A 46,525-nucleotide genomic window follows, 5' to 3' on the forward strand; every position below is an offset into this window, starting at 1 on the left:
GTTGCGTAAAATGCGTCAGGGCCAGCGCTTCAGAGCGCGGCTCAACGAAAGGCCCAGCGGCCAAATCCATTGCAGCCGACTTTTGCAACAAAATCGGCCCTTCGCTACCGTTGAAGCGGCGCCGCTACATGTCGGTTCAGAGGGATAGATCGGACGTTCGCAGTAGAAGCTAGACAGACGCTTTGACTTAACACGGACCTTTGAACCGCAGGCAATCGCACTGCCGCGTAAAGTCTCTACAGCGACGTGAAAATATCTCCCGTCGAGTCAAAGCGATTAGCTGACGGACGGACCACAGCGCTGCGCAATTGGACAATAGCGAACGCACCGGAGGGAACATGGCATTCAGATCAGCGCCTTATATTCTTTGTGTGTTGCTTGCCATTCCGCACGCCTCCATTGCGGGAGAGACGCTCGATGCTGCCGCCATGGACGAGATGCACGAACACTTTTCAGAAGCGTACAGTCGCGGTGATTTGGACGCTATGGCCGCGACATTTGCAGAAGACGCTGTGCGGGTTACACCCAGCGGCATCTTTCAAGGGCGGGACGCCATCCGCCGAAGTTTCAGCGACGCCATCAAGCTCGGGCTGCATGACTATTCGGTTCAAAGAACCGTCTCGCGTCCCGAAGGCTCCTTTGTCTTCAATGCTGGAACATGGCAAGCCAAGGTAGGAGACCGGCCTTTTCGCGGCTATTACTCGTCGATACTGACTAGCGAAAGTGGGAAGCCGAAGATCATAGAAGAAACGGTTTCGGTTGCGGCTCCCTAAGCAGCAAAGGGTGGGATTTCCGCTTGTGGCCCGACTCGGACCACCTGCGATGTCCGCCTTCGGGCTGCTGCTGAGGGCAAAGCAGACATCACGTGAGACGATGTAGGTCAGGAGTGCACCCCTTAAGACAATATCGACTTCACAGAGGACGCTGAGAACTGCGCTCCGCGTTCGTTCACGTACCCGAGCCTGGCAAGCTCCTCAGAAACGGCGCGCAAGAAACGTTGGCCTCCCTTTGGTGATCGGCGTCTGAGCCGCCGCGCTTCCTTCACCAGTTGGGGATCAACCTCAGCCCAAGACTTGCGGCCCTCGACCTTGCCAACGAGCTCCCGTTTAGGCTGACGAGCTGCTTTCAATTTTGCGACCAGCCTAGCCTTCTCGTACTGGTGAAACGCGCCGGCGATCTGACGCATCATCACCCGGGATGGGTCAGTGCTGTCGGTCAAGTCGTCTCCGTTTGTGTTTCGGCATGGAATAAGGGCTCTGACTCACTTTTGATGCAGTTTGGGGGATGCGTGGCGCTTTGATTGGAGGAGAATCAACGCCATGCAGCAAGCACTCCGCCGCTCCAGTCTGGTGCCGCGTGGGTTCGTTGTAGGGAGTGCGTACTACGAAGGTGATAAGGCCGTTATTGAGATCCGGCCGTCCGGAAGCGTTGGTCTGTGTCCATTGTGCGGAACGGTTTCCCGGCGTGTCCATAGCCGGTATCGGCGACGCGTGACTGATCTTCCGCTTTCGGGGCGGATCGTACAGCTCCTGGTGATCGCCCGCCGCTTCCGCTGCGACGCCGTCCTGTGCGGGCGCCAAATATTTACTGAGCGCTTCGAAGGGGTGCTGGCTCCATCAGCGCGACGCACGGCGAGGCTGGACTCCATTGTCCATCACCTCGGTCTGGCGCTTGGCGGACGACCGGCGGCAGGCTTCGCGAAACGGCTGATGCTGCCGGTGAGCAAGGATACGCTCCTTCGCGTGGTTCGCCGCCGTAGCCGTCCGCCAGCTGACCCGCTCAGGGTTATCGGCATTGATGATTGGGCCTGGCGGCGCAATCACCGATACGCCAGCATCATCTGCAACCTGGAAAGGCGCCGGGTGGTGACCCTGCTGCCGGACCGTGAGCCGGCGACCGCCCAGGCCTGGCTCGCTGCTCATCCCACGATCGCGATCGTCGCCCGTGACCGCGGTGGAGGATATGGCGAAGCCGCAGCAAGGGCCCTGCCGCACGCGGTACAGGTCGCAGATCGTTGGCATCTGATGGAGAACGCCGGTCGGGCCTTCCTCGATGCCGTCCGAAAATCGATGCGCCAGATCCGCAGCGCAATCGGAGCGACGACGATCGATCCCAAGCTGCTAACAGCGGCGGAGCGTCTCCAATATGAGGCGCTATCTCCGCCGCGAGGAGGCTAACGCGACCATCTTGGGCCTGTCGAGACGCGGAACGCCGATCAAGCAGATCGTGCGCCAGACCGGTCACAGCAGGAAGCTGGTGCGACAGGTGATCCGTGGCGAACGCCATGATGTCTTCCGGACCCGGGAGAGCTCTCTCGATCAGCACCTGCCATGGCTCGACGACCAATGGGCAGCCGGTTGCCGAAACGGCGCTGAACTTTCGCGCCGCTTACGGGCGCGCGGCTTCCGAGGCTCCCTTCGTGTTGTCGGCGAATGGGCGACTCGTAGACGGCGGGCCGAAAAGACTGATGTCGAAACCCTTCATCGGATTCCATCGGCCAGAACGATCGCTCGTCTCATGACCGTCGGACGGGATACGCTCTCGAAGGCAGAGACGGTGACCGTCGCTGCGGTAGAAGCTGGCGCGCCACCCCTGGTCGAGGCACGCGAGATCATCGCCGAATTCCACCTGATGATCCGACGCAAGACCGAGGCGGGCCTCGTCCCATGGATCGAGCGCGCTCGCGCCAGTCTTGTTTCATCGTTCGCCCGCGGCGTAACGAACGATGAAGCGGCAGTTCGGGCGGCGATCACCTCGCCCTGGTCCAACGGACAGACTGAGGGGCAGATCACGCGCCTCAAGCTCGTCAGACGCCAAATGTACGGCCGTGGCAAAATCGATCTGCTTCAAGCCAGACTAATCGGCGCAGAATAAACCCAGTTGCACCAAAACTGCGTCAGAGCCCCAGTCGAACGCCGATTGACAATCGATTCCTAGTGGGTGCACGAACGCGCGAGCTACTGAGCGTCGTGGGTGTGGAAAAGCCGCCTGCCTCAGCGGCTGATGACGCTTCGCCGACGGCTGAGGGCGGTAACCAGGCGTCAATAGGTACCGCTGTACAATAGACCATCGCGGATTGGTGACGAGTACCGCGGTACGCATGGGCATAAAGAGAACCCGCTGGCGACCGGAGCCGGCGGGTTTTTGCTTCTTCAGCATCCGCTGAAAGCGGGCAGGGGTTGGCGGACTGAGAACGGGCGTTCCCGGCTTGTTGGATTGGCAAGCCTGTGCTAGCGCGCCAGGATGGACTGGATTGCAGCACTCTTGAGCGTTTTTGTCTTCGTCGGTGGACACAACCGGTCTCGCGTTCTGGATCATGCTGGGCGCGGTTGTAATCAGTCTCGGTACGATGGTTTGGCGGTTGCGCAGCGGGTACGAGCACGGACCCTGGCTTCAGCAGAAGATACTGATCTTCGTGGTTTTGTCCGCGGCGGCAGTATGGCTGGGATCGAGTGCGAGCGTGTTCTGAGAGAGCACCGCCAGCTAAATGTCCACGTTCGTTCTGGCCAGCAAATAGCCCAGCAGGACTTCAAGACCTAGCGGCTACGACTGAGATCACGCTCATGGTGCATTGTTGGTCGGGCGAGTGAATATTTGGTTCAGCAGCCCGGGCCACATTGCGGCACCGGTCGCAAGTTGGGCACTTGCCGCACTCCTTTCACAAAGCGGAGCCGCAAGCGCCCTAACTTCAAAAGCATAGCTCGATGCGTTGGTTTGGTGGAACTTTGCGCTCTCATCGTTGGCTTAGGGATCTATGTAGGGTATCCGCGGTTGCCTCTGTCGGAGGCTTGGTCGGGGCGGTCAGGACGGGTAACGGCGTCGATGTGCTTGCACGAACGGATACAGCCCGCGTGCGCAGATCGTTGGTCGATCAGATCGTTGGCGCTTACCTCAAGCAAATCGGTCGTGATCGGCCGGTAAAGCCACTAGAGCGTTTGGCGGCGAACACCTATGGAGCGTCGATCGCGGACGCCATGATCGGCCAAATGCTTACCCCCGAAAACCTCACAGCCGCGTTGGATAAAGGCGTTATCAGCGTCGGGGGAGCTGAGGTGGGCATGCAGCGCCTCACGGAGATCGACACATCCAAGGTCCTTGAAACTCTGAGGCGGATATCGCCGACCAAGCCGGTGGAATTTCTGATCCGCCTCGGCAAAATCGAGGACCGAGGGGGCGTGAGTCTTCACTTTGAAGGTAACGGTTGGAAGCTCTCCGGTATTCAGCTTCCGAAAGCAGCCGTTCAATTACTGGCCGAAAACCTGGTGAAGACCAAGGGTCGAAGTGGCTGACACGGCTGCTTCGAGCAGCCTCGCCCGTCCCCGTTTCTCCCGTCTCAGTTTACCAACGTGTACGCGCGCCTTCGTAAGCTCAAGTGCCTGCAATCAAGGAAAGCCTGTCACCGAAGTAGTCGGCGGAACGGTACCATTCCGTCGGCCGCGCGGCGCAGTCTCACGCCGTCTGATTGTTAAGAAAACGTATTTCCCGCCCCGTTTGTTAGACACGCTAGCTTAAGCGTGTCTTGAGATGGAGATGGTATTTCCGCAGGCCATGGAACGACGGATCCCAAAACGCCAGAGAGTGTTCAAGGCGGGCAGGCTGACATTGTCCGGCATCACTGTCGATTGCACCGTTCGCAACCTGTCCAGCGCAGGCGCTCTCATTGAACTGCCAGCGCCGGAAGGCGTGCCGCATGAATTGATGCTCAGTCTGCCAACTCACAGACTCAATTTCAATTGCTGCGTGGTCTGGCGCGACAACAAGCGTTTGGGCGTTGTATTCGGCCCCTCAGCTATCCAAGCCAGCACGTCAGCGCTACTTGATGAAAGATGATCAAACTGAGTTGATGAAAGCGTGCGCCCTTGCGCCACGCAACTGCATCTCACGCGAAAGCACTGAATACGTAGCTTGAAATTAGCAACCAAAGGATGGTCGACGTGACTTCCTTTCGGAAGTTCGCCGCGATCAGCATCATCCGTTGCATCGAACCTTTATTCAAAACATTTCGTCGTTCTTCAGCATCAAGAAACTCAACCAGCACGCCCTTTGCATCTTCTCCCAAGCCGCCTCTGTCGAGATACTCCTGGAAGATGCTTCGGATGTTTTCTTTGGAAAGGCTGGAACACTAGTACGCATACTTGAGTGCCTGCCACGGTCACGTCGCGCTTGGTGTCATCGAGCTTAGGGCTGGCGAGCATTCTGCCGAAGCACCTGAATGCAAGGATATAACGGCGCGGATCATCGAATGAACGAATACGCAATTCGATCGCTTCTCACCGTCAGGCGGGAGCGTCTTCTCAAGCGCCCGGACATGGTCCTGGTTGTAATCCCAAGTTTGTAACCTATGTCTCCTTGAACTGGGATGCGAGCCGCTTTCCGCCGAACGAATGGTTCGCACTCGTTGCGCAGGCAGGAAGCGCGGTCACAGGCGCCGACCCGAGGAAGTTGGAAATGGCGGCGCATCGATGCCATCGAGCCGCGTTCAAGGGAGCGGGCAAGCAGGCCAGCGCCCGTCTTTCTGACGCAACGGTCGGATGTCAGGCTTTCACCAGAGACGGCGGCGGCGTGGTCGTCGATGTTGCGATCCCGTTGCGAACAAAGTGAGGTGGTCGGGACGGCATTCTTAACTTCAGCGATGGCGAAACGTAGTCGCGCGGATGAATGCACAGATGAGCCTTCGCACTGCAACAAAGATAATCGTTGCCTGAAACCAGTCCTGCGATAACGTACTCGCATTAGCGGCCATTAATTTCAGCACCTTTTGGGGCATTGCCATGACTAACGATACAGCTGTGTACGAAGCCGTTCGCGTCGATCCGATCAACGGCGACAAGGAATGGTCCGGCCGCCTGGGCACGCCCAGCGCCATCGCGAGAGACGGTTTTACGATCGATCCTGCATCGCTTGCCTATTGCTGCCACGAATGGCTGAACGAAAACGGCTATGTTGACCTCGAACGGGTGCGGTTATCGCCCCGGCTGTTTGCGCTTTGATATCCGACCGAGATCAGACGCTCGCCAATGAAACGGCGATCGAGCGCCTGCTCGGCCGCTGGGTGAAACGACGGCGAACCGTTAAGGCCCCGTTCTCAACTCCCCACGCGACCGACACCAATCCAAACCGTGAATTTGCGCAGACCGAACCGGTTGCAGTGTGGTTCTTCGTCTTCTTGCCGATCTTTATGCTGCTCTACGCGATCGTCGAGAAGATGCATGTGAGATGACGGCAGCCCACAACCGGGGCGCGTCAACGTACGATTAATCATTGCCAATCGCCTACATGTCAGTCAGTGAATTCAACGCCGATGCGGCTGCCTGAACGGCCAAATTAGACGGCAGTTCCTGTCGACGCGATCCTTCGCAAGCATGAGCTTAAACTGGTCTCTCATACAATGACCAACAATGACCAGCAGCTCGATTGCTACTCCGGGGTCGGGGATGTCGACCACGCGGCAACACGTGCTCGTTCCATCGCCGAAGATGTGGGCGACCTCGTTCGTCTCGACGCGCTGTTGTCTGCGACGTTCCTTCACACTTGTTCGCGCCTCCGTCAGGCCGCGCGGCGACTCTTCTTGGATCCCGCTGCTTTCTTGACCTTCGACTTGGCGTCTGTGGATACGCGGGCCAAAGCGCCCAGCCGGGCAGCAACGACTTCCCTCTGCGCCGCAAGCCAGTGCGCGTCGGAGTTGCCGTCCACGCATCCACTTTCAAGCCATAGCTCATAGGCGCGCTCGCGGATGGATTGTTCCAAATCGGTCATCTCAGATGATCTCCTAACTGATGCGGGATCGTGATCAGGCCCGGTTAACAAGAGTTCAATTGCCGACCGTTCTCGGCGAAATTCTTGTGTGCAGATTTGAACGTAAGCTCAAGCTCCTATTTGGAGGGTGATAAGGCTTCGCCGCCCGCATGAAGAAGAAGGCGTGACCGTCGCGTCCGAAGGTCGCAAAATCGCAGAGCGACTGCTCACTTTTCACCAACCATCAACGTCGGTCCTTAGGCTCTGCGGCTGCTCGATGGCCATGGCCGAGCTGGTTGATGAGTGGGGGAGGAGATCAACGAAAGGATCATCGCGTCGCCTTCGAACGACCGTTCGATGCGCGCCTGATGGCGATCGACGGTACTTGGCAGCGCGCCCGCAAGATCTACGACATCTCTGAAATGGGTGCAAAGCTGGTGATCGACGGCGCTGTCAAAGATATCGGCGAAAACGAATTTTTCCTCGTCTTGTCGCCCAGCGGTCTGGCTTATCGACACTGCGAACTCGCCTGGGTCATTGGTGAGTTCGTCGGCGTCCATTTCATTAACCGCGGCCGCTCTCCGAAGAGAGCGGGACGTGGCAAAACGCTGGTCAAATGAACCTTCCTACAGCGGAAAGTGGAGCGGAAGATCGGTGCTAAGAGCGTAGCTGGTCGAACCTTTCCGTCCGCGCCTGACCGGCTTTTTGCGATGCCGGCCAGAACACGGCCATCGCCGGTTTACGAGACTTTAGAGCTGATGGGCGATCATGGGATCATTGCAATCGATAACTCGCTCCCACATGCCCGCCCCACCATCTCACATTCCCAGCTATCTTGAGCGAACTGCCATGATGCCCTCCGAGGCAATCCGAATTATTATGCCGGGCCGGCGACTATTCAGACGCTGTTGAGAAAAGGTTGGATCGAAAAGAAGGCCGACATGGGCTTACGAAAGTACGAGATCACGGCCGCGGGCGAAGAGGCGTTGAAAGCTAAGATGCGGACGTATTGACTGACCGGTCAGAGTGCCGCATAGGCGACGACCACTAGTCTGGGGTTTCCGATCAATTGAACAACAACCGCGACCCCGAATTCTGAGCCGCGGACCAGTTTGATAGGCCGGAATGGCAGCTGCTAAACCTCCTCGATAGACGGTTTGCTCAGCTGCCGGAGGTATCCTGCGCCCTCGAACAGCTTCGGCTAAAAACAGTGTTGCCCTGAGTAAAATTGAGAACTACGTCCTCTTGTTTCAAGAAAAAAATAGTGTGGAGGGCGTCTCGATGACAGGCTTTGAAGCAAAGCTTGAACGTTTCGAAAACCTCGCTGCTGAGTGCGAAATGATTGCCAATCGGGCGAATGACGGCGATCGACAGCTGTACCAACGTGCCGGCCAGCACTATCGGGAGTTGGCAAAGGACATGCGCGAGCTGATCGCGTCCTTCGACATTGCTGCCTAGTTCTCGGAAAACTGCTGTCAAGAGCCGCCGCCGCTGCTTCCCAAACGGCGGTCTGTTCCGGTCAGTGTAACGCCAGCGCTGCTGGACGACGCTTGAAGCCAGCAACGACGCTGACTGCAAATCGATTGCGCTCGTTTTCGGCCGACGATAGGAACGCGCGGGGAACACACGTTTGTACCCTCAACTGCTTTGATTGTACCCGCGCCTGTTCAATTTGAGGCGCAACGTCCGACAAAAGCCCACTGCCGCAATAAGTTAGGTGGTGAGCGCGCTGGGGCTCGAACCCAGGACCCCGTGATTAAAAGTCATGTGCTCAGGCCTTCCGTGCGCCCATGAGCTCGACTGGAAGGCTGCCCAATCAACTGCGAGAGCTACTACGGCTGAGATGGTGCTGAGCCGACCGATGCAAACACCGTAGCAATTAGTTCGAGGCGCAAGAAAAAGCGAGCTAGATCAACGAGGTTGACGAGACACCCCTTCCGCCATTGTTCGCCACTGTTCGTGGTCGTTAGAATTCCATAGCAAATTCAATAACTTAGGCACCGCCGGGGCAGTGGCTGCTCGACCGCTGATTGAACTACGCCAACTCTGTTGCTCCCTTAACAGATGCGTGCTTCATAAGCCCGCTGTCGGCGGCGCCGACGCGCTCGGCTCCCGTGCTTTGGATCGAAGGTGCGGACCTCCAGGTACGGGGGCCGGATTAGCGCTGACTGCTCCATCCTCGACACAGAAACGAGCTCCGACCTCCGCGCGATCAATCCACCAATCCACGTTATTGCCTCTCGCGATGCGGGAGGCTTCGCCGCGTAAAAGGTCCAGTTGTCTTCCGGCAGCACGAACGATCAGGCAATTTGCTTTGGGCACAATCCGTTCTCCAAGGGCAATCAGCACTGGTATGAAATGGCGCCAGCCGGGTTGATCCTAGAGCTAAGCACCGTAAACGAAGGCCGCAGCAGGGGGCCCGCTGCGGCCTCATTGTCAAAAAAAACCGGGTGAAAAAGATCTAAGTGAAATATGGAGCCAGCCCCGGCGGAGCCATCATACCGGGCCATTGGGCAAGGGAATATGATCTAAATCACAATTCAAATTTGTAATGAATCCGAACCATCTATGCTGAGGGAGAGCGCCGCCGGGGCTGGCTAGCTGGCGGGCTCTCACCCCGAGCACAAGGCCGCGTATGTCCCCCACGGCCCCGTCCCAAGTAACACGCTACGCAGCCGCCGCTAACAAAGTGTAAACCTTGTTCCGTTCATATTCGTCGGTCGCAATGGTGAACTCGCTGCGACTTCCGGCTGGAAGCCCGCTAGCTAACGCACCTGGCGGGCTTTCTTCCTTTTCGACCAGTCTGACTAATTCATCAAAGCATTGCGCGCATGAAGAGAAACGACAAACCCAAAGAATGGACCGATGCAGAGGTGCAACTTCTGCTCGCGCTGTCGCGCGAAGGCGCCGGCGCGGTCCAGATCGCAAGTGCGTTGGAAAGATACGTTGCATCAGTGAAGCGTGTGGCGGGAAGCTTTGGCCTCCAACTGCGGGGTTGAGGGCTGCCGGTCACGCTGGCGGCCCTAGCACTCCCGGCGCTTTAATCCGCAATTGGATCGGCTGCCGGGAGCATTGGGGGCTGGAAACCAAGCGATGCCACGTTCGCCCTATATCGACAATGCGTACAAAACCGGAATCCGGTAGTTGTCCGGAGTCCATTTTCGGAACGGGGTGTTCTACTGTGAGAACACCGGCGCGATTTAAATACCAACCAATTTCAAGTTTCCCGGGAATGCCGCAGTGGGGCTGGAACCACGCTGCGGCTTTTCCGTGAGAAATCAACTTCCGCGCACAGCGACGTTTTCGTCAGACTACATTTTGGCGCAGCAAGTTGGTCTGGAAGTTCATTTTGGAGCGCGGGCGAGCGCAGTTTGATATGGGCAAGGTTGGATTTGCAATCATCTTTGCTGCCATTGCGGCATATGCAGCGGATCATCGCTGGAACGATGGCCGCTATTCACGAAGCACCGGAGCTGTGCTTCGTGATGTGCAGCATGCCATACGTTGGTGACGCCCCGCCTCAGAGGGGGCCTTGATCATTGGTCCTCTTCAGACCAGACATTTGGGAGTTTCCACATCTTCGGCATCGACGTTCAGCTTCGGCCTCTGCCAGGCCGCCATCCTTGATGATCGTGAGCTTACACTTCAACTGGGTGATCTCGTCAGCCGATGAGCTTGCCGCAATGTTTTCCGTAATCCGAGCAAGCTTAAATTTTTTGACCACTAGAAACCCCGCCAGCACAGTGGGGGATACCGATCAGGGCGGCTCAGAATCCTGCGCCTTACTGCGCGCATCAAGGTGGCTCGACTGCTCTTCTGGTCGGCGTTTGGTTGGGCTTTGCTGGCTCTAGGTTGGTGGTGGGCATAGGGAGGGTCTCCGATGCGGGACTTCCCGGCCAGTTCACACTGATCCGGCCCGCTTGTTACAAGCTGATCGCGGTCGGAAGCTCCGATCGCAATCACTAGTTCAACTCCCGCTGACCGAAGGGTTGGCGGGTTTTTCTTGCTCTCCGTTGGGTGCTCGATCTAGGCTGGTGTTATTGCTCAACATAGGAGACGAACGTGGCGACAGGCACCGTGAAGTGGTTTAACTCGACCAAAGGCTTTGGGTTTATTCAGCCAGACAACGGCGGGAAGGACGTCTTCGTGCATATTTCCGCCGTCGAAAAAGCCGGCCTGAGCACTCTCAACGAGGGTGCGAAAGTGAGCTACGAAGAAATGAGCAACCGTGGAAAGACGTCGGCCGAAAACTTGAGGGTTGGGTAGCAATCATATGCCCCGCCGGTTCACGCTGGCGGCCCTTTTGGTTTTGAGCCTAGTCCGCCCCGAGCCAGGCCCTTGAGCGCGGAATCGATGGTCTCAAATCTTAAGCCGCGAAAAGGTCTTCCCCTCTGACGCTTGGGCGCCGAGGATTTGGTCACGCTGGTAACAAGCCAAAGGCTGCTGTTGCAATCGGCGCATTCATAAAATTTCAGCTCGTAGCCCCTCGCCACCGGGAAAATGGCCTTGAGCACTCGGGCTTGACTACAAACCAGGCATCCGGCTTCGCCGTTCACGATGGATCTCCAGAAGAGCAGTCTGGTCGCATCTCCGCAATGAAAACGTGAGTCGGGATGGGGAGGCAATAGATCGCGGTTGTTTATGCGCGCGATTCACGGCGTGAAGGCGCCGGTTCTTACTTGACTAACACGGCTGCGGTCGATCAGCGGCAGGCCCGATCTTCTTACTTCGATCCGGCAGGCAGCCCCGAAGAGGTCCTCGGTCCAATGGCGCCGGCCTCGAACGGAGCGATGAACATGCCATCCGGCCTCGCAACAAGCAGCGCCAGGTTGGTTCTGCGCGAAGTGAAAGCTGATCGACGGCAAGGGCGAGTGAACACGCCGGACTCAAGAGCCCGCTACCCGCGTCTCCTCCATCGCCTTGCGCACGTCGTGAACCCATTGCGGCCGTGTAGAACATCGCGGTGGTCTTATGTCGGTATGGCCGAGCAGCTCCTGCACCACGGGGCAGATTTGTCTTGCGCAGCGTGCGCATGCCGGTGGTGAGGCGAAGGCGCGCGCGTTGAAAGCAGCCTTGGTCCAGGTGGGCTCCTTGTACGAGCGGAGGCCGCCACAGGTATTTGGATGCCGCTTCGCCTTTCATGCACCGCTCGTCCCGCTTGCGGCCGCTGCGCGAGTTGCGCTTGGCCTGCTTGGTGCAAACCGCCGCCGGGTGATGGCCCGCCGGCGCCGGAGGATGGGAGAGGGCTCTTTCGTCAGCAGGAGCACGCGCCAGGCGTCTCTCAGGACGTGCTCAACGAGCTAGCCCTGGAAGCTGGCTGACCAAGAGGGCACCCGCGGTGGCGTTCATCCTCACCGCGCAGAAGAGGAAATACGATCCTCCTAATTCAATGGCAAGACAATGGATCGAAAGCAACTTTCGCTATCAGGCGTGCGACCCGCCTGGGAAGCCACGGTACAAGACTACGGCTGCATGGTTCGATGTGGTGGAAATTCTGATCTCTCGCTCTAACGCCCCATCGCTACGGAAATGGCGCCTCTATGTAGAGCATCAGCGCTATGCCGAAAATCCCAGCTCGACAACTCCTAGTCTGTTCGGCCGGCGTCACCACGATCGGGCTGCGACAGTAAAGCCATCCAAGAAAGATAGGAGGAGGGCCTGATCCTTTGTGTTCTCGAGCCCTTCACAAGATAGGGGCGGCAGTTCTTGGATGATCTAACTTCATCGCAAGACGAACCTGCCCGACAAGGCGGATAACTCGCTTTGCCGCGACACGTCCAGCTTCTCAAACACGCGCTTTAGCACATTTCGGCAGTGTCCTCGGCAATACCCAGACGCTCCGCAGCGACCCGCGGCGGAATACCCGAGCCGACCAGGGAAGCAACTCTAGCCTCGACAAGCGTCAATCCATAGATGTCGCGAACGACTGCTGGATCCGGCGGATGGGCGGATTTTTGCTCGCTAACGTAGGCCGCACTGTAGTCTTGGCGCGCCGCTCTGCTTCTTCGATTTGAGATCGAAGGGTTTCGAGCTCTGCGAGCTGAGAGAGAGAGTTCGTTTAAGCTTTGAGCGAAATGGATCGTACGAAATTCCTGCATTATCGGCTCCAGGCGCGGAGTGCTCAATGTACTCCGCTGGTCGTACCTTTCGATATCGCGCGCGTCAAAGCCTCGAGACGGGCTGCGATTCCGCTCATCCGGCGCGCCGCGTGTTGAAGCGCTACTATGTCGGTCGGCCCGGAGCCAGTCGCGAGATTGACTTCGTTCTGCAGGTGCTGAAATTCCGCCTTGCACCGGTCCAGCTCGGTGAGAAGCATCGCGAATTCGTCCATAGGCGAACGGCCCCTTCAGTCGCACGAGCTTTAGGATGAAGCCCGCCATCCCTCGGGGAATGGCTCAAGCAAACTCGACTCGACTTGGTTGTCGTTGTCAGGCGTACAGATAGCGCCTGCATTCCTGCTTGGGGGCGCGAGGCGACGTAAGCGGACAGACAAGGCGCGCGGTTCGCGACTACGAAGGTGGCGCGAACCAGCACGTGTCAAGCGCAACGGGGGCGCACCACGGGCGCGGCGCTCTGCTTCTTCGACTAAACCTCGAAGATTTTCCAATTCTGAGAGCTGAGAACTGATATCGTTAAGTAGTTGGGCATAAAGCATTGCGCGAGAGTCTCGCATAAAATGTCCTCCCCAGTACAAAAAGCACTATCAGGACGGCTTCAGAGCAAACAGCGCCAGCGTAAAAATTTAGAATACCACAGGTGAATCGGATTTCAATCACCTCAGGCTTACTGCCCCGGGACCTGTGCAATTGGAACCTCTTCAGATTCCGGGTGTTTATCGGCAATCAATCCGCAGAATTCGAGGAGTCGCCGATGAACAGAATGCTTTTGTCGCTCGGGACAGCAACCTTGATGGCGATCTCAGTTGCCAACGCGACTGCGAAGGATAAGCAAAGCGAAACGTTCCTTAAGAAGGCAATTGAGGGCAATTTCGCTGAAGTGAGCATGGGAGAGCTGGCGCAGCAGAACGGCCAAAGCGATGCCGTCAAGTCGTTCGGCAGAATGCTCTCCACAGACCACGCGGCCGCCAATCAGAAGGCTTTAAATGCTGCCCAAGGATTGGGGATGAGCCCACCGAGCGGGCCGAATGCGAAGCAAAAAGCCGACCATGACAAGATGTCAAAAATGTCCGGCGGAGGCTTCGATAAGATATTCGCAACTCACATGGTCGCAGACCATCAAAAGGATATCGCCGAGTACAAGAAGGCTTCAAAAAGTAAAGATGCTGCTGGAGAATATGCTTCCGGCCAGATAGATACGTTGCAAAAGCATCTGGACGCCGCAAAATCGTTGAAGGCGGGTAGTTAATCCGACGGCTCCATGGAGACGCGCGAAGACTACCTGCTCCGGCTGGCGAGCGTATTAGAGGATGTCGGGGCGGACCAGCAGGTGATCATTCGCGAGCGGTAGATCGAGTACGCTTTCGGTGGGAATGACGCGCTCGCGCTTGCAGAGGCCGAAGTCTTCGACCCGCGCTCATGGCTACACGTTCCGTTACAACCGCATTGAGCAACAAGGCGTGTTCACCAGGTCGTATCCCGGTGGAGGCAGAGCGTAAGGTTTAGGAACGACCACTCTGCTTCTTTAGTTTGGAGTAGCGAGCTTCGAGGACTGCGGCCGAGGTATGCTGCAATGTCTCTGAATGACGCTCCGCTCGCACGCATCTGAAAAGCCATCTCTCGTCGTCCTCTGCGGACCAAATCGCCGAACTTTTAGGAGTCTCGGATCGGACCATCACCCTGCTGCCGATTTTTGCGATCCTGCAAAAAGACGCCGCTTCAGGCAAATTATGGCAGTCGACATCTCGCCAAACCACCGCTTACAGCTTGGGCAGTCGTACAGGCGCACGCCGGATGGCAGTGTTAGCACCTGTGTCCAGCAGAAGGGCCTCACCTCGCGTTGCGGCTGCAGTCGAGGACGCGAAGATAGGGGGCGGGGAGGACTCTCGGCTAACCGATCCATTGCGCAAAGGCGCGTCCGTTGGTGCGGCTTACTCGGCCCCGCTGCTTGCGGAAGCGTTGTAACCGACCGTAGACGGCCTGGCGACTGCGACCCAACCGCTTGCCCAGCTCGGTTGCAGTCATGCCCTCATCGTGTAGCGCAAGCAGTCGCGCTTCTTCTTCGGGCGACCACGGGCGGATCTCTTGTCGATTGTTGGACATCGATTTCATGCCAGCAGTAGCGCTGCGGACCATCGTAGAGCAAGGAGGTAAATGATCAGTTCCAGGTTTGGAGCGTGAACGTCGCGAGGTTGCGCTTGCACCCAGTTTGCTCGGCCAGGGCCGAACTGGCCACGCGGCTATAGGGCGTCCAGGATGGCCGCGTAACGATCTGTAAGTATTGGGCATGCATCATAGCGCCTTTCTGCGCGTGATCAGTCCGACCAAGGAGATCGCCGTGACATCAGATAATGATGACGAACTGGCTGTTTTGACGCGAGAGATCGCTGACAAGGTGACCTATGTTCAGAGCCAAACAATCCTGATCGAGGTCGTTGAGCGAGACGGACACGACGTATCCGACTATGAGAGAGAGTTAGCCAAAGAGCGGTCGGGCTTGGCAACACGGATCGCGAGGCAGTTTAGACTGCTGGAAATAGCTTCGGCCATTCAACGACCCGAGACAGCCGCGTCAACTCAAGGATAATCATGTCGGATCGCCGGAAGATCGATCGTTCGGAGGTCGACTTAGCCGCCTACATTTTTGGAGATGGCGGCAGCCGACGTTGCCGCGTGTTCAATATCTCGGAGGACGGTGCTGGGATCGAGTTATCGACGAAGCTGCACATGCCTGCCACATTCAAGATGATGTTGGAAAGAGACCGTATCATCAGAGATTGTCGTCTCGTTTGGTCCAGTGATACTCGCAGCGGCGTCGTGTTCAAAGCCGTTTGAGTCGGCTCCGGTAGGTTGTGGGTGCCAGCCAAGTGCCCCAGGGGACAAGGTCGGGTAGTGTTACCACGCTGTCTACCGGCAGGCATCGAGCGTTGCTGCTGCGGCTCAACGACGACACACGTTGCGGGGGCTGTGAGAAGGGCGCCCGGTGATCTGTTTCGCAAGACCCTGTCGTTTTTGACAGGTGCGGGCCGTCCCGACATGTGGGCATGGTCGCAACTAAAGGACGAGAGCCGCGGCTATGCGTTACTACCTTCCCGATTCTCCACAACGGCGAGACACACGCGGACGACGTGGGGAGCTGCTTCGCTCTGCTGAGATAGCTAACCGCCAGACCGTCGGGGGTGGTGCTGCACGTGGCAGAGTAACCCTGGTTTCCGCGTTTGGCCCGGGCCGAAAAGCCGGGGCGGGCCTTTCGCACGGGCCCCTAACAAGAAGATCTCAAGTGCACGGACTGCTAGAATCTGACGTGGGACGACTAGGCCGCGTATGGACCATGTCAGCCAGGCAAGGCGTCTTCATGATAGCGCGCCCCGGGACCTAACAGGAGATGACCTCGGCTTGGAGGTCCTGGGACAGATTAGGCCGGGGCCGCTCCACCAGCTCGAAGGAGATAGCTAGCAAAACCTCCAAGTTCTCCTCTTCGCGTTCGCTCCTCAACCGGCGTTCGAGGCGGCAAACTAGAGCGGCTTGCCGGTGCTGAAATCCGGTTTGACTTCAAACCTCGATTGCCGCAACCGCCGCAAACGAAGCGCGGCTCGATATCAGACAAGCGAACATCGTCCGGCCAGCGATCGGCACTAAGAACAACGTTGTGACCGCATGGCAGTAGCAGCTCGCCGAGGTGATCTAGAGCGGCCGTCCGTCCGCCCGCGTGGCGGACAGAAGGAGCGGAGCGACCGTAATAAGCTCAATAAGTGCGTCGGCCACAGCCGGCGAGCAGAGCAATTTATTCCTCAGGGCGTGCTTTTGCCCGATTCGGCAAACGACAACCGCTTACAGCCGCGTGGTCTACGCAGTGCCGGTGCGGCCCGATATCTGGGCATCAGGCCGACGCATTCGACAAGCAGGCGAGGGCGGCACCGTACCCAACCTGCTAGCGTTGTTTGGCGTGAAACGGCCTTGGATTCCGTCCTTGACGGCGCTCGTCAGTCAGCAAACGACAACGGAATGGGATACGCTCCGCGACCGTTTGACTGGAAGCGAGCAGGTCGCAACAAGACCTAATCCTCGGAATAAACGACTGGGGCCAGCGCGACCCGCTGGAGCTATTCCCGGGGACGGCGCGGCGCAGCTGCCCCAGCGCACCGGCTAGCGAGCGAGAGGCGCCGGTTGGTCGCGGCTCCCACCAGCAAAAACTCGGGCCTACCGGGGCTTTCAGGTGATTCAGCTTGATCAGTACCTAGCGACAAGCGCCTCCGGCCCGAAGCGATAGTTGAGGCCGACTTTGACCTGATTGATGTTGTCTGACTTGACCGACATGATCGTCGTGCCGTCGGATGCAAGGGCGCGATCGCGCCCGAACGACAGGTAATCGTATTCCGCCTTTGCCGACCAATTCTTACCCAGATCGAATTCGGCGCCGTACCCGATCGTCCAGCCCACGCGCGTGCTGGAGACGCCAAAGCCGGTTCCACTTGCGACGAATGCGCCGGCCCCGTTGTTACAGACGCTTCCGATTGCCACCCCCTGGGGATTGTAGCAGGTCGAGGTCGTGCGGCCGTCTTCGAAGGCGGCGCCGCCCTTGACGTACCAAAGTGTACGTCCCCACGCATAGCCAAGGCGAGCGGTCGCACTGGCGACCCAGTTCGTCTTGTCCTCCGCGACGAAGTAAGCCGAGGTCATGCCGACGCCGAAGGCCTTGGTACCGACAGTTCGGGAGCCTTGGATGTTAGCCGCACCGATGTCGCCCTCAACACCGAAGACCCAGTTCTTGCTGAATTGATAGTTATAGCCCAGTTGACCACCACCGAAGATGCCGCTCACCCACGGACGGGTGCTGTCGGTTACCGGGTCGCCAAACCTCACATCGGTCCGACCGGCGGAGCCGCCGAAGAAGCCGCCGACATAGAAGCCAGTCCAATTGGTCTCGGTGATTGCAACCGGCCGCGCCTTGACCATTCTGATTGCCTTGGTCGGCATGATCGCGGCAACAACCGTCTCCGGCGAGAACTGATAGCGAATGCCGGCATTCCCCGTCCAGCCATCAATATTGGAGCCGTTGCGATAATCGACTCGCACGAAGCCGAGCCAGCCGGTGTTCACGACCTGGCCGGCAATCCCGAGTGAATACTGACCGTAGGTGCCGACGCGCGAGGTCGTGGTGGCCTGATTGTACGTGAACGGAGCGCCGGCGACGGGGAACACACCGTTCAGCGATGTGTAGTTCGAGCTGACGTTGCCGGCGAACTCGTGGAAGATGCTGGCAGATGCGAAAGGCTGCCAAATGACGTTCGGGGTTACGATCGTCCTGCCGCCGCGCAGACTAAGGCGGCCCATCTCGCTTTCAACGTCGTTTGTCTGAATGATGCCGGCGATGCCGGTGAAGTTTGGACCGGAGACGCCGGGTGCTGTGAAGTTGTCGACGGACGTCCTGGAGTAGATGAAACCGGCCGACGGCTCGATGAACCAATTATCGCCCAGATCAAAGTTATATCCCGTCGATGCCGAGATCGAGAAGCCATGCGCATTGACCGGCTGATTGGCGAACGCGAAACCGGCGTTGTTCACCTTGATGTTGTAGTACTCCTGGCGAACCATCAAGTCGGCAAAGAAGCGCCCCTTGGTGGCGACAACGTAGGCGCCGAAGAAGGGCACTTCGAAGCTGTTATCAAATCCAGCGTTGTCGCTCGTCTTTGCGCCGAGATAACCGGCCGTGGTGCCCAGGTGGACGTTCCAGCCGCTCCAGTTGAGCCGCGCGATATCTGTGCCGACCTGAACACCCGCGAAACTCTCCTTCTGCGAATTGGAGCAGTTGGTCGAAGCGGTGTTGAACACCGCGCCGCCTTGCGTCGAAGTACCGACAGAGCTGGAACTTGAGCTGATGTTGACCTGGCCGCCGACCGCTCGCGCCCATACACCACCGCCGGGCTGGTCTGGCGCGGGGTTCGCCGGAGCGGAGACGAACGCGCTGCCCTGCTGCGTCAGGAAAGCGGTGTTGACGTTGCCAATGGCGGCTGAAATGGACGCGCTGGCAGAGCTCGTCGGAATTGCCAGCGTCCCGATGTTGTTGATGGGTACTCCGGTCTGCGTCGTTGCTCCGCAGTTTTGCGCCAACGCTGAAGATGAACTCAGGAAGCTGGTGGCAGCCATTGAAAGCCCGGCGGCGACAATCCATTTAGCGAAAACGCTCATCTAAGTTCCCCAAAAAACGGAATCGAAAATATTGGCTTCAGCCTAGTGCAGGGGATTAGAGGGTGGAATGCTGTCGTTTGGAGTCTGACTGGGACAGGCTGTGAATTCTTGAAGGTGTATCTGGTCAGCAACATTTCTGAGACCAACAAGGGGTTGAACCCCGTTTATGTGATCTGCATCACTGCGCGAGAGGTCCATTCAACGCGCCAGCCCCAATTGCGGACGAGACAGCCTTGAGTCTACGAGATTGTTTGTGACCCGCATCACGCATGTCGTGGGGACAGGAATACCTTCGTGGGCAATCGTCTCGAGCATTGCTAGTGAACCAGGGCGACGATAGAATCTGAAGAGAATTCGGTATTTTGGGCTGGCTGCTGTGCCAGCGGAATTTTTATGATCCGGCGGCGAACCGCAGCGTTGGCGATGATCGTCGGGACCTTTCTAGCGCTGGTCCTGGGGCCCGATCGCGCCTTCGCAGAACGGCGAGTTGCATTGGTTGTTGGCAACTCGACTTACCAATCAGTGCCGCAACTACCGAATCCCGCGCGCGATGCAAACTCGGTCGCAAAGATGTTCCGAGAGGCCGGGTTCGACGCCGTAGAAACGCTGATCAACGTTGGCAATCTGGAGTTCAAGCGTGCCATCCGCAAGTTCGAGGCCACCGCGGATCAGGCCGACATCGCGGTCGTATACTATGCCGGTCATGGACTCGAGATCGGCGGCATCAACTATCTAATCCCGATAGACGCACGGCTCGCCAGCGATCGAGATGCCGACGACGAGGCGATCCCGCTGGAGCGCCTCGTCTCCTCGGCTGATGGAGCCAAGCGGCTTCGCCTTGTCGTCCTTGATGCCTGCCGCGACAATCCCTTCGTCTCGACCATGCGGCGCGAGCGGCGAAATCTTGCGACCCGTGCCGTCAGCAGCGGTCTCGGCAAGGTCGAGCCGACCATGACCGATACGCTCATTGCATACGCCGCGAAGGCGGGCTCGACGGCGGATGACGGAGACGGGGAGCACAGCCCGTTCACGACGTCGATCCTGAAGAATCTTCCCGTGCCGGGTCTGGATATCCGCCTCGCGTTCGGGCGGGTAAGGGACGAGGTCTTGAAAGCGACGGCCAGTCGCCAGGAGCCGTATGTCTATGGTGCGCTTGGCGGCGGTACGATTTCGCTGGTGCCGGCTCCGGCCGTCCCACGGGAGGCGCCAGTAAGCGACGTCAAAGCGGACTACGAGTTGGTTCAAAAAATTGGTACGAAGCGGGCGTGGGAAGTGTTTCTTGCGACACATCCGACCGGCTTCTACGCAGAGTTGGCGCGCGCGCAGATGGAGGCTCTCGGCGTTCAGCCGCAGCTCGCCGCATATCCGCAGACACCACCGCCGAGCCGGGATTCACTGCCCTCGAAAGAGCAGATTGAGTGGGACAAGATTAAGGACAGCGCGGACATCCCCGTGCTCCAGCGCTTCATCAAGCGCTTTCCCGATGCGCCGCTCGCGATCACCGCTCAACAGCGCATCAACCTCTTAAAGCAGGCGGTCCAGGAGCGTGAGGACAAGGCGCGCGTCGCACGCGAGGCTGCCGAGGAGGCGAAGCGCAAGGCGGATGCGGAGAAGGCGGAGCTCGCCACGCTACGGAAGCGTGAAGAAGACGAGCGCCGTGCCCGCGAGTTTGAAGCGGGTGAGAAGGCAAAGGCGGTGGCTGCCGCCGCTGCCGCTGAAAAGAAGCGCCAGGATGATGAACGGCGCGCCGCCGCGGCCGAAGCCGAGCGGCTGGCGAAGGCTGTAGAGGCCGAGCGCAAGGCGTGGGAAGCCACGCAAAAGGCCGCGCAAGTTGAACGCGATAAAGCCGCCGCCGAGGCCGCGGCTGCAAAGGCGGCTGCGGAGAAGCAGGCCAGGGACGCGGATGAAGCACGCAAGCAGGCGGAGATTGCTGCCGCCAGGGAAACGACTTTAGCGGAGAAGAAGCGTCTGGAGGAACAGCGCCGCGCGGCCGCCGCCGAGGCCGAGCGGCAAGTCAAGGCCGCCGAACTCGAACGCAAGGCACAAGAGGCCAGACAGAAGGCCGAACAGGCTGACCGAGATCGAGCCGCCGCAGAAGCCGCAGCCGCCAAGGCCGCTGCCGAGAAGCAGGCCCGGGACGCCGAGCAGGCCCGCAAGGTGGCCGAACTCGCTGCTAATAGGGAAGCTGCCTGCACGGATCAGCAGGTCAGGCTGGACACAATCCTTGCCAAAGGCAGCGAAGGCACGGGGGTCGACGATCTCACTGTCTTCTCGAAGACGGTGACCTGCGACCGGCTCGGGCCAGTGGTTGTTGGCGCGCTCGATCGCTTCAACATCGAGGCTGCGAAACGGGCGGTAATCCTGCCTAACTCACCGCAACTCGTCACGTTGGCTCAAACCGAACTAGTCCGGCTCGGCTGCCTGACAGGCAAGCCCGACGGCAGGCTGAGCGATACGACCAAGACCGCGCTTGGCCGTTATTTCACGATCGGAGGCCAGCCGATCGAGCTCGACAAGATCATTGTGACCCAGACACTGGTGGGAGAGCTCACAAAGCATAGTACCCGGGTCTGCCCCATCCAATGCAAGAGCGACGAAACCTTAAAGGGCGATGTGTGCCTAGCGAACGAGAAGCCGGGTGCGGCTGCGGCAACGTCGCGCAAAAGCGATGACAACGAAAAGCCCCGCCGCAAGCCATCGACCCGCGATGCGGATCGTGACTCGGTCAAGCGCGCGAAGATAGAAAACGATGTGCCCCGTGCGCGGCAGCAAGCCGTCGCACGTCCGAGCATCGTCAGCGGTGGTAGCGGTCATAGCACGATGATCGGCGTTGGATTTTGAGACGATCGAAGCCGGCCGAGTTAAGGGGCTTTGATGGAGCAATAAGGAATGGACATGAAGCGGCTTTATTCGCTGGCGCTTGCTGCAGCCGTCTCTGCGTCGTTCGTGATGATTGCCATTGCACCGGCTGTTGCGGATCGGGGAACGCAGGTCACCGGTGCAAACTCCTTCACATCGCGCCACCTGCCCCTGCATCCCCGCCGGGCGGTGACTGGACACATGATGCCCGTAACCCGTATTGCCGCAGTACCTACGGCCGCGGTCTGCGGCGGCTCCCGGTGTGGTCGTGATTTCGTTCTGATGCTCGGGATCGGCTTCTGATTACAGCAATCAATGGTGCGCGGCGCGCCCGGAGAATCCGCCCGGTTCAAGCTGGCGAGGCTCCTCTGGGATCACAGCTTGGTTCGCTAATAGGGGCATCAGGCTCGATCCCGTTCTGCTGGTCGAACTTCCTGATCCAGGATTGATTGTAGCGCGGATCGTCCGGATGAAGCTGCCAAGTAAACGAAGGGTTCTGCGCTCAAAACTCTGGCCCACATCTAGGTTGCTGTAGCGGGAAAAGTGGTCAACCCAAAAGACCGCTCGAAAAGACCGGTGCATTGATGTAGCGCGCAAAAGCGAAAACCCCGCCGGGGGAAGCGGGGCTTTCTGGTGGGGGGTGAAGCTTAGAGAAGCTTCAATTATAAGACGCTCGCATCGCGGAAAAGGTTCAAAGCTCTCAAAAGCGAACTAGGCCAATATCGCAATGATGGGGTGACTGCCAGGCCGAAAAGCACCAATGGTGCAGGTTCATTGCCGGTCCTGTGGCTCAATGCTGATCTCCTAGACATAAGCGCCCCGCAGCAGCGGCGGCCACTGGCGGCAACGGTGGAATGGACACCTTAGACCGGCTTGCGATTTACTTCGCCGTCGCGGGCTGCCTGACCCGTATGGTGATCTTCTCCGACACGATGGGCGGCTCGAACGGATAGTGCTTGGCATCGCCCAGCACGAGTTGAAGCGTGTGCGTCCCGGGCGGAAGTTCGAGCAGCGTTTCGGTTTGTCCCGCCCCGAAATGCAGATGCGACTTGTCCTGCAGGATCGGCTCCTTGGGATCGATGGGGTCGTTGACGTCGATCAGCAGATGATGGTGGCCGGCGTTCTGATACTCGTCGCCGGCATGGGTCACTCCCATGTTGCGCAAGCCGAACCGGATCCAGAATCCGCCGCGGACCTTCTGCCCGTCGTGCGGGGTGATGAAATAGAGCTTGGCGTCCTTGGGTGCTGCCTTGCCTTGCGAGAAGGCTGCCGCCGGAAGCAATGCAAGCGCCGCCGCCAGCGCGACGCAACGAAGGACCTGCATCAAACCAACTCCTCCACTCAAGGACTGAGCGCCACGCGGAATCCGTGCGTCGGATAACGAACATTGGTGTCGTAGCCATCGCGGTTGGACGGCCGCACATATCTCGAATCGTTCTTCCAGGAGCCCGAGCGGAGGACATGAGCGCTGCAGTCCCCGCTGCTCCATGCCGAGCCGTCGCCGGGCGCGCCCTGATAGGTCTTGTGCCAGCAGTCCTCGACCCACTGATCGACACCGCCGCCCATGTCGTGGAGCCCGAACGGATTCGGTCTGAAGCTGCCGACTTTCGCCGGCTGCTCGGCCGCGAGATCACCGCAATCCTTGCAACCGGCCATGCCCGGCTGCAGCTTGTCGCCCCACCAATATCTGGTCTGCGTTCCGCCCCGCGCGGCATATTCCCATTCGGCTTCGCTCGGAAGCCGATAAGTCTTCTTCGTCGCCTGAGCGAGATAGGCCGCATATTGCTGCGCGTCGGTCCAGCTCACATTGCTGACCGGCGCATCGTCCTTGCCGATGGCCGTGAAGCCGCACGCCTTTGCAGCGGCGCACTCGTTCCATTCCTGCACGGTCACCGGATATTTGCCGATCGAGAACGGCTTGACAGTCACCTGATGGACAGGACGCTCGGTCGGGTCGTCGTTGCTTCCCATTGCAAAGCTGCCGCCGCGAATGGCGACCATCTCGGGTTCGCGGACGGGAACTGTCGATGGACTTGGCAGCGGAGCGGGCGAGGGAGGCGACGAAGCCGAGGAGGGAGAAGGCTGCGGCCTTTGCGCGACGCCCTCGCGCGGCGGCGGCTGCGGGCTTGGCGATGCGGCAGGAGAAGCGTTAGGAGAAGCGGCGCGCAGGGCGGCCTGCTCGCTCACCTTGCCCGGCGCCTGCGTCAGCAGGTACCACAGCACGCCGGTGGCAATGACCAGCAGCGTGAGGCTCAGGAGGAAGATCAAGATATTCTCGCGCCGGCCCTTGGTCTTGCCGACCGCGTCTGCATCCGGCAGCACTTTATAGACGCGCACGGGATCGGTGATGTTCTTGACTTTGCGATCCCCGAGCGACTCGTAACCGCAAACAACCTTGTGCTTGATCTGCTCGTAGATCGCGCCGGAGATAAAGACCTGGCCTGGCTCGGCGATGCCCTCGATGCGTGAGGCGATGTTGACGCCATCGCCATAGATATCGTCCGACTCAACGATGACGTCCCCCAGATTGACGCCAATCCGGTACTCGATCCGCGTATCCTTCGGAAGCGAGGCGTTGCGCCCGATCAGGTTCTGCTGGATTACGATGCTGCATCGCACGGCCTCGACCGGACTGTCGAAAATCGCGATGAAGCCATCGCCCGTCGTTTTCACCAGACTTCCATGGTGCTCGACGATGCTGGGCTGGATGAGATCCCGCTCAATCCGCTTGACACGGACGTGGGTGCCCTCTTCGTCCGCCTGCATCAAGCGACTGTAGGAAGCTATATCACCGACAATGATCGCTGCGAGACGACGAGGCCCGACGCCATGTGAAGGGGGGTCACCGTTGTTCCCGGATCGGAAGTTGCGAATTTCGCCCATAGCGGGACCCACAAAACTGCAAGGCGACCCAGCATACAACCCGTCAAAAAGATCGTCCGCGACGATATCACATCGATGAACCCACACAACATCGAAGCACCCGTCTGCATCGCCTTGCCGATTGAAATGCCATCCCAGATCACCTGCCGGTCGTGGACGCGGTCGCGGCCGATGACCCTCGTGCTAAGGATAGGGGCTTAGGGCGCGGCGACCAGAGCGCGCCGATCCCCGAGCTTCACATAACCTGCGACTATCAACTCCATCGCCTTTGACATTCCGCATCATTTCCGCAGCCAATCATTGGTGCAAGCAAACCCCCGCGAGAGGGATCTCGGCCGGCGTGGCGCGCCGCAGCGCGCGCGTTACTGAGAACGAATTATCATATCGGGTTCGCTTCCTGTTCGGCGGCCGTTCTCAAAAACACAACCTGACAGCGCTGGAGCGGTTGTATTGCCGTCCGCGGGAACACGCTGGCAGCCCCGTAGTTGTAAGTCCCGTGACTAAGAAGGTAGACTGTCCCGCCGTCGGCTCCCAACACCGGCGGCGGGTTTTTGTGAGTTGCGCAGTGGCAAAGCGTACCGGAGCACCGGCCAAGAAGCCGCAAACTTCCATGCCGGGCTTTATCAGTCCCCAGCTTGCGACCCTGAAGATGAAAGCTCCTTCGGGGGCTCAGTGGATTCACGAAGTCAAATACGACGGCTACCGCATCCAGCTCCACATCGACGGCGACACCCGTAAAGCCTTTACTCGCAACGGCCATAACTGGGTCAACCGGTTCTCGGTCATTGCCGGCGCCTTCAATATTCCGGGTCAGGCGATCGTCGACGGGGAGGTGGTCGTCATCCATGGCGAGCGAACCAACTTCTCCGAACTCCAGGCGGACATCGGCCGAGGCGACCAGGACTGGCTGGTTTACTTCGCCTTCGATCTCCTGTGGCTGGACGGCAAGGACCTTCGCAGAATGTCTCAGCTTGCCCGCAAGGAGCTGCTGAAGCAGCTGATCGACGAGAATGGGCTGGAAGCCCCCATCTTCTACAGTGAGCACCATGGGGGTGACGGGCAGGCGCTGTTCGAGGCGGCAAGCTTAACTACGAAGGCATCGTCTCGAAGCGGGTTGATGCCCCGTACCGGTCGGAGCGGGTCGAGACCTGGCAGAAGATCAAGACCGTCCAACGTGAGAAATTCCCCGTCGTTGGCTTCGTCAAAGACCCGTCCGGCGTTGCCGCGCTCTACCTCGGCAAGAAGGAAGGGAAAGAGCTGAGATACATGGGGAAGGTCGGCACGGGCTGGAGCCGGACGAAGTCGGCGGAGATCCGCAAGGCGCTCGAGACCGTGGTCAGCCCGAAGCAAAAGCTCACGAAGCCCGTCAGGAAACCGAAGGCCACCTGGGTCGAGCCAAAGTTCTGTGCTGACATCGAATACCGCGACATCACCTCTGAAGGCCTGCTGCGAGCGAGCTCATTCAAAGGATTATCTAAAAAATAGCTCAGGTACATCGACAGGTCTGCATGCGGGCGAGTGATACCTCCGCGTGAGCTACGTGATGGTATGGTGTCGAGCCAAAGATCCAAGCAGAGGCATTCTCTTGAAGCGAAGCTCTCGCTTTTGCTCAGTACAGGCAGCGCAGGGCTCCTGCTCAAGCGCACATGTAACGCAGATTAAGCGATCGGCGCGAAGGCGCCAGCTTCGTGCGCAGCGGTAGGAACGGGGCGCAGCAGGTCAAGTTTTCCAAGCATATGCAACCTCCCCAGACTAGGCCTCCGCTCTCCCGGAGGCCTTTCTTTTTGGGAACACACCCTTCTTGCGGGCGTTTTCTTTGCCAGTGGTGGAGTACCGGCATGCCGGATCGCGTAACCCAAGCGGTAAAAGAAGCCCAAGCCATCCTGGCTCGCCATGTCGAGCCTGGCCCGCGGGACTGCCGAACGACGATCAACGACCTGCTGGCCGTTCTTGACGATGAACGGCTCGTACAAGCGATGGAGGAGGAAGATGAGCGACAATCTCACCAAAAGGGACCAACGCGACCGTAACAAAATCAACATGCATGAAGACTTCGAGGTCAAGTATTGGACCAAGGCGCTTGGTGTCTCGAGGGACGAGCTGCAGAAGGCCGTCGACAAGGTAGGCAATTCGGCCGCCGCTGTTCGCAAAGAACTGGCAGCCTAACCCAGGCGCGCGGTATGCTTGCGATCTTTGGAGCAAGGCCCGCGCGCTTTTCATGCCATGATCAATCCCAACTGTCCATCTGCTTCGGCATCGGCTTTGTCTGCGAGAACCATCCGGACCGGGCCTGGAACGAAGAGCTTGGCTGTCAGTGTGGCGCCGGTGATCCGTGCGCCTGCAACAGCTCGCCGGATATTGACGCGGGAATCGAAGAGCCTGACGCAAGCCAGATTATTTCAGATCTAGACGGAAAGAAGCACCGTCATTGACGGCTACAAGCGTGACGGCAGCCGACTTCGAAGTGTGGACGCGCTATCCTGACGGTACGTACGCTTTGACGACAGAGCACTCGGTTGGAGAAGATTACCGGCTGGGCGCATTCGAAATTGGTGATCCTCAAGAGTAAGACGGCAGGCAGTCGTCGCCTGCGGGATGGCGACAGACGGGCTGCCCCACGGGTTGTGTACAGGACGAGGGCTGTCAAGAACGTTTGGCCGTGATCGTGATCTGTGACTGTGAGCATCTTCATCCAAACCGCTTTTCCACTTCGGCAACGATCAAATCCCGCTCCTGTAAATGAACCTTTTGAGTCTCAATCAGAGTGTCAAGGACGGAAAGCGCGAGAGCAAGATCGCGTCCCTCGCGCTTGAGTCGATTTATCAGCGTCTCTTGCTGCCTGATGTGATGCTCGCCTTCGCGAAGGCGACGCTCGGCCAAGGTTAAGAGTGCGCGGAGGCGCGGCAGCGGTCCCGCTTGCCTTCGCTCTGGCTCAAAGCGACCGAGCCGCCGGGGGCCACACCAAACTTCGGTCGGCTGGTGCGCCACCCCGGCAGAACCAAGCTGAAGAGCTTCTTCCGCGCTGCCGCACTCGATCTCCTGCACATCGAGTGTCTTGCCCCAGTCGTCGAGAGTGAAGATATAGCAGAGCATCGAACTTTGATCAGCGGCCGATTTGGTTCAGCTTAGAATTCTGCCGAACGGCAGAACGTTCCTCCTCTTGTAAAAGGGCGCGAATGTTCATGCCGCCGCCAACTCGGAAACTCAAATTGCGTCGAAGCTACCGCGGGCAAGGAACATCATCATCATCTAACGTGGCTGGGATCGATTCTCGTTGCTTTCTGCCCAGTTCAGCGACGAAGGCCCCAAAGCACGAGGCAAGAGCTTGCCAGCATCAAGATGCCAACCGACACGAAGCCGGTCGTCACCAGCATCTCTTGCCAGGCCGGCGCGCCTCGACCCGCGGCTGTGATTGGTGAGAGTGCGGCTGTGCCGGTGACGGCCGCGAGTGCCGTCGTCGTCCAATTGCCGTATGTCCCCGCCAGCACTGTCGCGAATGCCGTGCGCTCAAGCGCGGCGGATAGCCGAACCTGTGCCCAACAGCCTCCCAGCGCCAGAAGGAAGATGCCGTTCATGAGGCCTTCAAGGTGAGCCGCGAGCCCCATTCGGACGTTCGAGAAGTGTTGTTCGGCCAAGCCGGTAAGCAGGCCCAGCAGAAAAAGAGCCATTCCGTGCCACAGCAGCCGACGTCCGATCGTTTGCATCTTCGCGGTCCCGGATCGTTCCTGAAGCGAATGTACGGCCATCGTCGGATGTTCTCAACGTCGTTTGCGATTGCGGTTGGCAGCCAAGTGCAGAACACCGGACATTAGCGCGCATATCGCCGCTCCGAGGGCGAAGGGCTTCACTGCGTTCAGGTCCTGGATGAAGAATTCAAGCTGGTCGCGAACACCCAATCCGGTAGCGGCCGAGTAGAGCGCGAGCGCTGCAGCCAGGATCGTCAGAAGGTTAGCAAGGATGCGGAGGAGGCGTGGGCTCATCGCATCAAGCTAGCAGCCGTCCAAGCAACAGGGAACGTGGCGCTGGGCCTTGACGCCGCACAACTGCGGGAGTCCCATCCGGCTCATGTGGCGCGATCACACGATCATCGACGAGCTGAGAGCGTTCGAGCGGCTTTGCCTGGATCTCGCGGCCGGCGCGGACATGCCCCAGGAGCGGGCAGGGCTCGAGATCATGGCAGGCAACTACCGCGCCGCGATCCTCGACATCAAATCCGGCGACGCGTTTGCAGACACGGTGCAGACACAGGGCTTTTTCGATAGATGTCGGATTTAGTGTAAGTTATTGATTTGCTTGGTGAGCGCGCTGGGGCTCGAACCCAGGACCCCGTGATTAAAAGCCATGTGCGCAAGTCGTCCCTGCGCTTGCAAATACCGTAGTTGTTATTCCCAGTCGCTAGATCAACGAGGTTGACAGGAGACCCCATTCGCCAACCTCATTTTTCGAAAGGCTCATGACACGGGGCAACGTGCCGTCAGAATCGCAATTCCTCGATTTCCCTCAACACATTGGAGGGTTCGAGGGCGAAATTGGAGGGTGTAGCTGAGCGTCCATGGAGAATTGTTTGGAGGGATAACAATGAAAGCCCAACGAGGGCGCATGTGGGATCTTTCTGGAGGCAAAGACACGCATCAGCAAGTCGTTCTGCGAAGTGGGCTCGACGCGGCACTTCTGGATCGGCGACATTCGCGTAAAGTTTGCAGTGTGGTACTGAGCCGCGTGGGCATGCCGCACCGCATATAGATGGGCCCCGCCCGCCAGCATACCTGACGGCACTGGGAGTTGGGCTGGGAGTGCCCAGCCGATGGGCGCAGTGTTATACTCTCGGCGAGTGGTTCACGACAGTGATCAAGAGAAGCCGTAATCCGGACCAATCCATAGCGTTGCGCCAGCCAAGAGAGCAGGCAGCGCCCGCTGTAGACCTGCTACCAGCGGAAAGTGAAATAGGACGCAATGCTAAACGGCACATATAGTTCGATATAAGTGCGCAAATCTGCCGAGCCTCACTCCACAGCCAGCCGCCTGCTTCGCATCTGAGCCCAAGCGACGTAGGGGAGGGATATGCGCTCGTTCTCCTAGATCCACGCGCTGCTCACCGCTCGCCCTCCACTTCGGGCTCATCTGCATTTCAAATGTTGGGGGTTGTCAGCGTGTAGCGGCTTATTTCGATTGCCGCCGGCCGACTGCTATGCCGAGCCGGTTGCCTATCAAGCCGACCACAGCGGCGAAGATGATCACGACCACCAGTGGCGCGATGCCGCTTGCTCCGCCTCCCGCCGCGACCCCAACTCCCCCGACCAAGAAACCCACGATCGCCCCGCTCAATCCACCGACGATCGACCAAAACACTTCCGGCTGCGCCTCTTCGAACTTCAATAACTTCGCAATCTTGTTCCCAGCCATTCCAACGCTGCCTATCGAGTGCTCAGCGAAAGCTCAAGAACAAACGCCTTCGCGGCCGTCGCTCCGGGCGTCCGCTTCAGCGCCTTCGCAATTTTCTTGACACCGGCCCTCTGTTTCGCGAGCATCTTGAGAGTCTTCACATCGTCGCGCGTCCACTCGCGACGAACAGTCTTTTTCATTTTGGCCAACTTGGGCGCTCCTTCAATCGTTAGGCGCGCCGTTTAACATATCGCGCGATGTGTGCAACCCGACATCCCTTTCGTTTTCGAATCAACAAATGATCGAACCCAACACATCCCGCATATTCGACAGACCGCGGGCCAGTCACGCTGGGCGCCCGTTCGTTATCACCGCTCTGTCCGCATGTAAGCGCTGCGCTCTGAGACCAATCGAAGGTCGGGGTCGGCGCCCAAGGTCAGGGAAGCCTCGATGCGGAGCGGGGTCTCTGGGGGGCGCTCAGCCACCACAACCCAGGCGACGAGGGCGAGTGCGAGAAGGGCTGCCGCTAAACTCCAAGGATGCCGCATCATTGCGTTCTCGTTAGTCTGGTATCAAAGCCCCGATCAGGTTGAGCAGCGCTTGGTGCTCCGGACCGTTTGCGCTGGCCCGCAGGAATTTGCCGATTTCAATGTACGAGATCCGGCCTCCAGAGCCGGCATTCGGCTGATGCTTCACGACTGGCGTGCTCGAAGCCGGATGTCGCGCCAAAGACCAGATGCCGCCATTGCTGCTTTCATACAGAACCCGATCGCTCATAGCGACCGAATAGCGCACGCACTATTCGGTTCCTATTGCGGATCGTTCGGACTTCGGCCTGTGGGCTGCCAGCGTCCCAAAGCCGGAGACGATCCTGCGGTACTACCTGTGCCCGCACGCTAGAGGGAAGGCGCCCCAATGTGCTCAATTGGAACCTCTTACACAATTGGCGTGTTCATCGACAAACGACCCACAGGAGTTGCCGATGGACCGAATGCCTTTATCGCTCGGGACAGCAACCTTGATGGCAATCTCAATCGCCAACGCATCTGCGAAGGATAAGCAAAGCGAGGCGTTCCTTAAGAAAGCAATCGAGGGCAATTTCGCTGAAGTCAGCATGGGAGAGCTGGCGCAGCAGAACGGCCAGAGCGATGCCGTCAAGTCGTTCGGCAGAATGCTCTCCACAGACCACGCTGCCGCCAATCAGAAGGCTTTAAATGCTGCCCAAGGTTTGGGAATGAACCTACCGAGCGGCCCGAACGCGAAGCAAAAAGCCGACCATGACAAGATGGCAACAATGTCCGGCGAAAGCTTCGACAAGATGTTCGCATCTCACATGGTCGCAGACCACCAGAAGGATATCGCCGAGTACAAGAAGGCGTCAAAAAGCAAGGACGCTGCGGGAGAATATGCTATCCGGCCAGATAGACACATCGCAAAAGCATCTGGACACGGCAAAATCGTTGAAGGCCGGCCGGTAATCAATGCGGGGCCGGAGGTCTCAAATAGACTCTAAAATTTGCCAAACACGCGAGGCGGCAGTTGCCCGCGCCGCTCAGCTTTGCAGTTTGGTCTGCTTCTTCAAGCTGGAATAGCGAGATTCGACTGATGCTTGGCTACGGCGGAGGTCTGCTGCAATGTTGCTGAATGCACTCCGCTCGCGCGCATCTCTAAAAGCATCTCGTCGTCCTCTGCGGACCAGATCGTCGAACTCTTTGGAGCCCCGCTTCGGATCATTTCCACCCCGCTGCCGATTTCTTTTGTGCGATCAGACAAAAGCAGCAACCGCGATAGCGCAAATTATGGCGACTGGTATCCCGAAACAACCGCTTACAGGTTGGGCAGTCGTACAGGCGCACGCGGGGTTAGCAGTGTTAGCATTGCGAAGACGCGGCGGGTGTTGCCGGCGGGCGGAGGCCCAGGGCTAACCGACCCATTGCGCGAAGGCGTGTCCGCTCCTTCGGCTTGTTCGCCCTCGCTGCTTGCGGAAGCGTTGTAACCGACCGTACACGGCCTGGCGACTGCGACCCAAGCGCTCGCCCAGCTCGGTTGCAGTCATGCCCTCTTCGAATAGCGCAAGTAATTGCGCTTCTTCTTCGGGAAACCACGGGCGGATCTCTTGTCGATTGTTGGACATCGATTTCATGCCAGCAGTAGCGCTGCGGACCATCGTAGAGCAAGGAGGTAAATGATCAGTTCCAGGTTTGGAGCGTGAACGTCGCGAGGTTGCGCTTGCACCCAGTTTGCTCGGCCAGGGCCGAACTGGCCACGCGGCTATAGGGCGTCCAGGATGGCCGCGTAACGATCTGTAAGTATTGGGCATGCATCATAGCGCCTTTCTGCGCGTGATCAGTCCGACCAAGGAGATCGCCGTGACATCAGATAATGATGACGAACTGGCTGTTTTGACGCGAGAGATCGCTGACAAGGTGACCTATGTTCAGAGCCAAACAATCCTGATCGAGGTCCTTAAGCGAGACGGACACGACGTATCCGACTATGAGAGAGAGCTGGCGAAAGAGCGGTCGCGCTTGGCAACGCGGATCGCGAGGCAGTTTAGATTGCTTGAAATAGTTTCGACCAATGAAGGACCCGAGACAGCCGCGTCAACTCAAGGATAAGTAATCATGTCGGATCGCCGGAAGATCGATCGTTCGGACGTCGACTTGGTCGCATACATTTTTGGAGATGGCGGCAGCCAACGTTGCCGCGTTTTCAACATCTCGGAGGTCGGGGCTGGGATCGAGCTACCGGCGAAGCTGCACATGCGTGCCACATTCAAGATGATGTTGGAAAGAGACCGTATCATCCGAGATTGTCGTCTCGTTTGGTCCAGTGATACTCGCATCGGGTTCACCGGCACGGACTTTACCGGCCTGCTCGCCCGCAACGGCATTGCCATCAGCATGGATGGCAAGGGCGCCTGGCGCGACAACGTGTTCGTCGAGCGGTTGTGGCGCAGCGTCAAATACGAGGAGGTATACCTGAGAGCCTACAACAACGTCAGCGAGGCCCGCGCCTCGATCGGCCGATACCTCGACTTCTACAACGGCCGCCGGCCGCACCAAAGCCTTGACGACGCCACACCGGATCAAGCCTACTTCAACCAGCCGCCATTCCGCTTGGCGGCCTAACTAACTCCGGCAGAAGCTCCACTTATCGAGGCGGAGATTCTGTTCAGACAAGCGGGACCAGCTCTTTATGCTGTTTTCAAATCCGGGCGGCAGCGGCATCTCGTCGGGCGCGGCATCGTTGCAGGCAGGGCAGGGGTCGCCGGCGCCGCCCCGCACCCGCAGGCCTTTGCCCTCCCAAGGGCGGTCGGGATGGCTTTCGCAGACCCGACCAACGTCCTAGCAGGTGACGCAATTCATGAGAGGCACTTGGGCGGAGAGACGGCCCCTGCCAAGCTGAGGGGCTTAACCACCGACAGATAGGCCGCGAGGCTTACGTCAACGTATGCAGCGAAAAACGAAAGCTGCAGGTCTATCAAACTGGAAGATGGCGTAGGACGCGTCCTGCGATGGTCGGATAACCTGATGATCTGGGCTGACATGTAAATTCCTACTGCTGGACAGGTCACCCCGGCGAATGGCCAACATAGCAAAAATCCCTTGGTTCCTGCGTCCACCGTAATGGCTTGCCTCCCGGGCGCACGTCCGGCGGAGCAGGGCGGCTCATTCTGCCGCTCGCAGTCCCTTCTCTGTGGGCTCATAACGAAATCCGTGCTTCACCAGCCAACCACCTTCGACCATCTTCGTCGCCAATGCCCTCGAGCATGCCGGCTTGCTTCCGCCAAGGTGATACACCCCGTCGGCGCGCTCAATCAGAAAACCGTAGACGCGGGCCTGGCGCAACGGCTTCAGCATGCCGGGAATAAGAACAATGGAACTAGTCATGGCTTCCCAAGCACCGGCACTGCTGAACGTTCCGGGAGCGTAGCGTCGGGCGGCTGACTAGCAGGGCCCCGCGGTTCACGCTGGCCGGTTTTTCTTCGAAGCTGCCGCCTCCGCCGTATTCTCTTCAAAAAAGGCGACCAGCAACGCGGCATCCAGAAAGGGCGCTCCAACGGCTTTACAGGCCGATCACGGCCGATCTGCTTGAGATAAGCCCCAACGATCTGATCGACCAACGATCTTCGTAGGCGTGCGGTGTCCGTCCGCGCAAGAACGTCGGCGCCGTTCCCCGCCTGGACTGCTCCGACCAAACCGCCAAGAGACGCAATCGCGGAACCAACGTAAAGTCCAAGGAAGATAAGCAAAGCAACTAGAGTTCCGAAAAACCAACGCATATGGCAGGTTGGCGGCTAATACCTACGGAGCTTCGGTTGCCGACGCCATGATCGGCAAAATGCTCACTCCGGAAAACCTCACGGCTGTTTTGAACAAGGGCGCCATCAGCGTCGGGGGAGCGGAAGCGAACATGCAGCGCCTCTCAGAAATCGACACAACCAAGGTGCTCGAAACGCTTAGGCGAATATCTCCGACTAAGCCGGTCGAGTTTCAGATCCGTCTAGGCCAGAACGACAAGGATGGGGGCGTAAGCCTTCACTTCGAGGGGAACGGCTGGAAGCTTTCGGGCATCCAGCTTCCGAACGCGGCGGTTCAAGCGCTGGCCGAGAATCTCATAAACACTAAGGGGCGAAATGGCTGAGAAGAACAAGTGCACCAGAACGCCGGCCGCTTCACGCTGGTAGGCGCACGGCAAATGCGAAGGCCGCAGCGGGAGGTTTAAGCCGCTACGGCCCGCGCATCTCCAAAACGCCGGGTGATGGTCAGGTAAAATGTGCAGCCAGCCCCGGTGACAAAATTCTGCTCGACTTCTGCCCCGTTTGCAAACACAACTTCGGTGCAACCGAAGTCCCGCTGTGTGATTTGGTTCCGAATGGGAACAATGTTGCTGGAGAGAAGGCCCGGCCTCAAGGGTGACTCTGATTAGGGCCGGGGCCGCTCCGCCGGCTTGGGCTGGGAACCGGCGGCCCTTCAACAACCGCCCGCAGTTCTCGTTCCTGTTTGCTCATTTCGTCGTTCGATAGCGAGCAAGCTCCGCCCTTGCGAGTGTGCGGGCCTTCTCAAGCGCTTCTGCCCCGGTCAACAGGTTCGGCGCGAGCCGCCGTCCCGGGATATCGTCCCAATAGAAATAAACGCTCGGCCGACCATCGGCGCAGCACACTTCATAGCTGCCGGTCTGGGGCACAGCTTCGTGCTTACGGATGCGGACGGGAGCGGCTGTCATCGGTCTGGACAAAGCCTCGCGAGGTTCTCAGCAAGATCAAGCGTAAGCGCTGTTGCGGTCCCACCTTCCATTGAAGGCGTCGAGCGAGGAATGATCGATCTCTGATTGGAGATCGGCTTGTGTCTAAGCTTGACCATATGCTTGAGCCTAGGCCCTCGGTTCGTCGGGTCGAGGTCATCAGGGAGAGCGGCCGACGCCGGCAGTTCTCGGCCGACGACAAGGCGCGGTTTGTCGAGGAGACGCTGGCCCCGGGAGCCGTGGTATCGGAGGTCGCGCGGCGGCACGGATTTCCGTCAACTTTTGAACGCCAAGTGAATGCCGAATTTAAGGGCTACGTGGGCTTTGCCAGCTTACTCTTTTTGACCGGGCGGGATTGCGCCGCGGCCGGGGCGGGCAGGTTGGTTTCGGCCGCAGGGGCGCCTCTCAGCTCCGCCGCATCCGTGCAGTCGCCGGCCCACAGCTTGATACCTTTGACGGTGCCAACCAGCTTGCAGCCCATTGGCGCTTTCGGGACTGCCTGAGCGCGCGCGGGCTTCTTGTCGGCAATGGGGGGAGAGCTCTGCGCGAATGCCGCTGCTGACAAGCAAATCGCCGCGAGAAATACTAAGGCTCTCATCATCATCTCCCCAATGTCTTCGATCCCGTTGCCTCGCATGCCTGCCGTTCGGCTTTCAAGCGTTTCGGAAGTTTTCTGAGATTCCGGAGCCGCTTAGCCGTCGGCTATTTTCTTCCCTGTCGCTGCCGGGTGGAGGGGCTTCGATCGGCCTCGTCCACGACCTGTTGCTCAGCTGACCGATTCAGTTTGATCATTTACTTCTCACCTTTTAAGCCCAGCTCAAGCAGCCCACATTTTTCCTCGCGCACGTCGGCGCACCTCAATCGTCCAAATCGACCAAATACACCGGGGACCCGGCATCCGCGGAACGTGCCGCGCTCAATTTTTGATACCGTATCTTCTCGTCTGGATTGGATAACCGAACGCGCAAGGTTGCGAGCTCGTCGCAAAGCGGTTTGCCGTTCGATTTCGCTGAACTGAGCTTGGCGCGAATTCTTTCGTCAGAACAGATCGCCTCAGCTTCGGTATATTTGCGTGCGGCAAAAGCAACGACCGGTTTCCGATCAACTTCTATCGTAAAAACTGAAAGAGAAAGCTTGTCGTCAATCATCGCGAGCCTTGAATCAATCGACGTCCCAACGGCGAACCCGAAGGTCCTTGATCAGCCAGCGGGTTCGCACTCCTTTTCCGCCAGCGAGGAGGAGGGGTCAATCAGATTGTTCACTGCGGCCTCAGCTAGGACTCGGCTATCGCCGACCGTTCTCCAAAGCTCCGTGCCATTTTGCCTACAAGCTCGAAGCATAGGAAGGCAAACCCAGTCGTGGTCGATTACAAAGCAGGCATCCAGCTTCGCTATTCAAGACAGCCCTCGCAAAAAGCCCCAACCGAGCGGAATGAGAGCTGAGTCTAGATCTTGAAGCAATAGCGCTGGCAATTCGCCTATCAAGGTGCGTGAACCTAGAGATCGCTGATTGGCTCTGGGCGATAACCGGACGTCAACGGCTATCGCGGTACGATCAGCCATCGCGGATTGGGACGAGTACCGCGGTATGCATGGGCATTGAGAGTCCGCCAACTTCCAAGTTGGCGGGCTTGTCTTGCCAGCTGGTCCACCGATTTGACATGCGAGCGTGGAAACAATCTTCGCTTCCTTCTCTGATCTTAAATTGAGCTGGACATTCGTTGCTTCCATGATCTTCTCGAGCGTAAAAGCACCCTCCAGTATGTACAGGGTTACAGGGAAACTGTGCGTATGAAGAAAAGTCTTGTCGCCGGGCGGCGTGGCGGTCAGCCCTCCAGTGGCATTGCGTAGATTCTGAACCGGGGCTGGCTGCATATTCCCTAGCTCCTTTTCACCCAGTTTCATTTGGACCTGCGCGGGCCGCAGCAGTCCTTCTGCTGCGGCTTTGCGCTGATCGTCCTGATTGCCGATAGGAGGAAAGTATCATGCCAAAGGAAAAATGTTTGATCGTTGGGGGTTCCGGACGACAATTGGACCTGCTGCGCGGTGAGGCTTCCCGCATCGCCGAAGGAGCTAAAGTTGACTGGTGGATTGATCGTGCAGAGAGGTCGGAACACGCTTTTGCTTCGAAGATGCAAAGGCAAAAGAGGGCATTCGCACTTGCTTGCGATAGCTTCAGCACTCCGTGCCGTGACGGCTGAATCACCGATTGCGGAACAAGAAGGCGCGCCAGCGTGAATCGGCGGCTCAGTAGTTGACTCACCTCTGGCTTCTGACCAGCCGGGCGATCCTGCGCCGATCCTCACTCCACACCTCGATCACCTCGTGTTGCTGGAGGTGGCGCTCGGCTTCTCGCTTGGCTGCCTCCGGGCCTTCTGCGGCAAGCGTGTAGTGAGCTTGAACCGTGCCGTAGATGTCGACGGCGAAAGCGTAGAAGCGCGTCATCTTAAGTCCAAGCTGTTTGCGAGCGTGAACCGGGAAAAAGGCCCAGGCTAGAGGAGCCTGGAGCCGAAGGTTTACCTTCTTCCCTCGCTCTCGAGCCGATACGCAACCTGGCTCGGAGCTTTGACACGAAACGGCTCGCGATCGCAGCGGTTCCTAAGCCGGCCAGCGAGAGCCGGCAGGCCCACGACGAAACCGTTTTCCCGCCTAAAGAAGCACTCCGGAAATAAGCAGGGTCTAACTCTGCGTCGCAGACCACGGGGATTTCGGTCATGTGGATACTTATTGAAGACCTATATCGAGAGTACTGCCTGGCTCGATTGCAGGAGATGCGTAGGTCCGAAACGACCTACTAGGGTCAACGATGAGCAAGATCGGATTGGTTATTATTCTGGTCGGTGCCGCCGCCTATGCACAGCGGACCACCATTGGAATTATGGCCACTACACCAGCAGTACCGTATCTGTGCCGCGTCACGCGCAACGGCTCGGTATGTGATGTGGCCACAAGGCCTGCCATCGTACGGGCCAAAAAAGAAAGACGCCAGCGCGGGAAAGGCTGAGGCCTCATTGGTGAGATTGCTCGGCCAGGGGACCAGGCGCGGAGGCCGACAACTTCCGCTTCGTCTCGGTCGCGGACTCGGCAGCCGGCAACGGCGACCAGGTGGTCGGATTCGACGCCGTCAAGGACACGTTCGACTTCTCCGGGATGACGGGGGACGAACGGCCTGACCGGAGCGATCCGTTTCGTCGGTGCCGGCGCCTTCGATTCCGGAGCCGCGCCGCAATCCGAGGCCCCCGTCGGATGGCGCCGGCGCGAACGCCACACTGCAGATCGACGTCAATGGAGACGGGCAGTTTGGATCCGGTGATATGGAGATTCATCTGGTCGACTACACGGGCACGCTCACCGACGCTACCTTCCTGCTGCACTGACCGGGAGGCCAGCCGCCTACGAGGCCGAGGGCGCATACGTTGCGGCTTGTGGATGGCTGTGTCGCTGGAACCCACACAGAGATCTCACGTATACCGGTCCAGCTGCTGCTGAGGGGCTTAAAACGACCTCTCCAACCAAACGCGTTCAGCGTGACCTCGGATTCGGTCGCGTCGAAATCTAGTGTATCGTTCGGGGCAGTGAGCTCCATCAATATATCTGAGCTGCCGGCGGGTTCAAACACGAGTCCAGCCCGCCCAGTCACGAAAGGAAAGTAAGTGGGTGCAGCTCTTTGGATCATATCGGCACCGGTTTGCAGATCCGATGGCATCTCCTCGCAAGCTAGAGCGGCCGAAGGGAGACAACGATATGATGGATGCGCTGCGTCAAAGCGTTGGCCGTGACGCCGCGTCGGCAAAAGCGGCCAAACCAGCCAAGAAGTCGAAGAAGGCGTCAGAAGGCCAGAAAGAGATGCTATGCCGCCTGGCAAGGAGCCGACGAAGGAGCTCGCCGCGAAGGGGTCTGCTGGGCCGCGCCGCAAGTCGGCGTGAAGCGTAGCCGACTCGGCGCAGCGCCAGCGGCGGTCGGAAGAAATGCTCTTACGCCCGATCGGCAATTCATTCGTGCCGCTCGAATATACCGATGCGGCGATCGGCGCTCTCCGCGAGTTTTTCCCACTCGGCCGCCAGCCGCAACCAGCCCTCTTTGTCGTCGTCGCTCAAAGCCCGTTCAGCCGTAGAGCGACATTCCTCAGCTCTACGCCTGAAACGTTCCGAGTCTGATGCGGCCACGGCAGTTCCTTAGCCTTGGAACGTATAACCTGAAGCAAGTCCAGGCGGTTCCGAAAGCTGAGTACACGTGCGGGCAGGGCGGGCACAAATCAGCCACGGGGCTGGTCAATTGGGCCGAAAGAGAGCTGCGCGTATCCATACTATTGAGCGGTCGGCTTTGGACCGTAGGACTGGTGCGGAATTTGGCCAGTAATGTCGGCGCTATTGTCGTCAGAGGTGCGCCAGGCTGCTACGCCGAAACAGACGGTCAAAAATACAGCCGTCACCATAAGCAGCATGGACAAAAAGTGGCTCATGCATACCCTCGCAACCACAACGCCGCGTCATAGCGAGCACGGGCAGGCGATTCGGGGAATGCAGACGCTCTGTCCGAAGGGCGGTTTTCCTCAAGTTGTGAGATGGTGGATTAACACCGTCGAACCATTCGCCACCCCGCGGACAGCGCGCACCCGCGGAGTTGTAAAGCGTGGAGCTCCGCAGGAGCACAGCCGCATCCGCAGTCTGAGGCCGGTCGGGAGCCCGTCGGATCGAGAGGCCAAACCAGACCGAGGGGCAGGCCGCGCAGTTGATGTTGCGAGGCAGCATCAACTGTTAACGGACAGTTAGCCTGATGCGAATTAGCTTTGGTGTCGTAACACAGGCCCACCGCACATGGAATTCCAGAGCGCAACGCCCGCTGTCGTGACAGCAATCCGCCAGCGTGACCTCCTGAATACCTGGCTTCACGTCTACGCTCGGGAACAGAGGCTTCCTCGCGTCTCGGAATATGAGCCGGGCCGTCTAAAGGAAGAAGCCGACGATCTTGTGTACTACGCCGTCGTCACTGCCCAGTGGCCGCCCGTTCTCACAATTCAAAGCGAAGGCACGCGAATGTCGACCGCATACGGACAGACCGGCAAGGGGCGTCGCTTGGACGAATATGTAGGGCCGCGGCTGGCAGCTTCTGTCATGCCGGTTTACCATCTATGCGTCGCACGAAGATGCCCGGTGTACACGGTGTCTCACCTGGAGGACGCTAGCGGTCACAAGGTGGAATATGAGCGGCTGCTCCTACCGTTCGGAGCCGGGAGCGAGGTCACCGAAATTATAGCCTCTCTCAAAACCATCAGCATTGACGGCCGGTTTGAAATCCGCGACTTGATGACGCGCACGGACCTGGTAGCGGCGCCGGCCGTGCGCGCCGTCATCGACCGAGAGCTTTTCCATCTGGGAGCGCGCCGCTCGGCAGCTTGGGCTGATGATCTCGTATTCGAGTGAGCCGGCAAAAATATGCACAACGAAAGCGATGAACGCATAAGCAGCTCCTACTCCAAGGATGGAAATTGAGCTGCTGGCCTTTCGTTCCGCGCGCGACGCTCACGCCGCGCTTTTTTGCTGAGGGTTTTCAGCTTCAACTGCGAACCGATGATTTCGACGAGACCACTGGCGAGCAGGCCCTCGACCACTGGTTCGCCGATTACTTTGGCTCCAAAGCGCCAGCCACCGCGAGGCCGCTTCTCGAATGCACCATATTCGAGCAGGCGCAAGAGATACCGCCCGTCGTACTTTTTCTGATCGACCATCACGCAGCTCCCCAAGCGTCGTCGAATAAAATAGTCGTCTCGCGCAAAGTCAATTGACAGCTACACATCCCAGAGGATGCAGAAATGCGGCTGGCGTGGCAGGCGACCGGCACTGGCCCGGTGGGCGAGCGGGTAAAGTGCCGCCTCCACCAAATCTTCGCCATTCAGCACGGTGAGCGGGCGGTCGATGGTGGTTGCGTCCGCGCCGCGGGCTCGACGTGCTGGGCAAGAATGTCCTGAGGGGTCTTAATGGCGAGGAGGAGTGCGTTCTTCAGGGATCATGAAGTTTCCAAGAGCTTAGGACTGCTTCGCGTTCGAAGTCGGCACTTGGGCTTACTCAGGTGGCGGGGCGTTTCCTGATGTGGCCGAACAGTAGTCCTAGCCGATTGGCTCGGCTTCGAATGGCCTTTGGCGTCCGATCGAGTGCTTCTGCGATTTCAGTCGCCGGAAAACCCTGACGACCATTTCGCTCAGCCGCTTCTCGTCTTCGGTGGTCCACTGCTTGATGATCGGATATCGGTCGCTGCCCATTCTGGGCGTGCTCCTGTTGCCCACCTTCAAGGCGCCACAACCGTCGTAAGCTCCTGCCTCCACTCCTTTCAGGAAGCGCGCTTTGACGATGCCTTAGGGGAAGAGCACGGCCAGAACGCCGTCGACGAAGGCCTGACACTCAGCGTGGGTCTTGAAAGTGCCCTTGTATTTGCCGAACAAGAAGACGGTTCGGCCGTGTCCCTTGCCGAAGAAGTATTGGCCGACGTGTTGGCCGCCTTGGTCTTTGAGTTCAATGCTCATGAGGTTTCGGGCCGACTTGAGGTCCGTTTCGGGTAGCTTGATCTGCACGGTATATCTCCGCGGATTGAGCTAGCCCTGGCAGCGGGCAGTCGACTTCGAGAGGGACGTCGGACGGCTTGTCGATAACAAGCTAGTCCGGAATGGCCTGCACGGCGTTCGCGGGATTTATACCAGTAGACGGCCTCCAGCTCGCCGAGTCTTGCGCCGATGCGCGAGCAATTCTGCCAGAGCGCATCGATCCTTGCCCCTCACATAACCTGCGACAATCAACTCCCTGGCTTTTGATTGGGCATCATCTCCGCAGCCAAACCTTTGTGCAAGCAAACTCCCGCCAAGCCGGCCTGCGTTCTCGGTACGGAAGCAGCGGATTTAACGTCGGTTCTATCAAATGATACTCCAGCTAGTTGTTGGAGGAAGCAAGATAGCAATGGCGCGCTGCATCGGCGGTGCGTCGGGCGGCCCCGGCGCGTCCGGTGCCAGCCCCGGGACGACCGGGGTCGTTCCCCGCGTGCAGCGCCAAGGAAAAGTGGTGGGTTCAGCGCGTCGGCAGCCGGTCCACGATGTTTCTCAAGACCTTCGGTGGTAGCTCGATGCCCGAGAGCTTCTATATCGTCCCTTCGAGGTGCATGCTGACGCTCCCCGCGTCCTGACGCGCACCAGCCGCAACGCAAACTCGACGGGCTTCACCAGCCTGATCCCCCCAGCGAAAACGAAGATGTTCGAAATATCGAGCTTCGCCAATGACGACATGGTTCAAAGGTGATGTTCTCTACCGTTGCGAACTGTGCCGCTTTTCCGAGGGACCGAGACATTCTCCGAGACCCGATCAAGGTAGGCCGACATAACCTGGTCGACGAGGGCGTGCCGGACGCGCGGCACATCGGAGCGGGCCATCACCTGACTCCGAGGTCGGCTTTTTGCGGAATTTTAATGTGTTATTTGAGGAAGAAGGCGCAATCTTTTAGCGACTCGCGCTTATATGGTGCCTGGTCGCAGCCGCCTGCGACCAGGCGGCCGGGCGCCATGGTCTTCCTGCAACCCCAGGGCCAATGGATGCTCGGCCGCTGCACCTAACAGAGCGCCGTTAGAGTAGGCAACACCACCTGAGGTCATTTCTGCGCGAAGCCGAACGCCTGAGACTTAAATGCCACGCCGCGCGCGGCAAACCCTCAGAGAGCAGGCGGCGGGCGAGAAGATCTTCCAAGGCGCCTTGCGGAGGATGAATATTGTCCGTGCTGACAAGGGCGCAATCTTCACACCCAAACAGCCAGGACCTGGCATGTTCGCCCAAAAACCTCATCGGCTTTAAAGCAAAATTCAGTTTCGCATGGTTCAGTACGCCCAGCAGCGGGAATATAGTTCCCAAGGCCTTAAGAGATATAAAGCTTTCCTTCAGCAACCAGTGTGGCAAGTCAGCTACAGCAAAGCACCCCGTAGCGGATAATATTGAGTGGCAGGTGGGCGAACTAGCGACTCTTGAAAATGATTATCTCTGGGGAGACTCGAATGAAGAAACTTATTGCGGCTGCGGCCGGAACACTGGCTGTCAGCCTGGCGGCCCCCGCCAGCGCGGCGGATATGGCAGCCCGTCCCTACACCAAGGCGCCTCCGATGGTCGCCGCGATTTATGACTGGAGTGGCTTCTACATCGGCGCCAACGGCGGTTGGGGCTCAAGCCGCAATAGCTGGGATTCGGTTGCCCCCTTCCTGGTGGGTCCCGAAGGTTCGCACGATGCAACCGGCGGGGTTGCCGGTGGCCAGGTTGGCTATCGCTGGCAGAGCGGCACCTGGGTGTACGGCCTGGAAGCGCAGGGCGACTGGGCGGACTTGCGAGGCAGCAACCTGAGCACCCTGTTCGGACCGGGCTTCCGCAACGATTCACGGATCAATGCGTTCGGTCTGTTCACGGGTCAGCTCGGCTGGGCCACCAACAACGTCCTGTTCTACGTCAAGGGCGGTGCTGCCGTAACTGACAATCGCAACCGGATCTATTCGACTGCGACTGGCGCTGTGCTTGCCACCACAGGCGATGACACCCGTTGGGGCGGTACCGTTGGGGTAGGCCTGGAATACGGCTTTGCCCCCGGCTGGTCGGCTGGTGTCGAATACGATCATCTGTTCATGCAGGATCGGACCCTCGCATTCACAGGTCCCGCGGGGGTAGCGTTCGGTGCGGATCGCATTCGTCAGGACGTCGATCTCGTCACGGTTCGCGTAAACTACAAGTTCGGCGGTCCGAGCATCGGCCGTTACTGAGCAGTATCGCTGAAAACAAAAGGGCCGGCTCTTCGAGCCGGCCTTTCTTTTTTGAGAAATTTGAATGACGAAAACATACGCCGGACCCCCCCTTCGAGATTAGCCGACGAGCTAAACAGCGGATTTGCTTCAGCTGAACCAAAGATGATTTGTAAGGCTATCGGCGAGGCACTTGGCGACTTTAACATCGCCGAGATGGCAAGGCAGACAGGTCTACAACGGCAGAGTATCTATCGAGCCTTCCAAACCAACAAACAGCTTCCGAATTTTTCAACGGTTCTTGCAGTGCTCTCGGCCATGGGCTTGCAACTCAAAGTCACTCCAAGGGGCAAGCGATCCTCGGCTGCCGCGGCCCGCGCAGCGAAGACGTAGTCAACACTCAGGACGGCGAGCCACTGCGTGTCGTGGGTGTGGAGAAGCTGCGGGCGTGCCCGTTCACGCTGGCGGGCCTTCGTAGTACTATCAATACAAGCGACCGGTGCCCGCCGGTCTACAATCTAGATCAACTCCCGCCCGCTTAAGGTCGGCGGGCTTTTCTTCGCCTAGTGGCTGAGTTCGTACCTACGAATCTCGTTCAACCGCGGGAAACGGTTTCGTCGTGGGCGCGCCGGCGGCTGCTGTAGCAGCCGCCGGTGCCGTTCCGATCGTGCGGAACGTCGCGGCGTCGGTCGCAGGAGCAGCCTTTTAGCCGTTACTGCGACCTTCACCGTCGAAGCTCCGGCGCTCTAATCCGCAATTGGATCGGCTGCCGGGAGCATGGGGGCTGGAGAGCGAGCGGTGACATGTCCGCCCCTTAACGACAATCGGTAGAACACCGGAGTCCGGTAGTTATACCGACTCCGTTTTTGGAACGGGGCGTTCTACTGTGAGAACACCGACGGGATTTAAGTACAAAAGCGATTTCAAGTTGCTCCGGAAATTCCGCAGTGGGGCTGGAACCACGCTGCGGCTTCCCTTGGGCGAACCCAATTCGTTGTTGAGCCGTATCTGGCCGGAGCAATGTTTTCCAGGGGACAATTGTGAGCATCCAAAGCGTCATGGCGACTATATTGGAGCGCGAGTTGGCGGCGCGGGGCGTGCAATCGTTGCGGCATTCCGAATGCATGGAAATAGTGGAAAGTTTAGTCGTCCGGTTGAAGGAACTGGACCAGGAATTAACCGCGCGAATTAGAAGAGACGGCCCCAGGCTAGGAGGGTCCTAGGACAGGTAAGGTCGGGGGCCATTCCGCCAGCCCGAAGGAGAGAGCTGGCGAGACGGCAAACCGGGTAATGATGGCTCGGTTCCTGACCAAGCGTGATGAGGTCCTGGCCAGGCCAGCTCGAGCCAGACTTTCTTGATGCCGGCGCCGGTGGGCGGCGAAGGCGATCGACGCATACCGCCGCCACAAGGCCGACCGGATCCTGGCTGAAGTGAACAACGGCGGCGCCATGGTCGAGGCGACAATCCGCGCGCTGGATCTCCGCGTTAGCTACCAATCCGTGCACGCCAGCCGCGGCAAGAAGGTGGTGCGGGCCGAACCGATAGCGCAGCGCAAGGTGCATTACGTCGGCGGGTTCGATGTGCTCGAGGATCATTTCGACGTTCGAAGGTGGGTTATTCGCCGGATCCCGTGAATGCTCCCGTATGGGCGCTGACGGAGTTGAGCGAGCCGCTGCACACGGTGATCAGGACGGAGCTGCGGATTTGACTACTCAAAAATCGCTGTTGTAGGAGCTATATGTCTCTCTGCAGACGTGCGCGCCAAATGCTCGTCGACCGTCTTTGCAACGTGAATCCCTCCGCGGTGCTTCATTTGAAGGAAGGAGGAGGTCGCAAGCCTCGCTCACCGGCGGCAAACTACGGTGGAGATATTGCTGAGCAACCGTTGCAAACACCGTAGCTATCCTTCGGAGGCTCAAGAAAAATCGAGTTGACAAGACACCCCTTCAATGGCGCCGCCGATGCTCAATTTTGAGATGGCGGGTACAGCGCAGCCAGTTGTACCAGCGGCATTCTGCGCTCCACGGCCGCTAATAATCGTCTGCTGATGACGTGCTTAAGTTGCCAATCCGGCCGATCGAATTGATCCCCCGACCAGATCTGCGGACACGGGCTGGCGTAACGATCGAGCACCCAAACAAAATAATAGTCGTCTTCCATCGAAGGGTATTTTGGACAGGCGGTGCTGACATGTCCACCCTCCTGAGGGCGTGGGATCGGCACCGAGGAACGAAGCCCTAGGGCGAGGATTGGTCATCGCTTATCGAGGGAGCATCCCATGAAAAACGTGTCGACCTTGGCGTTCGCAGCCTTTTTGGCAGTCAGTTCGGCGGCCTTTGCCCAGGGGGGAGGTGGGGGG

51 protein-coding genes, 1 tRNA gene and 1 pseudogene are annotated in these 46,525 nt (G+C 58.8%); 31 read left to right on the forward strand and 22 right to left on the reverse strand.

Annotation, left to right across the window (positions count from 1 at the left end; genetic code table 11):
* Positions 1 to 338: 338 nt before the first annotated feature.
* Positions 339 to 773 carry a nuclear transport factor 2 family protein gene (locus IVB48_RS29380; RefSeq protein ID WP_247405501.1) on the forward strand — a complete coding sequence of 145 codons (435 nt, stop codon included), beginning with the start codon at positions 339 to 341 and terminating at the stop codon, positions 771 to 773.
* A 122-nt stretch (positions 774 to 895) separates the two neighbouring features.
* On the opposite strand, the gene IVB48_RS29385 is transcribed toward IVB48_RS29380, so the two are convergent.
* Positions 896 to 1,219, reverse strand: a complete 324-nt coding sequence (locus IVB48_RS29385) for a hypothetical protein (RefSeq protein ID WP_247405504.1) — start codon at positions 1,217 to 1,219, stop codon at positions 896 to 898.
* Between the two features lie 100 nt (positions 1,220 to 1,319).
* Here IVB48_RS29385 and IVB48_RS29390 point away from each other — a divergent pair.
* The 3 genes and pseudogenes from IVB48_RS29390 to IVB48_RS29400 all read left to right on the forward strand — a co-directional run bounded on the left by IVB48_RS29390 (position 1,320) and on the right by IVB48_RS29400 (position 4,830).
* Positions 1,320 to 2,874, forward strand: a pseudogene (locus IVB48_RS29390) (ISL3 family transposase).
* 830 nt (positions 2,875 to 3,704) lie between these two features.
* Positions 3,705 to 4,289: a DUF2939 domain-containing protein gene (locus IVB48_RS29395; RefSeq protein ID WP_247405508.1), complete on the forward strand. Its 585-nt coding sequence runs from the start codon at positions 3,705 to 3,707 to the stop codon at positions 4,287 to 4,289.
* A 241-nt stretch (positions 4,290 to 4,530) separates the two neighbouring features.
* Positions 4,531 to 4,830 carry a PilZ domain-containing protein gene (locus tag IVB48_RS29400; protein ID WP_247405511.1) on the forward strand — a complete coding sequence of 100 codons (300 nt, stop codon included), beginning with the start codon at positions 4,531 to 4,533 and terminating at the stop codon, positions 4,828 to 4,830.
* 49 nt (positions 4,831 to 4,879) lie between these two features.
* On the opposite strand, the gene IVB48_RS29405 is transcribed toward IVB48_RS29400, so the two are convergent.
* Complete coding sequence (locus tag IVB48_RS29405; protein WP_247405514.1) at positions 4,880 to 5,059, reverse strand: hypothetical protein; 180 nt, start codon at positions 5,057 to 5,059, stop codon at positions 4,880 to 4,882.
* Positions 5,060 to 5,771: 712 nt separating this feature from the next.
* On the opposite strand from IVB48_RS29405, the gene IVB48_RS29410 reads away from it, so the two are divergent.
* Both IVB48_RS29410 and IVB48_RS29415 read left to right on the forward strand, forming a co-directional pair.
* On the forward strand, positions 5,772 to 5,990 hold the full coding sequence (locus IVB48_RS29410; RefSeq protein ID WP_247405516.1) for a hypothetical protein: 219 nt from the start codon (positions 5,772 to 5,774) through the stop codon (positions 5,988 to 5,990).
* Positions 5,987 to 6,220: a hypothetical protein gene (locus tag IVB48_RS29415; RefSeq protein WP_247405518.1), complete on the forward strand. Its 234-nt coding sequence runs from the start codon at positions 5,987 to 5,989 to the stop codon at positions 6,218 to 6,220. The genes IVB48_RS29410 and IVB48_RS29415 overlap by 4 nt, the downstream gene beginning before the upstream one ends.
* Positions 6,221 to 6,546: 326 nt before the next feature.
* Here IVB48_RS29415 and IVB48_RS29420 read toward each other — a convergent pair whose 3' ends face one another.
* Entirely contained in the window at positions 6,547 to 6,756 is a 210-nt protein-coding gene (locus IVB48_RS29420; RefSeq protein ID WP_247405520.1) for a DUF2934 domain-containing protein, read from the reverse strand.
* A gap of 278 nt (positions 6,757 to 7,034) precedes the next feature.
* On the opposite strand from IVB48_RS29420, the gene IVB48_RS29425 reads away from it, so the two are divergent.
* Positions 7,035 to 7,355 (forward strand): PilZ domain-containing protein, encoded by a 321-nt coding sequence (locus IVB48_RS29425; protein ID WP_247405523.1) that lies wholly within the window; start codon positions 7,035 to 7,037, stop codon positions 7,353 to 7,355.
* Between the two features lie 661 nt (positions 7,356 to 8,016).
* Positions 8,017 to 8,193: a hypothetical protein gene (locus tag IVB48_RS29430; RefSeq protein WP_247405526.1), complete on the forward strand. Its 177-nt coding sequence runs from the start codon at positions 8,017 to 8,019 to the stop codon at positions 8,191 to 8,193.
* Between the two features lie 260 nt (positions 8,194 to 8,453).
* Here the strand turns inward: IVB48_RS29430 and IVB48_RS29435 are convergent.
* Positions 8,454 to 8,525: transfer RNA gene (locus IVB48_RS29435), tRNA-OTHER, on the reverse strand.
* 1,041 nt (positions 8,526 to 9,566) lie between these two features.
* Between IVB48_RS29435 and IVB48_RS29440 the strand changes: the two genes are divergently transcribed.
* The 4 genes from IVB48_RS29440 (at position 9,567) to IVB48_RS29455 (ending at position 14,100) form a co-directional block, all read left to right on the forward strand.
* Positions 9,567 to 9,734, forward strand: coding sequence for a hypothetical protein (locus IVB48_RS29440; protein ID WP_247405529.1), 168 nt, complete (start codon positions 9,567 to 9,569; stop codon positions 9,732 to 9,734).
* A 332-nt stretch (positions 9,735 to 10,066) separates the two neighbouring features.
* Positions 10,067 to 10,246, forward strand: coding sequence for a hypothetical protein (locus IVB48_RS29445; RefSeq protein ID WP_247405532.1), 180 nt, complete (start codon positions 10,067 to 10,069; stop codon positions 10,244 to 10,246).
* Between the two features lie 551 nt (positions 10,247 to 10,797).
* Positions 10,798 to 11,001: a cold-shock protein gene (locus IVB48_RS29450; RefSeq protein WP_247293967.1), complete on the forward strand. Its 204-nt coding sequence runs from the start codon at positions 10,798 to 10,800 to the stop codon at positions 10,999 to 11,001.
* A gap of 2,604 nt (positions 11,002 to 13,605) precedes the next feature.
* Entirely contained in the window at positions 13,606 to 14,100 is a 495-nt protein-coding gene (locus IVB48_RS29455; protein ID WP_247405535.1) for a DUF4142 domain-containing protein, read from the forward strand.
* A gap of 641 nt (positions 14,101 to 14,741) precedes the next feature.
* On the opposite strand, the gene IVB48_RS29460 is transcribed toward IVB48_RS29455, so the two are convergent.
* Entirely contained in the window at positions 14,742 to 14,963 is a 222-nt protein-coding gene (locus tag IVB48_RS29460) for a helix-turn-helix domain-containing protein (RefSeq protein WP_247405538.1), read from the reverse strand.
* Between the two features lie 226 nt (positions 14,964 to 15,189).
* Here IVB48_RS29460 and IVB48_RS29465 point away from each other — a divergent pair, with 226 nt between their 5' ends.
* Positions 15,190 to 15,438 (forward strand): hypothetical protein, encoded by a 249-nt coding sequence (locus tag IVB48_RS29465; RefSeq protein ID WP_247405541.1) that lies wholly within the window; start codon positions 15,190 to 15,192, stop codon positions 15,436 to 15,438.
* A gap of 2 nt (positions 15,439 to 15,440) precedes the next feature.
* On the forward strand, positions 15,441 to 15,686 hold the full coding sequence (locus tag IVB48_RS29470) for a PilZ domain-containing protein (RefSeq protein ID WP_247405545.1): 246 nt from the start codon (positions 15,441 to 15,443) through the stop codon (positions 15,684 to 15,686).
* A 1,395-nt stretch (positions 15,687 to 17,081) separates the two neighbouring features.
* Here the strand turns inward: IVB48_RS29470 and IVB48_RS29475 are convergent.
* On the reverse strand, positions 17,082 to 19,040 hold the full coding sequence (locus tag IVB48_RS29475) for an autotransporter domain-containing protein (protein ID WP_247405547.1): 1,959 nt from the start codon (positions 19,038 to 19,040) through the stop codon (positions 17,082 to 17,084).
* A 423-nt stretch (positions 19,041 to 19,463) separates the two neighbouring features.
* Here IVB48_RS29475 and IVB48_RS29480 point away from each other — a divergent pair, with 423 nt between their 5' ends.
* The gene (locus IVB48_RS29480) at positions 19,464 to 21,881 is read left to right on the forward strand and encodes a caspase family protein (protein ID WP_247405629.1); all 2,418 of its coding nucleotides are present in this window, start codon (positions 19,464 to 19,466) and stop codon (positions 21,879 to 21,881) included.
* 48 nt (positions 21,882 to 21,929) lie between these two features.
* On the forward strand, positions 21,930 to 22,202 hold the full coding sequence (locus IVB48_RS29485; protein ID WP_247405549.1) for a hypothetical protein: 273 nt from the start codon (positions 21,930 to 21,932) through the stop codon (positions 22,200 to 22,202).
* A 577-nt stretch (positions 22,203 to 22,779) separates the two neighbouring features.
* Here IVB48_RS29485 and IVB48_RS29490 read toward each other — a convergent pair.
* Positions 22,780 to 23,223: a DUF4399 domain-containing protein gene (locus IVB48_RS29490; protein ID WP_247405551.1), complete on the reverse strand. Its 444-nt coding sequence runs from the start codon at positions 23,221 to 23,223 to the stop codon at positions 22,780 to 22,782.
* Positions 23,224 to 23,240: 17 nt separating this feature from the next.
* Positions 23,241 to 24,572: an SUMF1/EgtB/PvdO family nonheme iron enzyme gene (locus IVB48_RS29495; RefSeq protein ID WP_346659016.1), complete on the reverse strand. Its 1,332-nt coding sequence runs from the start codon at positions 24,570 to 24,572 to the stop codon at positions 23,241 to 23,243.
* Between the two features lie 9 nt (positions 24,573 to 24,581).
* Between IVB48_RS29495 and IVB48_RS41425 the strand changes: the two genes are divergently transcribed.
* The 5 genes from IVB48_RS41425 to IVB48_RS29515 all read left to right on the forward strand — a co-directional run bounded on the left by IVB48_RS41425 (position 24,582) and on the right by IVB48_RS29515 (position 27,214).
* The gene (locus IVB48_RS41425; protein WP_346659017.1) at positions 24,582 to 24,734 is read left to right on the forward strand and encodes a hypothetical protein; all 153 of its coding nucleotides are present in this window, start codon (positions 24,582 to 24,584) and stop codon (positions 24,732 to 24,734) included.
* A gap of 613 nt (positions 24,735 to 25,347) precedes the next feature.
* Positions 25,348 to 26,043: a hypothetical protein gene (locus IVB48_RS29500; protein ID WP_247405556.1), complete on the forward strand. Its 696-nt coding sequence runs from the start codon at positions 25,348 to 25,350 to the stop codon at positions 26,041 to 26,043.
* A 5-nt stretch (positions 26,044 to 26,048) separates the two neighbouring features.
* Positions 26,049 to 26,267, forward strand: a complete 219-nt coding sequence (locus tag IVB48_RS29505) for a hypothetical protein (RefSeq protein ID WP_247405558.1) — start codon at positions 26,049 to 26,051, stop codon at positions 26,265 to 26,267.
* A gap of 504 nt (positions 26,268 to 26,771) precedes the next feature.
* A complete protein-coding gene (locus tag IVB48_RS29510; RefSeq protein ID WP_247405560.1) occupies positions 26,772 to 26,948 on the forward strand; it encodes a DUF3606 domain-containing protein in 177 nt (58 codons plus the stop codon).
* Between the two features lie 14 nt (positions 26,949 to 26,962).
* Entirely contained in the window at positions 26,963 to 27,214 is a 252-nt protein-coding gene (locus IVB48_RS29515) for a hypothetical protein (protein WP_247405564.1), read from the forward strand.
* Between the two features lie 256 nt (positions 27,215 to 27,470).
* Here IVB48_RS29515 and IVB48_RS29520 read toward each other — a convergent pair whose 3' ends face one another.
* Both IVB48_RS29520 and IVB48_RS29525 read right to left on the reverse strand, forming a co-directional pair.
* On the reverse strand, positions 27,471 to 27,875 hold the full coding sequence (locus IVB48_RS29520) for a hypothetical protein (protein ID WP_247405567.1): 405 nt from the start codon (positions 27,873 to 27,875) through the stop codon (positions 27,471 to 27,473).
* A gap of 197 nt (positions 27,876 to 28,072) precedes the next feature.
* Positions 28,073 to 28,486, reverse strand: a complete 414-nt coding sequence (locus IVB48_RS29525; protein WP_247405571.1) for a hydrogenase — start codon at positions 28,484 to 28,486, stop codon at positions 28,073 to 28,075.
* A 361-nt stretch (positions 28,487 to 28,847) separates the two neighbouring features.
* Between IVB48_RS29525 and IVB48_RS29530 the strand changes: the two genes are divergently transcribed.
* A complete protein-coding gene (locus tag IVB48_RS29530) occupies positions 28,848 to 29,057 on the forward strand; it encodes a hypothetical protein (protein WP_247405573.1) in 210 nt (69 codons plus the stop codon).
* 885 nt (positions 29,058 to 29,942) lie between these two features.
* Here IVB48_RS29530 and IVB48_RS29535 read toward each other — a convergent pair.
* From IVB48_RS29535 to IVB48_RS29545, 3 genes are all read right to left on the reverse strand, one after another.
* Entirely contained in the window at positions 29,943 to 30,185 is a 243-nt protein-coding gene (locus tag IVB48_RS29535; RefSeq protein WP_247405577.1) for a hypothetical protein, read from the reverse strand.
* An 11-nt stretch (positions 30,186 to 30,196) separates the two neighbouring features.
* On the reverse strand, positions 30,197 to 30,373 hold the full coding sequence (locus tag IVB48_RS29540; protein ID WP_247405579.1) for a hypothetical protein: 177 nt from the start codon (positions 30,371 to 30,373) through the stop codon (positions 30,197 to 30,199).
* 352 nt (positions 30,374 to 30,725) lie between these two features.
* Positions 30,726 to 30,959, reverse strand: a complete 234-nt coding sequence (locus IVB48_RS29545) for a hypothetical protein (RefSeq protein WP_247405582.1) — start codon at positions 30,957 to 30,959, stop codon at positions 30,726 to 30,728.
* 187 nt (positions 30,960 to 31,146) lie between these two features.
* On the opposite strand from IVB48_RS29545, the gene IVB48_RS29550 reads away from it, so the two are divergent.
* From IVB48_RS29550 to IVB48_RS41210, 3 genes are all read left to right on the forward strand, one after another.
* Complete coding sequence (locus tag IVB48_RS29550) at positions 31,147 to 31,677, forward strand: DUF4142 domain-containing protein (RefSeq protein WP_247405585.1); 531 nt, start codon at positions 31,147 to 31,149, stop codon at positions 31,675 to 31,677.
* Positions 31,678 to 32,482: 805 nt separating this feature from the next.
* Entirely contained in the window at positions 32,483 to 32,782 is a 300-nt protein-coding gene (locus IVB48_RS29555; RefSeq protein ID WP_247405588.1) for a hypothetical protein, read from the forward strand.
* Between the two features lie 6 nt (positions 32,783 to 32,788).
* Positions 32,789 to 33,295, forward strand: a complete 507-nt coding sequence (locus tag IVB48_RS41210) for an integrase core domain-containing protein (protein WP_256468925.1) — start codon at positions 32,789 to 32,791, stop codon at positions 33,293 to 33,295.
* 540 nt (positions 33,296 to 33,835) lie between these two features.
* Here the strand turns inward: IVB48_RS41210 and IVB48_RS29570 are convergent.
* Complete coding sequence (locus tag IVB48_RS29570) at positions 33,836 to 34,057, reverse strand: hypothetical protein (RefSeq protein ID WP_035961663.1); 222 nt, start codon at positions 34,055 to 34,057, stop codon at positions 33,836 to 33,838.
* Entirely contained in the window at positions 34,054 to 34,449 is a 396-nt protein-coding gene (locus tag IVB48_RS29575) for a DUF2939 domain-containing protein (protein ID WP_247405591.1), read from the reverse strand. The genes IVB48_RS29570 and IVB48_RS29575 overlap by 4 nt, the downstream gene beginning before the upstream one ends.
* Positions 34,450 to 34,496: 47 nt before the next feature.
* On the opposite strand from IVB48_RS29575, the gene IVB48_RS29580 reads away from it, so the two are divergent.
* Entirely contained in the window at positions 34,497 to 34,811 is a 315-nt protein-coding gene (locus tag IVB48_RS29580) for a hypothetical protein (protein ID WP_247405594.1), read from the forward strand.
* A 913-nt stretch (positions 34,812 to 35,724) separates the two neighbouring features.
* Here the strand turns inward: IVB48_RS29580 and IVB48_RS29585 are convergent.
* From IVB48_RS29585 to IVB48_RS29595, 3 genes are all read right to left on the reverse strand, one after another.
* A complete protein-coding gene (locus tag IVB48_RS29585; RefSeq protein ID WP_247405595.1) occupies positions 35,725 to 36,015 on the reverse strand; it encodes a hypothetical protein in 291 nt (96 codons plus the stop codon).
* A gap of 253 nt (positions 36,016 to 36,268) precedes the next feature.
* Positions 36,269 to 36,559 (reverse strand): hypothetical protein, encoded by a 291-nt coding sequence (locus tag IVB48_RS29590; protein ID WP_247405598.1) that lies wholly within the window; start codon positions 36,557 to 36,559, stop codon positions 36,269 to 36,271.
* 1,110 nt (positions 36,560 to 37,669) lie between these two features.
* A complete protein-coding gene (locus IVB48_RS29595) occupies positions 37,670 to 37,855 on the reverse strand; it encodes a hypothetical protein (protein ID WP_247405601.1) in 186 nt (61 codons plus the stop codon).
* Between the two features lie 361 nt (positions 37,856 to 38,216).
* Here IVB48_RS29595 and IVB48_RS29600 point away from each other — a divergent pair, with 361 nt between their 5' ends.
* Positions 38,217 to 38,414, forward strand: a complete 198-nt coding sequence (locus IVB48_RS29600) for a hypothetical protein (protein WP_247405604.1) — start codon at positions 38,217 to 38,219, stop codon at positions 38,412 to 38,414.
* A 1,813-nt stretch (positions 38,415 to 40,227) separates the two neighbouring features.
* Complete coding sequence (locus IVB48_RS29605) at positions 40,228 to 40,833, forward strand: PAS domain-containing protein (protein ID WP_247405607.1); 606 nt, start codon at positions 40,228 to 40,230, stop codon at positions 40,831 to 40,833.
* Between the two features lie 47 nt (positions 40,834 to 40,880).
* Here IVB48_RS29605 and IVB48_RS29610 read toward each other — a convergent pair whose 3' ends face one another.
* From IVB48_RS29610 to IVB48_RS29620, 3 genes are all read right to left on the reverse strand, one after another.
* Positions 40,881 to 41,138 (reverse strand): hypothetical protein, encoded by a 258-nt coding sequence (locus IVB48_RS29610; RefSeq protein ID WP_247405609.1) that lies wholly within the window; start codon positions 41,136 to 41,138, stop codon positions 40,881 to 40,883.
* A 378-nt stretch (positions 41,139 to 41,516) separates the two neighbouring features.
* Positions 41,517 to 41,669 (reverse strand): hypothetical protein, encoded by a 153-nt coding sequence (locus tag IVB48_RS29615; protein WP_247405612.1) that lies wholly within the window; start codon positions 41,667 to 41,669, stop codon positions 41,517 to 41,519.
* Between the two features lie 93 nt (positions 41,670 to 41,762).
* A complete protein-coding gene (locus tag IVB48_RS29620; protein ID WP_247405617.1) occupies positions 41,763 to 41,978 on the reverse strand; it encodes a hypothetical protein in 216 nt (71 codons plus the stop codon).
* Between the two features lie 1,458 nt (positions 41,979 to 43,436).
* Here IVB48_RS29620 and IVB48_RS29625 point away from each other — a divergent pair.
* The 3 genes from IVB48_RS29625 to IVB48_RS29630 all read left to right on the forward strand — a co-directional run bounded on the left by IVB48_RS29625 (position 43,437) and on the right by IVB48_RS29630 (position 45,800).
* Positions 43,437 to 44,186: an outer membrane beta-barrel protein gene (locus IVB48_RS29625; protein WP_247405621.1), complete on the forward strand. Its 750-nt coding sequence runs from the start codon at positions 43,437 to 43,439 to the stop codon at positions 44,184 to 44,186.
* 60 nt (positions 44,187 to 44,246) lie between these two features.
* Entirely contained in the window at positions 44,247 to 44,558 is a 312-nt protein-coding gene (locus IVB48_RS41430) for a putative addiction module antidote protein (RefSeq protein WP_346659018.1), read from the forward strand.
* A gap of 1,038 nt (positions 44,559 to 45,596) precedes the next feature.
* Positions 45,597 to 45,800: a hypothetical protein gene (locus IVB48_RS29630; RefSeq protein WP_247405624.1), complete on the forward strand. Its 204-nt coding sequence runs from the start codon at positions 45,597 to 45,599 to the stop codon at positions 45,798 to 45,800.
* A gap of 331 nt (positions 45,801 to 46,131) precedes the next feature.
* Here the strand turns inward: IVB48_RS29630 and IVB48_RS29635 are convergent, their stop codons facing one another.
* A complete protein-coding gene (locus IVB48_RS29635; protein WP_247405626.1) occupies positions 46,132 to 46,326 on the reverse strand; it encodes a hypothetical protein in 195 nt (64 codons plus the stop codon).
* Between the last annotated feature and the right edge of the window lie 199 nt (positions 46,327 to 46,525).

Source organism: Bradyrhizobium sp. 76 (assembly GCF_023073025.1).
GTDB lineage: Bacteria > Pseudomonadota > Alphaproteobacteria > Rhizobiales > Xanthobacteraceae > Bradyrhizobium.

Bases quoted from the DNA above. Each gene is read 5' to 3' on its own strand.
- IVB48_RS29550 (WP_247405585.1), top strand. From the start codon at position 31,147: ATGGACCGAATGCCTTTATCGCTCGGGACAGCAACCTTGATGGCAATC.
- IVB48_RS29455 (WP_247405535.1), top strand. From the start codon at position 13,606: ATGAACAGAATGCTTTTGTCGCTCGGGACAGCAACCTTGATGGCGATC.
- IVB48_RS29600 (WP_247405604.1), top strand. From the start codon at position 38,217: ATGAGCAAGATCGGATTGGTTATTATTCTGGTCGGTGCCGCCGCCTAT.
- IVB48_RS29555 (WP_247405588.1), top strand. From the start codon at position 32,483: ATGCATCATAGCGCCTTTCTGCGCGTGATCAGTCCGACCAAGGAGATC.
- IVB48_RS29585 (WP_247405595.1), bottom strand. From the start codon at position 36,015: ATGATGATGAGAGCCTTAGTATTTCTCGCGGCGATTTGCTTGTCAGCA.
- IVB48_RS29535 (WP_247405577.1), bottom strand. From the start codon at position 30,185: ATGGCTGGGAACAAGATTGCGAAGTTATTGAAGTTCGAAGAGGCGCAG.
- IVB48_RS29480 (WP_247405629.1), top strand. From the start codon at position 19,464: ATGATCGTCGGGACCTTTCTAGCGCTGGTCCTGGGGCCCGATCGCGCC.
- IVB48_RS29400 (WP_247405511.1), top strand. From the start codon at position 4,531: ATGGTATTTCCGCAGGCCATGGAACGACGGATCCCAAAACGCCAGAGA.
- IVB48_RS29580 (WP_247405594.1), top strand. From the start codon at position 34,497: ATGATCGGCAAAATGCTCACTCCGGAAAACCTCACGGCTGTTTTGAAC.
- IVB48_RS29515 (WP_247405564.1), top strand. From the start codon at position 26,963: ATGCTTGCGATCTTTGGAGCAAGGCCCGCGCGCTTTTCATGCCATGAT.
- IVB48_RS29510 (WP_247405560.1), top strand. From the start codon at position 26,772: ATGAGCGACAATCTCACCAAAAGGGACCAACGCGACCGTAACAAAATC.
- IVB48_RS29485 (WP_247405549.1), top strand. From the start codon at position 21,930: ATGGACATGAAGCGGCTTTATTCGCTGGCGCTTGCTGCAGCCGTCTCT.
- IVB48_RS29530 (WP_247405573.1), top strand. From the start codon at position 28,848: ATGTGGCGCGATCACACGATCATCGACGAGCTGAGAGCGTTCGAGCGG.
- IVB48_RS29635 (WP_247405626.1), bottom strand. From the start codon at position 46,326: ATGGAAGACGACTATTATTTTGTTTGGGTGCTCGATCGTTACGCCAGC.
- IVB48_RS29420 (WP_247405520.1), bottom strand. From the start codon at position 6,756: ATGACCGATTTGGAACAATCCATCCGCGAGCGCGCCTATGAGCTATGG.
- IVB48_RS29590 (WP_247405598.1), bottom strand. From the start codon at position 36,559: ATGATTGACGACAAGCTTTCTCTTTCAGTTTTTACGATAGAAGTTGAT.
- IVB48_RS29460 (WP_247405538.1), bottom strand. From the start codon at position 14,963: ATGAAATCGATGTCCAACAATCGACAAGAGATCCGCCCGTGGTCGCCC.
- IVB48_RS29410 (WP_247405516.1), top strand. From the start codon at position 5,772: ATGACTAACGATACAGCTGTGTACGAAGCCGTTCGCGTCGATCCGATC.
- IVB48_RS41210 (WP_256468925.1), top strand. From the start codon at position 32,789: ATGTCGGATCGCCGGAAGATCGATCGTTCGGACGTCGACTTGGTCGCA.
- IVB48_RS29475 (WP_247405547.1), bottom strand. From the start codon at position 19,040: ATGAGCGTTTTCGCTAAATGGATTGTCGCCGCCGGGCTTTCAATGGCT.
- IVB48_RS29570 (WP_035961663.1), bottom strand. From the start codon at position 34,057: ATGACTAGTTCCATTGTTCTTATTCCCGGCATGCTGAAGCCGTTGCGC.
- IVB48_RS29625 (WP_247405621.1), top strand. From the start codon at position 43,437: ATGAAGAAACTTATTGCGGCTGCGGCCGGAACACTGGCTGTCAGCCTG.
- IVB48_RS29610 (WP_247405609.1), bottom strand. From the start codon at position 41,138: ATGGTCGATCAGAAAAAGTACGACGGGCGGTATCTCTTGCGCCTGCTC.
- IVB48_RS29440 (WP_247405529.1), top strand. From the start codon at position 9,567: ATGAAGAGAAACGACAAACCCAAAGAATGGACCGATGCAGAGGTGCAA.
- IVB48_RS29595 (WP_247405601.1), bottom strand. From the start codon at position 37,855: ATGACGCGCTTCTACGCTTTCGCCGTCGACATCTACGGCACGGTTCAA.
- IVB48_RS29575 (WP_247405591.1), bottom strand. From the start codon at position 34,449: ATGCGTTGGTTTTTCGGAACTCTAGTTGCTTTGCTTATCTTCCTTGGA.
- IVB48_RS29380 (WP_247405501.1), top strand. From the start codon at position 339: ATGGCATTCAGATCAGCGCCTTATATTCTTTGTGTGTTGCTTGCCATT.
- IVB48_RS41425 (WP_346659017.1), top strand. From the start codon at position 24,582: ATGGTGCTCGACGATGCTGGGCTGGATGAGATCCCGCTCAATCCGCTT.
- IVB48_RS29395 (WP_247405508.1), top strand. From the start codon at position 3,705: ATGCGTTGGTTTGGTGGAACTTTGCGCTCTCATCGTTGGCTTAGGGAT.
- IVB48_RS29525 (WP_247405571.1), bottom strand. From the start codon at position 28,486: ATGCAAACGATCGGACGTCGGCTGCTGTGGCACGGAATGGCTCTTTTT.
- IVB48_RS29490 (WP_247405551.1), bottom strand. From the start codon at position 23,223: ATGCAGGTCCTTCGTTGCGTCGCGCTGGCGGCGGCGCTTGCATTGCTT.
- IVB48_RS29615 (WP_247405612.1), bottom strand. From the start codon at position 41,669: ATGGGCAGCGACCGATATCCGATCATCAAGCAGTGGACCACCGAAGAC.
- IVB48_RS29505 (WP_247405558.1), top strand. From the start codon at position 26,049: ATGGGGAAGGTCGGCACGGGCTGGAGCCGGACGAAGTCGGCGGAGATC.
- IVB48_RS29470 (WP_247405545.1), top strand. From the start codon at position 15,441: ATGTCGGATCGCCGGAAGATCGATCGTTCGGAGGTCGACTTAGCCGCC.
- IVB48_RS29430 (WP_247405526.1), top strand. From the start codon at position 8,017: ATGACAGGCTTTGAAGCAAAGCTTGAACGTTTCGAAAACCTCGCTGCT.
- IVB48_RS29605 (WP_247405607.1), top strand. From the start codon at position 40,228: ATGGAATTCCAGAGCGCAACGCCCGCTGTCGTGACAGCAATCCGCCAG.
- IVB48_RS29425 (WP_247405523.1), top strand. From the start codon at position 7,035: ATGAGTGGGGGAGGAGATCAACGAAAGGATCATCGCGTCGCCTTCGAA.
- IVB48_RS29520 (WP_247405567.1), bottom strand. From the start codon at position 27,875: ATGCTCTGCTATATCTTCACTCTCGACGACTGGGGCAAGACACTCGAT.